The organism is Arthrobacter sp. AL12 (assembly GCF_029960645.1).
Taxonomy (GTDB): domain Bacteria; phylum Actinomycetota; class Actinomycetes; order Actinomycetales; family Micrococcaceae; genus Arthrobacter.
The window spans coordinates 57,672-104,601 of sequence record NZ_JASBQY010000015.1; the positions used below are offsets into that span (position 1 = coordinate 57,672).

Genomic DNA, 46,930 nt, shown 5'->3' on the forward strand with positions numbered 1-46,930 from the left:
GTGCTCCCGGAAAACCGCAAGATGCTCATGGTGTTCTCCGACGCCGGCTACGACGTCAAACGCCACTTCGACGACGGTGTGGTCAGCCTCGAATTCAACATCGACCCCACGGACAAGTCCCGCGCCGTGATGGAATCCCGGGAACACCGCGCCGAGGCCCGCAGCATCCAGGAACTGCTCGCCCCGTCCTCCGTCGCCGTCATCGGGGCCAGCCGCAAATGGGGCACCGTGGGCTACCAGCTGCTGGAGCACATCATCGAAGGCGGCTTCACCGGCCCCGTCTACGCGATCAACCCGGAGGCCTTCGAGCTCGCCGGCATGCTCTCCTTCGCCCGGCTCTCCGAGGTGCCCGGGCCGGTCAAACTCGCCATCATCGCCGTCCCGTACGCCGAGGTCCCCAAGGTCGTGGAAGAGTGCGGCGCCGCCGGGGTCAAGGGCATTGTCGTGGCCACCGCCGGGTACGCGGACGACGGCGAACGCGGCCTCGCCCGGCAGCGCGAACTCGTCCGGCAGGCCCGCGCCAACGGCATGCGCGTGATCGGCCCGGCCTCGCTCGGCATCATGAATACCAACCCCGACGTGTCCCTCAACGCCTCGATGGCGCCCTCGCTGGGCCTCCGCGGCGGCCTGGGCCTGTTCAGCCAGTCGGCAGCGATCGGCGTCTCGCTCTATGCGGCCTCCAGCCGGCGCCGCGTCGGGATCTCCACCTTCCTCTCGGCCGGCAACCGTGCCGACGTCTCCGGCAACGACATGATGCAGTACTGGGAGGACGACGCCGACACGACCGCCGTCGGGCTCTACCTCGAATCGATCGGCAACCCGCGCAAGTTCTCCCGCCTGGCCCGGCGCCTGGCCCGGACCAAACCGGTCATCGTGGCGAAATCCGACGCAATGGGGCTGCCCCCCGGACACGCCGTCCGCACCACGCAGGCCCCGCCGGAGGCCCTCGACGCGATGATGCGCCAGGCCGGCGTGATCCGGGTCGAGACCATCGAGCAGCTCATGGACGTCGCCCAGATCGTCTCCAGCCAGCCCCTGCCGAAGGGTCCGGCGATCGCCGTGTTCAGCAACTCCCGGGCCCTGGGCAAGGTCGTCGCCGACAGCGCGGCCGTGCAGGGGCTCGGTGTGGTGCGGATTGTCACCGACGTCGACCTGGACGCCGGGATGTCCGTGGCGCTGCCCGCTCTCCGGCACAGCCTGCAGGAAGTCCTCACCGCCGACACCGTCCACGCCGTGGTGGTCGCGCTGCTGCCGGCGCACGGGCTCACCGTGGAAAAGATCGCTGGCGTGCTCGCCGAATGTTCGGTCGCGGCCGGCAAACCCGTGGTGGCGGCGTTCAGCGGTCTGCTGGACCCGTCCATCTACGTCGAGGGGATGGTGGGCGCCGACGCCGGGGAGCCGGTTGTTCCCTGCTACTCCAACCCCGGCGCGGCCGTGGCCGCGCTCGGAGCCGTGGTCCGCTACGCCCAGTGGCTGGACCGGGACCAGGGCCTCTTTGTGGAACCCGAAGGCTGCGACCCGGAGGGCACCCACGACGAGCTGGAGCGCCTGCTGGATACTGTCGGCGGCGAACAGCTGGTCCGGCTGGACGCAGAAACGGCCGCGGGCCTGCTGGCGCGTTACGGTGTCCGGGTGGTCCCGTCGGTCGGCTTTGACACCGCCGATGAGGCCGTCGCCGCAGCGGACCGGCTGGGCTGGCCGGTGGCGCTGAAGACCACCGACCCCGCCCTGCGGCACCGGCTGGACCTCGGCGGCGTGCGCCTGGACATCCAGGATGCGGTGTCGCTGCGGCGGAATGTGCTGGAAATGCGTAAGTCGCTGGAGCGCTACGGCTCCCCGTCGTTGGAAGTGCAGACCATGGCCCCGGTCGGGCAGGCCTGCACCTTCCGCGCCATCGAGGACCCGCTGCTCGGCCCGGTGGTGTCCTTCGGCCTGGCCGGTGACGCCGTCAACCTGCTGGACGACTGGGCCCACCGGGTGCCGCCGCTGTCCGGCTCGGATCTGCACGACTTCATCCGGGCACCCCGCGCCTCGCGGAAGCTTTTCGGCTACCAGGGATTGCCGGCCGTGGACGCCCGGGCACTGGAGGACCTTGCCGCCCGGCTGACCAGGCTCAAGGACAACCATCCGGAGATCGCCCTCGTTGACTTCAACCCCGTGCTCGCCGGGCCGGAGGGGGCCTCAATCCTCGCGGCCGACGTCCGGATCGCGAACGCCGCCCAGCGCACCGACAGTGCCCGCCGGGCCATGCGCAGCTGACGCCCCGGGGGAGCGGCGGGAGAAGTTGCGGACCGGCTGCGGGGGCCGGGCTGAGGCCAAGCGCCGGGGACCGGCTGCGGCCCGGCTCCGGGGGCCGGCGGGGCGCGTCCCGGCGGCAATGGTTAGCATGTCCCCGGCCGATCTGTGAAAATGGAGACCATGAGCTTTCAGTCTCCGACACCCAAGCCCCAGGCGACCGTCTCCGGACGCCCGGGCGGCGCGAACCACCACGGCCTGCATGACCACAGCGCGCAGGGTCAAAGCCTGGAAGGCGCGCTCCAGCAGGCCGGCTTCTACCCCCTGCTGGTGGCCGACGTCGTCGCCGACGCCCTCGACGGGCGCGACTGCGTGGCCCACCTGGTGCACCTGGAGACACACTTCGACCGCGCAGAGGTCCGCCGCCACATCACCGTGCTGGTCCTGACCGAGGACATGCTGGTCATCACCCACGTGGACGACCAGCAGCTGGACGAGGCGGGGGAACAGACCGTCGCGCAGGTCTCCACGGAATCCGTGCCCGTGGCAGAGATCCGCTCCGTGGTGCTCAGCTACGTATACGCACAGCCCCAGGACTACAAGTCCTCGGACCCGGTCCGCGAACTGACCCTGTCCATCGCCTGGTCCGGCGGCCAGCGCCTCGACATGGGCCCGGCCAGCTGCGGCGACCCGCAGTGCGAGGCCGACCATGGCTACAGCGGCACCATCGCGCAGGAGGATATCGTGATCCGGATCAGCTCCGAAGCCGACGGCCTGCAGGCCGTCCAGGACGCCAAGCTGTTCGCCCGTGCCCTCCGTGCCGTCAACACCGGATCCACCGCGCCCGTGCCGCACACCGGCCCCGGGCTGCCGCCGCGCCCGCGGATGGGCGTTTTCGGAAGCCGCGCCAGCCGCGGTCACCAGCGCTGAGATGACCCCGGTCCGCATGCCCGAACCGCTGTCCACCGCCCGGACCCACCCGCAGAGCCTGCCCGCCGCCCCGGCCTTCGGCGAACGCTCCATCGCCGAGGTGCTCACGAGCGCCGCGGCGAGTGTGGGCGTTTCCGGCTTCGACAACCGCCTGAACCTGCCCGCGGCCAAACGCATCTGCGTCGTGCTGGCCGACGGGCTGGGCCGGAACCTGCTCAAGCAGAAGTCGGCGCACACGCCGTTCCTGCGCGCTGTGATGCAGTCCGGCCAGGGCCAGGTGCCGGTCTCCCTGGATTCGGCGTTCCCGTCCACCACGGCAGCGTCCCTGGCCAGCTTCGGCACCGGGCTCGCGGCCGGGCAACACGGCATGGTGGGCTACGACGTGCTGGACCCGGACCAGGACCGGGTGGTCAACATGCTGGGCGGCTGGGACGCCGGCGTTGATCCGGAGCGCTGGCAGCCATTCCCCACCGTCTTCCAGCGGGCCGCCGAGCACGTGGAAGTCACCACCGTCAGCCTCCCGCAATTCAGCGACTCGGCCATGACCCGGGCCGCGCTCCGGGGCGGCAGCTATGTCACGGCCACGACCTCGCATGCCCGGACCGCGGCTGCCGCCGAGACGATGGCGGGGTCCGGACGGTCGCTGATGTACTTCTACGTCAACGAACTGGACAAGGCCGGGCACCGCCACGGCTGCCAGTCTCCCCAGTGGGAACACCAGCTTGAGGAACTCGACGCGACGGTGAAACGGCTCAGCGCGACACTGCCGGCGGGCACCACGATCCTGCTCACGGCGGACCACGGCATGCTGGACGTGCCGGAATCCCAGCGGATCGACTACGCTGCCGATCCCGCCCTCGTGGCCGGAGTCCGCCATACCGCGGGCGAGCCGCGAATGGTCCACCTGTATCTGGAGGAGTCGGACGGCGATTCCGGCCGGGCCCGTGTGCTGGAGGCCTGGCGGGCGCGTTTCGGCGACCGGATCTGGGCTTTCACCCGGGAGGACGCCATCGCCGCGGGGCTTTTCGGTGCCGTCCGGGCCGAGGTTGGCCCGCGCATCGGCGACGTGATGATCGCGGCCAGGGATGCCCTGGCCTTCTACGACACCCGCCGGGTCCGGCCCACAGCTCTTGAGGTCGTGGGCCAGCACGGTTCGCTGACGAAAGCCGAACGCGAAGTCCCGCTGGTGTGTTTCCAGGCCGACGGAAAAAGGGCCCCCCGCGCCTGACTTCGCGTGAAGGGCCCCAAAAGCGCGTCGCCGCGCTTCCAATCCTGGTGGCTGCTAGTCCCCGCGGGCACCGAAGACGATGTCATCCCAGCTGGGAATGCTGGAACGCTTCGGCTTCGCGGGCTGGCGTTCGGGTTGCTCCGCGTCGCGTTCCTCCCGGGCAGCGGCGGGAGTCTCACGCTGCTGGCGCCGGGGGGTTCCGCCGCCGAGCAGTTCGTCCAGCCCCGGGCTGGAGGGTGAGCCCTGCCGGCCGGCGGGCCGCAGCTGCGAGGCCACGATGGTGATTTCGCGGGTGTCGGTGCTGACGCCGTCATGCAGTTTCAGGGCGTCAGCCGGTGCGTCCTGCTGGCGGGGGGCAAGGCTGAGCCGTGACATGATCGAAGGCCTGCCGTCGCGGCGGCGGTCCCAGGGGCCGGCGCCGGGCCGGGTCTCCGTGGCCGCTGCGTCCGGTTTCTCCGGCCCGCCCGTTGACTTCCCGGTCGAGGACCCCGCAGGTTCCGGCTCGGCGGGCTGCTCGGGCAGGATTTCGGAAGGCCTCGGGTGGGCGGCGGGAACACCGTTGGTCAGCAGCGTGGCGAGGGCGTCGTCAGCGTCCTCGTCCACACCGAGACGCTGCCCGCGGCGGGAGCGCAGCATGTCGAGCAGCCCGTCGGATTCCTGTTCCTGCTGCAGCTGGAGCTGCTGGACCACCTGGAGCTGGGCGGTCGCCGTGCGGGCGGCCGCGTCGGCGTCGGTTTCAAAATCAAAGGGCCGGTCCGAGACGGCGGTGAGCCGGCGCGCCGGGACAGGGCCATCGAGGGGCTCGAGCTCGCTGAGCTGCTGGGCCCAGCGGTTGGCGTTCTGCAGGGATTTGCGGGCCGGGCTGAAGGTCCACATGGCCGGCGGTTCCTCGCCGATACCGGCCGGGCCGCCGGGCTTCGCCTCGAAGCGGGCCACCACGTTCCAGCTCCCGTCCGGGCGCCGCCAGGAGTCCCACTCCACGGTGCCGGCATCAATGCCGTGCGCGCTGAGCCGGTGGTCCACCATCTCGCCGAGGGAGGCCGGCTGGTCACCGAACACGGAGCGGTACACGTCATGGCCGGGGGCGGGGGCGGCGACCTCCACCTTGCGGGCCTGCCGGGCGACATGCTCGCGCTCGGCGAGTACCGGGCCCTCGTAGCGCTGGACCTTCGCAAGCGGAATTCCGGAGAGCTCCGCCACCTCGGCCGCCGTCGAGCCGCTGCGTATCCGCGCCTGGATATCGCGCGGCGACATGGCAATGGGCGCGGCGACCCCACCGGAGGCGGCCTTGGCCGTCGTCCGGCTGGCTGCCACCCGAAGTGCTTCATCGATTGGCAGCTGGAACATCTCGCCGCCGGCGCCGCTCAACAGGAGATGCTCCCCGTCGTCGTGGACGCCTACAAGCCGTAGATCCTGCATACAAATCCTCCACCCTGGCATTAATAACAATCGAAACTCTGCCACCGATGCGCGCGAAATCCGGTGAGGACGGAGGGCGCGCCGTCAATTTTCCGCGAAGTTCCGCCACTTTTTGGCCCCTCGTCGGCCCGGACGCCCTCCGGGTCCCGGATGCGGCAGCCCGGGGGCCCTGCCCGGGACCGGAGGACTCTGGCTTTCACCGGGCGCTTAAGCAAAAATGACGCGACATCGGGCACAAAAACCGCGTGTCCGGCGTTTACATCGGAGAACCGCTCCGGGGGCCCAGGGCTACCGCCCTTGAGGATCCTCCGGGCCCGGCGAACCAACCGAACAACTGCGGAGTGTGAACAACAAATAATGGCGACAGACTACGATGCGCCGCGCAAGACCGAGGAGGACCTCAGCGAGGACTCCCTCGAGGCGTTGAAAGCGCGGCGCACGGAAAAGCCGTCCGCAGTGGTCGATGAAGACGAATCGGACCTTGCCGAAGGCTACGAACTCCCCGGCGCGGACTTGTCCGGGGAGGAACTGCTGGTCCGGGTCCTGCCCGCCCAGGCCGACGAATTCACCTGTGCCTCCTGCTTCCTCGTCCGGCACCGTTCGCAGATTGCCCGCGAAAGGGACGGCCTCAAGTACTGCAAGGACTGCGAGGGCTAGGAGTTCAGCGCGGCGATCAGTTTGTCGGGGTGCCGGGTGGACGTGAGCCAGTAGGGCGTGCGGTCCGAGGGGTCGGTGATTTCAATCCGGACCACCGGATCGATCCAGCCGCGGATGCACAGGAACGCGAGGCCGTTGAGGCGGGTTCCGCGTTCCGCCGTCGCCTCGGGGCCCCGGAACGCTGACGCGGCGCCGACGAAGCGGCGTTCGATCGTGGCGCGGCCAACGCGCAAGGTGGACCCGGTGACCGTGATGGCGGGGGTCGAGAGGACCAGCAGCACGGTGAGGATCACGAACAGGACGATGGCTGCGGTGAGCCCGGTGGTCATGCTGATGGGGGCGAACACCAGGATCCCGGCGCCCGAGAGTCCCGCGGCCATCAGCCAGATCCAGAAGTTTGGCCAGAGCTTCTCGCTGTACTTTACGGTGGCGTCGCTGGGGGTGCTGTTATGGGCAGGCACGGCTGCACTGGATTCGGGCATAAGCCCAGCTTTCCACTTTTCCCGGGCCATTTCACCTTGGCGGCAGAAGCGGGAGCAGGTCCGGGCCCGCCGGCGGCGGCTGGCCCTATTTTCGCGGCGGGCGTTAGAGTGAGGGACTGTGACTGAAGAAACGACTGCACTGGACGCCGCCGAAGCGGCAGAGCCGGAAGAACATCCAGAAGAACAGCCAGCGGCAGTGTCCGTGCCCGAGTATGGAAGCCCCACCCTGACGGTTCAGCTGAAGATGCTCGACGACGGCCTGGAGCCGCCGTCGTATGCCCACCCGGGCGACGCCGGAGCGGACCTCCGCGCCCGTGAGGACGTGGTGCTGGAACCGGGGGAGCGCCGGCTGGTGCCCACCGGTGTGGCCATTGCCCTCCCTGACGGCTTCGTGGCCCTGATCCACCCGCGGTCCGGGCTTGCGACCAAGCACGGACTGACCGTCGTGAACGCCCCGGGCACCGTCGACGCCGGCTACCGCGGAGAAATTGCGGTGACGCTGCTGAATACCGACCGCGAGCACGCGATTGAACTCAAGCGCGGCGATAGAATTGCACAAATGGTTATTCAGCGCGTGGAGTACGCCAGGTTCCTGCCGGTCCAGGACCTCAGCGGCTCGGTTCGCGGCGGCGGAGGCTTCGGATCCACCGGCGGCTTCGGCGCGCCGGTCTGACCGGAAGCCAGCCAGACCGCAGTATTGCAGTGACTTAAGAGCAGGACCCATTGGCAGAACGTACCAGCCGGCCGCTGTTTCTGCCTGAGTGCAGAACCAGGCAGCATCAGAGAGCACGCGCCGCGCGGTCGCGGGGCGACGCGGCGGCACGGAATCACAACTAAGGAGACAACCCCATGGTTTTTGGGCGTGGCAGGAAAGCCAAGCAGGAACAGCTGACAGACTCCGGGGAAACCCAGGAGGCCGTCATTGATGCTTCCGCCGACGACTCCGCCGGGACGTCCGCTGCCGTCCCGGGTGCCACGGGTCCTTTCGACGTGTCTGAGATCGAGGACCAGGACGGCTACGTCGACCTTGGGGCGCTCCTGATTGCTCCCGCCGAGGGCCTGCAGCTCCGGCTCGAGGTCGAGGAAGCCACCCAGCGGGTCGTCGCCGTCACGATGGATCTGGACGGCTCCAGCCTCCAGCTCCAGGCCTTCGCTGCGCCCCGCTCCGAGGGGCTGTGGGAGGAAATCCGGGAGCAGATCGGCCAGTCGGTGGGCAGCCAGGGCGGCCAGGTCGAGGAGGTCCAGGGTGGGTTCGGCACCGAGTTGCTCGCCAAGCTACCCGCCAGCGGCGCTGACGGAAGCCACGGCTACCGCGTGGCCCGCTTCGTCGGCGTCGACGGTCCGCGCTGGTTCCTCCGCGGCGTCTTCGGCGGAGAAGCCGCGGTGGACCGCGACGCCGCCGCCGGCCTCGAGGGGCTGTTCCGGCAGATCGTCGTGGTGCGCGGTGAAAACCCCATGCCGCCGCGCGACCTGCTGCAGCTCCGCCTGCCCAAGGAAAATGCCGTGCCCGCACCGCAGTCCGCGCCGGACCTCGGGCAGCCGGAACGTGGACCGGAGACTACCCAGATTGGCTGATGCCCCCCGCCAGGACCCGGCCTCCTCCATCTCCGTGAGGGGGTTGCCGGACCGTGGCCGCGTGCTGTGCCACGGCTACATCGAGTCGGTCACCTATGCGCCGGCCAGCCACGTAGCCGCCTTCACCGCTGTCGTCGTCGACCACGATGCGCCCAAAACGCGCGGAGCCAAAGCCGTCACCGCAGGAACCGTCACCGCAGGAACCGTCACCGCACCCGCCCAGCCCGCGGCCCGGCCCGCCGCCGAAACCCCGGCCACCCAGCCCGCCGCCGGGCCGCGGCGCCAGCGGCCCGCCGTCCCAAAGGACCGGCTCCGGGTTGTCTGGCTCGGGCGGCGCCGGATCCCCGGGATCGACGCCGGCACCGAACTCCGGCTGCAGGGCATGGTCACCGTGCGCGACGGCCTGCCGACCATGTTCAATCCCCGCTACGAAATAGTCTCCCGCCAGGAGGAACAGTGACCGTGCCCGAGAAGCCCGAGCCCGCCGCCCAGCCCGGGCCGGTCCAGGAGCCCTCCGCTGCCCCGCCCACCGTGGCGCAGCTCGCCGAGGGCTACGCGGCCAAGGCCGGCCTGCACCGTTCCGGCGACGGCAACATCGACGTGCTCAAGAGCGCCGGCGGGGCCCAGGGCATTGCCGAAAGCATCCTCCCTGGCCTGGTCTTCCTGGTCGCCTTCACGATCACGCGTGAGCTGCCGCTGGCGCTGATCGCGGCGCTGTCCGTGGCCGCGGTTTTCACCGTTGTCCGGCTGGTCCAGCGCAAACCGCTGACGCAGGCACTGGCGGGGATTGTCGGCGTCGGGATCTCCGCGTGGCTGGCCAACACCACCGGCAAAGCCGAGGACTTCTACGTCCCGGGGTTCTTCACCAACTCCGCCTACATCGTGGCGATGACCATCTCCATTGCCGTGCGCTGGCCCTTTGCCGGGCTGATCTTCGGGTTCATCCGGAACGAGGGCCTGGACTGGCGCAAGGACCCGGCCCGGGTCAAGGCGTACCAGATCGGCACCTGGGTGATCATCGCGGTGCTGGCCGCGCGGCTGCTGGTCCAGGTTCCGCTGTACTTCATGGGCGAGCCCGGCTTCGCGGCCCTCGCCACCACGCGGCTGCTGATGGGTGCGCCGCTGTACATTCTGGGCATCTGGGTCGCCTGGCTGCTGACCCGGCCCGCCCCAGCCCCGGAAACAACCACCCCGGCGGCCTAGCGCCCGGTTGCGCTATCACTTTTGGTGCTTCTGAGGAGCTCAGAAGCACCAAAAGTGATAGCGCAACCGGGCTAACCGTCGAAGCCGTCGTCCTCCGGCAGCGGGTTCTCGCCGCCGTGCCGGCCCGCGGTGGTGACGGGGTGCTGCCCGGCGGCGTCCTCGTCCTCATCCTGCGACTCCGGCGAGAGCAGGGCACGCAGCTCATCCTCGGCCGCGATCGTGGTCACGAAGAACAGCTCGTCGCCGCCGTCGATCACATCATCCCGGCTCGGCGTGATCGGTGCCTGGTCCCGCAGGATCGCCACCAGGGTCGAATCCTCGGGCCACTCGATGTCGCCCACCGTCAGGCCAACCACATGCGAATCGTGGGGGACCGTGAACTCCACCAGCGAGGACACGCCGGTCTGCAGGGTCAGCAGGCGGACGAGGTCGCCGATCTCCACCGCCTCCTCGACCAGGGCGGTCATCAGTTGCGGGGTGTTGACCGCGACGTCGACGCCCCAGGAGTCGTCGAACATCCAGTCGTTCTTGGGGTTGTTGACCCGGCCCACCGTGCGCCCGACCCCGAATTCGGTCTTCGCCAGCAGCGAGACCACGAGGTTGACCTTGTCGTCACCGGTCGCGGAGACCACGACGTCGGCGCCCTCCAGTTTCGCGTCCTGGAGCGTGCTCAGTTCGCAGGCATCACCGACCAGCCAGTGCGCGCCGCGCAGCCCGCTGCGCCCGATCACCTCCGGCTTCAGGTCGATCAGCAGGATCTCGTGTTTGTGGGCCAGCAGTTCGCGCGCGATCGAGGAACCGACGCTTCCCGCCCCGACAATGACGACTTTCACTTAGGACTCCTTGGCGGGGGACTTGGCAAGTATGTGGGCGACTTCGGTGCTGCGGTCCACACCCAGCATGGCGTGCACGGTGTCGCCGTCCTGGTACAGCGTGCCGGCTACGGGCAGCATGCCCTCGCCGAAGCGGGTCAGGTAGGCGACCCGGACCCCGGCGGCCTTCTCGATCGCGGTGACGGGCTGGCCGATCCAGTCCGCGTTCAAATCCACCTCGGCGAGCACGAGCCGGCCGGAGGGGTCCCGGAAGTCGCCGGCGAGGTGCTGTTCGGGCAGGATCCGGCGGAGCACCTGGTCCGCGCTCCAGCGCACGGCTGCGACCGTCGGGATGCCCAGGCGCTGGTAGATCTCGGCGCGGCCCGGGTCGTAGATCCTGGCGACCACGTGCGGGACATGGAAGGTTTCGCGGGCCACCCGGGTGGCCAGGATGTTGGAGTTGTCGCCGCTGGAGACGGCAGCGAAGGCATAGGCGTCCGCGACGCCGGCCTGCTTGAGGGTCTCCCGGTCAAAGCCGATGCCGGTGACCTTGCGGCCGGTGAAGCCCGTGCGGAGCCGCCGGAAGGCGCGGTCGTCCTGGTCGATGATGGCCACGGAATGGCCCGCGTCCTCGAGCGTGTGCGCAAGGGTTGCCCCCACGCGGCCACAACCCATAATCACGAAGTGCGCCAACCGTGCCTCCTGTTGTTCCTGTACTGCTGCTGGGTAAAACTCTACCGGCCACCGCGGCCCGGGCAGCCAGCCCCGCGGGCGCCGCTCGGACGGCGGGGACCGCCGCCGTCATGACATCGCGTGCGAATCGGACTAGCTTTGTGTGGTGCCGACAATTTTCAATGCCGTGAAGCGGGTGCTGGTAGGCAGGCCGTTCCGGAACGACAGCCTGGCTCACACCCTGCTTCCCAAACGGATCGCCCTGCCCGTTTTCGCCTCCGACGCGCTGTCCTCCGTGGCGTACGCGCCGGACGAAATCCTCCTGACGCTGGCCCTGGCCGGCGTCTCCGCCGTGGCATTCTCGCCCTGGGTGGGCCTCGCCGTCATGGTGGTGCTGCTGACCGTCGTCGCGTCCTACCGCCAGAACGTCCACGCCTACCCCTCCGGCGGCGGCGATTACGAAATCGCCAACGAGAACCTGGGCAAATATGCCGGGCTCACCGTCGCCTCCGCGCTGCTGGTCGACTACGTGCTGACCGTCGCGGTGTCGATGTCCTCCGCGGCCACCTACCTGACCACCGCGGTGCCCTCGCTGCACGGCGAGCAGGCGATCATCGCGACGATCGGCGTCGTGGTCCTCGCCCTTGTAAACCTGCGCGGCATCAAGGAAGCCGGCACGGTGTTCGCCCTGCCGACGTACATCTTCATGGCCTCCATCCTTGGCATGACCGCCATCGGCGTCTTCCAGGCCACGACCGGCCAGCTGGGCGAGGCGCCGTCGGCAGCGTTCACGATCGTGCCCGCGGAAGGCTTCGACGAGGGACTGGTCGGCCTCGCCGGCGCGTTCCTGCTGCTCCGGGCCTTCTCCTCCGGCGCCGCGGCGCTGACCGGCATTGAGGCCATCAGCAACGGCGTGCCGAACTTCCAGAAGCCGAAGAGCAAGAACGCGGCCACCACCCTGCTGCTGCTCGGCGTGATCGCCGCTTCCATGCTGGCCGGGATCATCTACCTCGCCAACGCCACCAAGGTGCACATTGTGCTGGACCCGGCCACCGAGTTCCTGCTGAACGGCGAGCTGCTGCCGGAGGGCTATATCCAGAGTCCGGCGATCAGCCAGATCGCCCAGACGATCTTCGGCGCAGGCTCCATCCCCTTCTTCATCGTGGTCGCCGCCACCGGCGTGATCCTGGTCTTCGCCTCCAACACGGCCTTCAACGGCTTCCCGGTGCTCGGCTCCATCCTGGCCCAGGACGGTTACCTGCCCCGCCAGCTGCGCACCCGCGGGGACCGGCTGGCCTTCAGCAACGGCGTCCTGGCGCTGGCCGCCGGCGCCCTGGTGCTGATCATCGCCTTCAACGCCGACGTCACCAAGCTCATCCAGCTCTACATCGTGGGCGTCTTCATCTCCTTTACGATTAGCCAGCTCGGTATGATCCGGCACTGGGGCCGGCAGCTCAAGCTCGCCAAGGACCCCGCGTTGAAGCGGCGGATGCTTAAGTCGCGCACCATCAACACCTTCGGCTTCGGCATGACCGCCACGGTCTTGGTGATCGTTCTGATCACCAAGTTCCAGCAGGGGGCGTGGATCGCGCTGCTGGCCATGTTCGTGCTGTTCCTGATCATGTGGAGCATCCGGGCGCACTACGACAACGTGGCCAAAGAACTCGCCGTGGATGAGGACTCCTCGCCGCGGGCCCTGCCCACCCGGGTGCACGCGGTGATCCTCGTCTCGCATGTCCGCAAGCCGGTCCTGCGGGCACTGGCCTACGCCCGCGCGTCGCGGCCCTCCCGGCTCGATGCCATCACCGTGGACATCAGCAACGAGGAGACCGAGCAGACGGTCGCGGACTGGGAGAAGCTGGAAATCCCGGTACCGTTGACGGTGCTGGCCAGTCCGTTCCGCGAAACGGTGACGCCCATCATGGAATACATCAAGAACATGCGGCGCGATTCGCCCCGCGACCTGATCGTCGTCTACATCCCGGAGTACGTCGTGGGTAAGTGGTGGGAGCAACTGGTGCACAACCAGACCGCACTGCGCATCAAGACCCGGCTGCACTTCGAGCCGGGCGTTATGGTGGCCAGCGTGCCCTGGCAGCTGAAATCATCCGAAGAAGCCAAGAGACTGCAGGACATCCAATGAGCTCCGACACCCAGACGCAACCCCACACCGAACTGATCGTCGACGTCGGGCCGGTCGCCCACGGCGGGCACTGCGTGGCCCGGCACGAGGGGCGTGTGGTTTTCGTCCGCCATGGCATCCCCGGCGAGAAGGTCCGGGTCCGGCTCACGGAGTCCGGCCCCGACGCCAAGTTCTGGCGCGGCGACGTCGTGGAGGTCCTGGAGCCTTCCCCCGACCGGGTGGGGCACTTCTGGGACCTGGCCGATTCCGTGCGCTCCTGGTCGCACCGCCACCCGCCCGTAGGAGGCGCCGAACTGGGCCACATCTCCCTGGCGCGCCAGCGCAGCCTCAAGGCCGAGGTGCTGGCCGAACAGCTGCGCCGCCTCGCCGGCGTGGACGTGCCGGTGACGGTGGAGGCCGTGGGGGAGCCCGGAACCGAAGCGGCGGCGGGTCTCGCCTGGCGCACCCGCGCCGGCTTCGCCGTGACTCCTGCCGGGAAGCTCGGCATGCACGCGCACCGTTCCAACCAGATCCTCCCGGTCCGGGAGATGCCCCTGGCCTCGGACGCCATCAACGCCCTCCGGCTCTGGGACATCGACCTGCAGGGCATTGAACGCATTGAAGTCGCCGCCCCGGCCAACGGTTCCCGCCCGCTCGTGCTCCTGGTCCCGGCCGCGGGAACGCGCGCCAAACGGCTCAGCGCGGTCCTCGCCCAGCTGCCCGAGGACGTCTCGGTGGCGAGCTTCGATCCGGTCAAGGGCGAAGTGCTGCGGCTGCGCGGACGCACCTACGTGCAGGAGACCGCATCCGGCCACGACTTCCGTGTCACCGGCGACGGTTTCTGGCAGATCCACCGGGACGGCCCGGACACCCTGGCCGGGGCCGTGACCGGATTCCTGCAGGACGGCGGCTTCCTGGAACGGGGCGCCGTGGTGGCGGACCTGTACGCCGGGGCGGGGCTGTTCACCGCGCCGCTCGCGGACGCCGTGGGTGTCACCGGGTCCGTGCTGTCCGTGGAAGGATCACCCGGCAGCAGCCGGGATGCCCGGAAAAACCTCCATGACGCGACCCAGGTGGAGATCGTCCAGGGCCGGGTGGATCGGGTCCTGCGCGAGAAAGCACGAACTTTCGACGCCATCCTGCTGGACCCGCCCCGGGCCGGTGCCGGCAAGGCCGTCGTGAACCAGCTGGTCGGGGCGGGTCCGCGGGCCGTGGCCTACGTGTCCTGCGATCCGGCGTCCTTTGCCCGCGATGTGGGCTACTTCCAGCAGTCCGGCTGGGAACTGGCCGGGCTGCGGGCTTTTGACCTGTATCCGCATACGCACCACATGGAGACTGTGGCGCTGCTGACTCCCCGGGCCTGAGGACACTAGGATGGGCGGAGTAGTCCGACGTCGCGCTCCGTAATCACGGCTGACCTCCTGCACCCTGTACCGGTCCTTGTGCGAACAAGGCCAGCACCAGTTAGGGCAACCTAACTAGCAAGGGGTCTGCGGCGCGACAAAGATGAAACTGTTGCGAGAGGAGTCCTGCGATGAGCATTGTGGACAGCTTCGGTTCAAAAGGCAAACTTAATGTAGCCGGTACCGAATACGAAATTTTCCGGTTGAACTCCGTCGAAGGTGCAGAAAACCTTCCGTTCAGCCTCAAGGTATTGCTTGAAAACCTGTTGAGGACCGAGGACGGCGCCAACATAACGGCCGATCACGTCCGAGCACTGGCCGGCTGGGACCCCAGCGCAGAGCCCGACACTGAAATCCAGTTCACGCCGGCGCGCGTGATCATGCAGGACTTCACTGGCGTGCCCTGCGTTGTGGACCTTGCCACCATGCGTGAAGCAGTCAAGGAGCTCGGCGGTGACCCCAAGCGGGTCAACCCGCTGGCGCCTGCCGAAATGGTGATTGACCACTCCGTGCAGATCGACGCCTTCGGCAACTCCGGCGCACTGGAGCGCAACATGGAGATCGAGTACCAGCGCAACGGCGAGCGGTACCAGTTCCTGCGGTGGGGCCAGACAGCGTTCGACGACTTCAAGGTCGTCCCGCCGGGAACCGGCATCGTGCACCAGGTCAACATCGAGTACCTGGCCCGCACCGTCATGACCCGCGAAATTGACGGCGTTGTCCGGGCCTACCCGGACACCTGCGTCGGCACCGACTCCCACACCACCATGGTCAACGGCCTGGGTGTGCTGGGCTGGGGCGTGGGTGGCATCGAAGCCGAGGCGGCCATGCTGGGCCAGCCCGTCTCCATGCTGATCCCGCGCGTCGTGGGCTTCAAGCTGACCGGGTCCATCCCGGCCGGCGCGACCGCCACCGACGTCGTGCTGACCATCACCGAGCAGCTGCGCAAGCACGGTGTGGTCGGGAAGTTCGTGGAGTTCTACGGCGAGGGCGTCGCGGCTGTGCCGCTGGCCAACCGCGCCACCATCGGCAACATGAGCCCGGAGTTCGGCTCCACGGCCGCCATGTTCCCGATCGACGACGTCACCCTCGACTACCTGCGCCTGACCGGCCGCTCGGACGAGAACGTTGCCCTCGTGGAGTCCTACGCTAAGGAACAGGGCCTCTGGCACGATCCTTCCAAGGAGATCAAGTTCTCCGAGTACCTCGAGCTGGACCTGTCGACGGTTGTCCCGTCGATTTCCGGCCCGAAGCGCCCGCAGGACCGCATCATCCTCACGGAATCCAAGGACCAGTTCCGCCAGGACCTGCGCAACTACGTGAAGGAAGAACTGGCCGGCGGCAGCGTGGACGAGGCAATCGACGAAAGCTTCCCCGCTTCCGACGCGCCGTCCTTCACGGGTTCCGCAAGCCACCTCACGGACGAGGCCCCGCACGCGCACGGCCCGGCTGCCGACGGCCGCCAGTCCAACCCGGTCAGCGTCAAGACCGCGGACGGCCGCGAGTTCGAGCTGGACCACGGCGCGGTGTCGATCGCCTCGATCACCTCCTGCACCAACACGTCCAACCCGTCCGTGATGCTGGCCGCCGCACTGCTGGCCCGCAACGCCGTCGACAAGGGCCTGAGCTCCAAGCCGTGGGTCAAGACCTCCGTGGCTCCCGGGTCCAAGGTCGTCACCGACTACTACAACAAGTCGGGCCTGACCCCGTACCTGGAGAAGCTCGGCTTCTACATCGTCGGTTACGGCTGCGCGACCTGCATCGGCAACTCCGGCCCGCTCGACGCCGAAATTTCCGAGGCCATCCAGGCCAACGACCTTTCCGTCGCCGCCGTGCTGTCCGGTAACCGCAACTTCGAAGGCCGGATCAACCCGGACGTGAAGATGAACTACCTGGCCTCCCCGCCGCTCGTCATCGCGTACGCCCTGGCCGGCACCATGGACTTCGATTTCGAGAACGACGCCCTGGGCCAGGACGAAGCCGGCAACGACGTCTTCCTGAAGGATATCTGGCCGAACCCGGTCGAGGTCCAGCAGGTTATCGACTCCTCGATCGACAAGGAAATGTTCGCCCGCGGCTACGAGGGCGTCTTCGAAGGCGACGACCGCTGGAAGGCACTCTCCACCCCGGCCGGCGACACCTTCGCCTGGGATCCGAAGTCCACCTACGTCCGGAAGCCCCCGTACTTCGACGGCATGAAGGCAACGCCGGAACCCGTCACGGACATCTCCGGTGCCCGGGTGCTGCTGAAGCTCGGCGATTCCGTCACCACGGACCACATCTCCCCGGCAGGTTCGTTCAAGTCCGACACCCCGGCCGGGCAGTACCTGCTGGCCAACGGTGTGGAGCGCAAGGACTTCAACTCCTACGGCTCGCGCCGTGGCAACCACGAGGTCATGATCCGCGGAACGTTCGCGAACATCCGGATCAAGAACCAGATCCTGGACGGCGTCGAGGGTGGCTTCACCCGCGACTTCACCCAGGCGGACGGTCCGCAGGCCTTCGTCTACGACGCCGCGCAGAACTACCAGGCCGCCGGCACCCCGCTGGTCGTCCTGGCCGGCAAGGAGTACGGCTCCGGCTCATCCCGTGACTGGGCAGCCAAGGGCACCGCGCTCCTGGGCGTCAAGGCGGTCGTGGCCGAAAGCTACGAGCGCATCCACCGCTCCAACCTGATTGGCATGGGCGTCCTTCCCCTGCAGTACCCGGCTGGCCAGAACGCTGCCAGCCTCGGGCTGACCGGCACGGAAACCTTCGCCGTTGAGGGCGTCACCGCCCTCAACGAGGGCACCACGCCGAAGACGCTCAAGGTCACCGCCACGGCTGAAGACGGCACCGTCACGTCCTTCGATGCGGTCCTGCGCATCGATACCCCGGGCGAGGCTGATTACTACCGCAACGGCGGCATCCTGCAGTACGTACTGCGCCAGATCTCCGCTAACTAGCGGAGGGATCCTCCCGCGCGGAGGAACAGGTGCCAGGCGCGAAAGCCCCGGCCGGTCCCAGACCGGCCGGGGCTTTCGTGTTCCGTCCGTGTTCCGTCTGTGTTCCGTCTGTGTTCAGGACGCGTTAGGGACGCGTCCCGGCACGAGGGCTACTCCGGAGGCGTTAGAGTTAAAAGGCATGTCTACCACCCGAAGGAGGGGCCGTTGGGAATCTTGGAGACCATCCGGAATCCGCAGGACCTGAGCAAGTTGTCCGGGGCGCAGCTGGATCAGCTGGCAGCCGAGGTCAGGGAGTTCCTGATCGGCAACGTCTCCCAGACGGGCGGGCACCTGGGCCCGAACCTCGGCGTCGTCGAACTCACCATCGCGGTCCACCGGATCTTCGATTCCCCCCGCGACAGCATCGTCTTCGACACCGGCCACCAGTCCTACGTGCACAAGCTCCTCACCGGACGCCAGGACTTCAGCACCCTGCGCCAGCAGGGCGGCATGTCCGGCTACCCGGACCGCGGCGAATCCGAGCACGACATCGTCGAAAGCTCGCACGCCTCCTCCTCGCTCTCCTGGGCGGACGGGATCTCCCGTGCCCGGCAGCTGACCGGCGACGGCGACCGCTACGTCATCGCCGTCGTCGGTGACGGCGCCCTGACCGGCGGCATGGCCTGGGAGGCGCTGAACAACATTGCCGCGGACAAGAAGCGCCGCGTCGTAATCGTCGTGAACGACAACGGCCGCTCTTACGCCCCGACCGTGGGCGGCTTCGCGGACTACCTCGCCTCGCTGCGCCCCACCATCGATTCCTTCCGCGCCGCCCCGGCCTACGAAGGCACCCTGGACTGGTGGCGGAAGAAGCTGCAGAACGGCGGACCAGCGGGCCAGTTCACCTACCGCAGCCTGCACGCCATGAAGAAGGGCGTCAAGGACTGGTGGGCCCCGCAGGGCATGTTCGAGGACCTCGGGATGAAGTACATCGGGCCCGTGGACGGCCACAACCTCCAGGCCATGGAGCACGCCCTGGCCACCGCCCGGAACTACGCCGGCCCCGTGATCGTGCATGCCATGACCGAGAAGGGCCACGGCTACGCGCCCGCCCGCGCCCATGAAGCGGACCAGTTCCACGCCGTCGGGATCATCGACCCGGAGACGGGAGAGCCGACCGAGGCCGGCGGCGCCAAGTCCTGGACCGCAGTGTTCGCCGACGAGATCGCCGACATCGCGGACGATCGCAAGGAAATCGTCGGCATCACCGGCGCCATGCTGATCCCCGTCGGGCTGCACAAGTTCGCCGCCCGGCACCCGGAGCGGGTGTTCGACGTCGGGATCGCCGAACAGCATGCCCTCACCTCCGCCGCCGGCATGGCCTTCGGCGGGCTGCACCCCGTCGTTGCGGTCTACGCGACGTTCCTGAACCGCGCCTTCGACCAGCTCCTGATGGACGTCGCCCTGCACAAGGCCGGCGTCACTATCGTCCTGGACCGTGCCGGTGTCACCGGGCCCGACGGCGCCAGCCACCACGGCATGTGGGACATGGCAATGGTCCAGATCGTTCCCGGCCTGCACCTCGCGGCGCCGCGCGATGCCAGCCGGCTGCGCGAGGAACTCCGCGAAGCCGTCGCCATCGAGGACGCCCCCAGCGTGATCCGCTACTCCAAAGGCACCGTGGGGGCCGAGGTGGAGGCCATCGAGCGGCTCGGCGACGGCGTGGACGTGCTGGCCCGCCGGCCGGCCGGCTCCAGCGACAACGACGTGCTGATCGTCAGCGTCGGCGCGATGTCCGAACTCGCCCTCGACGTCTCCAACCGGCTCGGCGCGCAGGGCATCAGCTCCACGGTCGTGGATCCGCGCTGGCTGCTGCCGGTCCGGAAATCGATCATCGCCCTCGCCTCCCACCACCGCCTCGTCATCTGCATCGAGGACGGGGTCCGTGCCGGCGGCGTCGGGTCCCGGATCCGCCAGGAAATGCGGGCTGCCGGGGTGGACACCGCGCTCAACGAGGTGGGCCTCCCGGTGGAGTTCCTCGCCCACGGAACCCGCAGCCAGGTGCTCGAACGCGTCGGTCTGACCGCCCAGCAGATCACCCACGACGTCGTGGCGCAGGTCCTGGGGACCAAGGTCCCCTTCGCGCGGCCCCTTCCGGGCCAGGAACACCCCAGTACCGGCAACCTGCCGATCCTGTGAGGATTCCCGACGGACTGGCGCCGGGCGACCTGGTGGTGTCCCGGAACCGGAAATGGAACGGCAAGGCCCACTGGGTGGTGCCCGGCACCTACCTCGGCGAGGATGAGCACGGCTGGTGGATTTTTCAGGGCACCAACGAGTTCTGCTCCCGCCCGGGCGCAGCGTTCTACGCCGAATCCGACGCCGTGCTGCTCGTCCCGCGCACCGGGGAGTACGTCGCCACGTTCTACGACCAGGCCCATCCCGCCGGCGTCCAGGTCTATGTTGACCTGGCGACCGGCCACGGCTGGAACACGATCCGGCCCGGAGTCACCGAGTTCCACCTGATCGACATGGACCTTGACGTGGTCCGCACCGCGGACCGCGGGGTGTACGTGGACGATGAGGACGAGTTTTCCGAACACCGGATCGAGATGGAGTACCCCGCAGACGTGGTGGACCGGATCAGCGCCGCGTCGGACCAGCTTTACCAGGCCGTCAAGGCACAACAGCCACCATTCGACGGCGCAGACCGCGAATGGTTCAGGAAAGGACGGGCATGAGCGGAATTATCCGGGTTTACAAGCGCAACGACGAGGGGGTCCTCGAATTCCGGGAGGGCTGGTTCGACGAGGACTACAGCCAGTTCGTGATGAACCACGGCGTCGTCGGGCACCAGAGCAAAACCGATGAGACCGACGTCGCCGACGCCGCGGCCGCGGAGGGCCTGATGGATGCCTTCGCGGTTCAGTGCGCCGAGGACGGCTTCGCCGAAATCCCCGAGCAGGAGCAGTTCTGGGTCGTGGCCCAGTACGCCCTGAAGACCAAGGACGGCACGGACCGTGACCGCTACCTCGAGGAAAAGGCCAAGGACGCCCTGATCAGCCACCTGGCCTGGCGCGGACTCGGCATTGTGGACCGCTCGGAGTTCTCCGATGCCAAGCTCAACATCTTCATCCTCACCCCGGACATCAACAAGGCGGTCAGCGCGATCAAGGTCTGCATCCGCGGCGAGGATCTGGACTTCACCAAACTGAGCATCGGCGCCGCAGCCTTCGGCGAGACCTCCTTCAAGCTCAAGCACTCTCCGAAGCCGGCCAACAGCTTCACCCTGTAGCGCCCGGTACCTCCAGGGCCTGTAGCAACCCTGTAGCACCACGGCAGATCCACCGGCACGATCCACATCAGTTTTGGGGGCATCGACTGGAAGGTATGCATCATGGCACAGAAATCCGTTGAACCCGGCCGTACACCGCTGCCGCGGGGGATCGCGGCTCCCGCCCGCCGGGCCCTCGCCCACGCCGGCGTAGAGACCCTTGAACAGGTGGTGGCCCTGGGCGGGCGGGCCCTCGCCGGGATGCACGGCATGTGTCCGCGGACGCTCGCCCAGCTTGAGGATGCCCTGGACGAGCGCGGGCTGGAACTGCCCGCAGGGTAGCGTCGGAACTGCCTGCCGGGCTGTGCCGGTCCTGCAGTGCTGTACCTGCAGCGCCGGTCCTGCAGTGCTGTACCTGCAGCGTCGGTCCCGCAGTGCTGTACCTGCCGGAGGCCGCTGCCGGGGCGTTATAGGCTGAACCCCATGACTGAATACCGCCGCGTAGGTAATTCCGGACTGACCGTCTCCGTCGTAGGGCTTGGCTGCAACAATCTGGGCCGGTCCAATACGGCGACCGAGTCGCAGCAGGGGACCGACGCCGTCGTGCATGCGGCCCTGGACGCCGGGATTACCTTCTTCGACGTCGCCGACAGCTACGGCCGGGAGCCGGGCCTCAGCGAGACGATGCTGGGCAAGGCCTTGAAGGGCCGCCGCGGCGACGCCGTCGTCGCCACGAAGTTCGGCCTGGACATGCGCGGGACCAACGGGAACGACTTTGGTGCCCGAGGCTCCCGCCGCTACATCATCACCGCAGTGGAAGCCTCGCTGCGCCGGCTCGGGACAGACTGGATCGACCTCTACCAGTTCCACGCCCCCGACCCGCTGACCCCGATCGAGGAGACCCTCGCCGCCCTCGACGAGCTCGTCACCAGCGGCAAAGTCCGCTATATCGGCCACTCCAACCGCGCCGGCTGGCAAATCGCCGAGGCCGAGTTCGTCGCCCGCGCCCGCGGGGGAGCGCGCTTCATCTCCAGCCAGAACCACTACAACCTGCTGGACCGCCGCGCCGAGCTCGAGGTCACGCCCGCCGCCGAGGCCTACGGCCTGGGCGTCCTGCCGTACTTCCCCCTGGCCAACGGCCTGCTGACCGGCAAGTACGCCAAGGACACCGCGCCGGAGGGCTCACGCCTTAGCCACACCCGCACCAACCTGGTGCACGACGCCGACTGGGACCAGCTGGCTGCGTTCAGCGCCTTTGCCGCCGAGCGCGGCCTGACGGAGATCCAGGTGGCGTTCTCCTGGCTCGCGGCCCAGCCCTCCGTCAGCAGCGTCATCGCCGGCGCCACCCGGCCCGAACAGGTCCGGCAGAACGCCGGCGCCGTGGCCTGGGTTCCCAGCGCCGCGGAACGTGCCGAACTGGGCGACATCTTCCCGCGGACGCCGAAGGTCGCGCTGTTCTAGATGGAGCGGTCCCCCATGGCTCCCATCCCGGGGGCCGACGCCGGGTCCCGTTCCGTGGTTCCCGCACCGGCGCACACCATCCTGATGGACGTTGACACCGGAATCGATGACGCCCTGGCCCTCGTCTACCTGCTGTCCCGGCCGGAGGTCCGCCTGCAGGCCATCACCTGCACGGCGGGGAACGTTGGTGCCCGCCAGGTCGCGCTCAACACCCTGGCCCTTCTGGAACTCTGCGGACGGCCGGGCATCGAGGTGGCCACCGGCGCCGAGGTGCCGCTGGAAATCCCGCTGGTCACCACCGAGGAGACCCACGGGCCGCAGGGAATCGGCCACGCCGAGCTGCCGGCGCCCGCCCAGCAGATCTCGCCGCGCCACGCCGTCGACGTCTGGGTGGAGGAAGTCCGGGCGCACCCGGGGGAGATCACCGGGCTGATCACCGGGCCGCTGACCAACTTCGCCCTGGCCCTGCGCCGCGAACCGGAGCTGCCGATGCTGCTCAAGGGCCTCGTGATCATGGGCGGGAGCTTCTACTACCAGGGCAACACGACGCCGACGGCGGAATGGAACGTCTCGGTGGATCCGCACGCGGCCCGGGAAGTTTTCGCCGCCTACCGCGGCCTGCCGGAGGACAAGCTGCCGGTGGTGTGCGCGCTGGAGACCACGGAACGGATCGAGATGCTCCCGGACCACCTCCGGCGCCTCGGCGAGGCCTCCGGGGCCGGACCCGAACTGGTCCTCCCGGAGCAGCCCGAAGGGCTCCGCAGCACCTCCGCCAGCCCGCTTGTGGCCTGCCTGTCGGATGCGATCCGGTTCTACATGGAGTTCCACCGGCTCTACGGCCAGGGCTACGTGGCGCACATGCATGACGCGTTCGCGGCCTGCGCCGCCGTCGCACGGACCCCGTTCACCACCCGTCTGGCCACCGTGGACGTCGAAACCTGCTCGCCGCTGCTGATCGGCACCACGGTGGCGGACTTCCGCGGGCTGTGGGCCCTGCTGCCCAACGCCCGGATCGTCGCCTCCAACAACCCGGAGCACTGCTTCGAGGAGCTGATTTCCTCCGTGGGCGCGCTGGCCCGGTGGAGCATGTCCTCCGGGCCGCCCGCCACTGGCTAGGATGGGAGCTGCGCCGAGGTGACATAGGCGGATGTTGCAGCCCCCACCGAAGGACCATCCCCATGTCACAGCAGTCCCTGATCCTCCCTGCCACCGGAACCGGAACCGGTCCCGGTGCCGACTGCGCCGCCGGCACAGCCAAAGGACGGCGCAACCGCCGCCTGCTGGAGCTCGCCGGCGCCGCCGCGATCGCGGGCACCTACGTCTTCCTTGTCCTCACCCAGCCTGCGGACATCGCCAACGGACCGGCCAGCTTCTCCGCGCTCGTGGCCCTCGGCGGGTTCCTGCTCGGCGCGGTCCTGCTGATCGCGGCGGCACTTCCGGTCCTGCCCACGTCCACGCTGGTGCTGATGCCGGTGGCGCTCGTCCTGAACGTGGTCCTGGGCCAGCTCATGGGCAGCACCGGGCTGCCGTTCTACTTCGACGCCATCGGCACCGTCCTGATCGCCGTCCTCGCCGGGCCGGCGGCGGGAGCCGCCACGGGTGCCCTCAGCAGCATCGTCTGGTCCTTCTTCAACCCGACCGTGCTTCCTTTCGCGGCCGGGGCGGCGCTGATCGGCTTCCTCGCCGGGCTGGCCGCCCGCGGCGGGCTGTTCCGCCGCTTCTACCTGGCACCGGTGGCCGGCTTCGTCACCGGCATCCTCGCCGGCGCCGTCTCCGCCCCGATCGCAGCCTTCGTCTTTGGCGGCACCGCGGGCCTCGGCACCGGAGCGGTCGTCAGCGCCTTCCGCGCCATGGGCGACACCCTGCTCGCGGCCATCACCAAGCAGGCGCTGATTTCGGACCCCATGGACAAGGCCATCGTCTTCGCGATCGCCGCGCTGCTGGTCTACGCCCTGCCGCGCCGCACCACGTTCCAGTTCCCCTTCGTGCGGCGCCACCGGGTGCTCGCCGGCAAGGTGCCGGCAACGCCCGAAGCCTGAGGCCAACACGCCATGAGAATGCCCTACACCCTCCATCCGCTGACGTCGCTGACGGCAGCCGGCTGCACGGCCGTGCTCACGACGGCGGCGGGCGCCTGGCCGCTGTCGCTCGCGGTGGCCCTCGCGGCCGTCCTGTTGGCCGTGCGCGCCGGCGCCGGGCAGCAAGTGCTGGTGGCGGCTTCGGCGGTGCTGCTTCCCCTGGGCTTGTCCCTGCTGATGCTGCACGGGCTGTTCTTCCCGGAGGGCCGCACCGTCCTGGCGGCCTGGGGGCCTGCCCGGGTCACGGCGGAAGGCCTGGCCTTCGCCTGGGAGTCAGCCACCCGCACGGGCGCCTGCGTGCTGGTGCTGCTGCTCTTCGCCTTCACCGTCAGCACCCCCGATCTCGTCGCGGCGCTGGCCGGGCGGGGACTGCCGCCGCAGTTCGGCTTCGTCCTGGCCTCCGCCCTCACCCTGCTGCCGGCCATGGCCGGCCGGCTGGAGCGCATCAGGGCAGCACAGGAGGCACGCGGCCTGGTGCTCCGCGGCGGCGTGCTGTCCAGGCTCGCAGCAGTCCGGCTGCAGATGGTCCCGCTGGTGCTGGGCCTGATCGAGGATTCCGGCAGCCGTGCCGAGGCCCTCGATGCCCGCGGCTTTGGCGCCCCGGGCCCCAGGACCAGCTACCGCCAGGTCGCCGACCCGCCCGCCCAGCGCCGGCTCCGCACGACGCTGCTGCTGATCACCGCCGCAGCCGTGGCACTCCGGCTCGTGGCCTCCTGGCCGGCCGCGGGGCCCGCATGACAGCCACGGACCCCACCACCGCCGCCGCCGCCACCGCGTCAACCGCCGTGCTGGCCGCCCGGATCGGCAGCTTCAGCTTCCACGGCGAGAGAACCCCCGCGCTGCGTGACATCGATCTCAGCGTCCGCCCGGGCGTCCTGACAGCAGTCCTCGGCGGTTCCGGGAGCGGCAAGACCACCCTGGGCAAGCTGCTGGCCGGCTGGCACCGGCCCGGTCAGTCCGGAACATTCACCGGTTCGCTCACGCTGGCCGGGCAGCCGCTGGAGTTCCGGGGCCTCGAGGACGATCCCCGGATCAATCCGTCCGCCTGGTCCACCCGGGTGGGCTACGTCCCCCAGGATGCGGCCGCCATGCTCTCCACGGTCCGCTCCACCGTGGCCGAGGAACTCGCCTTCGGCCTGGAAAACCGCGGCACGCCCCGGCGGGACATGCTCCGCGCCGTGGCGCGCGCCGCAGAGCAGACCGGCCTCACAGCGCTCCTGGACCGGGATCCCGCCACCCTGTCCGGCGGGGAACTGCGCCGGCTGGCCATGGCCTGCGCTGTCGTCCAGGACCCCTGGGTACTGGTCCTGGACGAACCGCTCGCCTCCCTGGACGCGGCGGGCATCATCCAGGTCCGGGACCTCATCAACCGTCTCACCGGCGCCGGGACCGGCGTCGTGCTGCTGAGCCAGTCCGCAGACGGGCTCGCCCGCTCCGCCGGGCACTGGATCATCCTCGACGGCGGCACCGCCACCGCGAGCGGCATCCCCCGGGAACTCATCCGGTCCGCGGAACTGGCCCGGACCGGGACCCTGCTGCCCGCGGTCACCCACGCCGTGCCCGCCGTCCGGGGCCGCGCCCCGGAACCGGAAGCCGCTCCGGTGCTGGAACTGTTCGGCCTTGGTTTCGGCTACCCCGGGACCGGCGACGCCGACGGGGAGCCGCTGCTGCGGGACCTGGAACTCACGGTGCGGCCGGGGGAGATCGTGGCGATCACCGGCCCGAACGGGGCCGGCAAATCCACGCTGCTGCGCCACCTGAACGGACTGCTGCGTCCGCACACCGGGGAGGTGCGCATCCAGGGCCGCAGCATCGCCGGGATCCCGACCGGCCGCATTGCAGCCTCGGTCGGGCTGCTCTTCCAGCACCCCCGCGACCAGCTGTTCGAACGCACGGTGCTGCGGGAGGCCAGCTTCGGCCTCCGGCGGCTGCACGGCAGGGACGCCGCCGCCAGGGCGGACGAGGCGCTCGAGGCCGTCGGGCTGGCCGGGGCCGCCCGGACGCACCCGGCCGAGTTGCCGGCCTCCCAGCAGCGGCTGCTAGCGCTGGCCACGGTCCTGGCCCGCGGCCCGGCCGTCCTCGCCCTGGACGAGCCCACGGTCGGCCTGGACCGGCATGGCCTGGACCGGCTGGACCGGGCCGTGGCCGCCGCGGCGGCGCGGGGCGCCGCCGTCGTGCTGGTCACCCACGATGCCGCCTACGCCCGGGCCACGGCGCACCGCGTCCTGGCGCTCGACGGCGGAAGCCTGCGGGAAGGCTGACGCGCAGTCTGACGAAAAGCCTGACCCGCAGCTTGAATTCCAGGGGGCCTGCGACCCTACCCGGCCAACGCCGGGTAACCGAGCATGGGGCTATGAGCACACCAGCAGACACGGCCGCCATTGCCGATGTTCCGGCCGTCCTGAGGATTTCGTCCGGGATCTGGCTGGTTCTCGGGTCACTCGGAACCCTCTGGACCCTGACGGGACTGCTGATGGTGCTGGCCTTCAGCGGGATGGTCGCGCCGCAGACATACCTCCCGGAAAGCATCGGTTCGGACGCAAAGACGGCTCCGGCGCTGGTGCTCTATCTGACTCTTGCGTCGGCGGCTGGTGCGTATTTCACCTGCGCCAGGGCCGTCCGGCGTGGAAAGCCGTTTGTCCGCCCCGTCATCACGGTCATCCCCTTGGTCGGGCTCATCGTCGTTGTTCTGGCCACGGTCGCCGCCTTTTCGAATGTGTCCGCTCGCAGCCCGACGGCCGCAGCCGGGCTGTTGGCGGCGATCTTCCTGACGGTATTCTCGCAGGGGCTGCCTCTGGCCGGGGGACTGGTCGCAGCGGCCCTCGTCTGGCTGCCGTCCGCCCGCAGGTACTTCCGGCGCGTCGCCGAGGTTCTTCCGGCCTGACACGGCAGACCGGCGGACCCTGACTGGGCACCGGCGGACCCCGACGCGGCGGCGCCGCCGTCCGCACTGCGTGGCAGTGCGGACGGCGGCGCCGGTTGGAGATGCAGGCGCGCGGGCAGGTCCGACCCGCGACGGGCCTCGGGTCAGGTGCGGCTCAGGCGGCCGGCTCGGACGCCACGCCGGGCGCCAGGAGCTTCCGGCCGGTGACGCGCTCGGAGGCTCCCACCCGGTCCAGGTACGGGGTGATGCCGCCCAGGAACATCGGCCAGCCCGCACCGAGGATCATGCAGAGGTCGATGTCCTCCGGGCCCGCGACCACGCCTTCGTCCAGCATCAGGCCGATTTCCTCGGCCAGGGCATCCTGGGTGCGGCGCAGCACCTCCTCGCCGGTGGAGGGGGTGTCGCCGAAGGTCATCAGCGCCAGCGTCTCGGCGGGAATGAACGGCTTCCCGTCCGGCCCCTTTTCCGGGGTGCCGTTCTCCGCGGCCCAGATGGACTTCACTCCGTTGTCGATGAGTTTCTGCAGGTTCCGCGAGACCGGGAAACGGTCCCCGAACGCGGCGTGCAGCGACTCCTGGACGTGCTGGGCGACGGGCAGACCCACCATGGCGCCGAGGACGAACGGTGTCATCGGCAGTCCCATCGGGCGCAGCGCGTTGTCCGCCACCTCGGCCGGGGTGCCCTCGTCGAACGCGGCGGTGACTTCGCCCATGAGGCGCAGCAGGAGGCGGTTGACCACAAACGCGGGGGCGTCCTTGACGAGCACGGCGGACTTCTTCAGCCCCTTGGCGAGCTCGAACGCGGTGGCCAGCACGGCGTCGTCGGTCCTGGGGGCGCGGACGATTTCCAGCAGCGGCATCACGGCCACGGGGTTGAAGAAGTGGAAGCCCACCAGGCGCTCCGGATGCTCCAGGTCCTCGGCCATGGCGGTGACGGACAGCGAGGAGGTGTTGGTGGCGAGGATGCACTCGGCGGAAACGATCGCCTCGACTTCCTTGAAGACCTGCTTCTTGACGTTGAGCTCCTCGAACACCGCCTCGATGACGAAGTCGGCGTCGGCGAAGGCTTCCTTGGAGACCGATCCGGTGACGAGCGCCCGGGTCCGGTTGGCGGCGTCGGGGCTGATCCGGCCTTTCTGCAGCAGTTTATCCACCTCGGCGTGGACATAGCCCACACCCTTGTCCACCCGGGCCTGGTCGATGTCCGTCATCACCACGGGCACCTTGAGCTGGCGGGCGAAGAGCAGGGCGAGCTGGCTGGCCATCAGGCCGGCGCCCACGACGCCGATCTTGGTCACCGGACGGGCCAGCTTCCGGTCCGGGGCGCCGGCGGGGCGCTTGGACCGGCGCTGCACGAGGTCCAGGAAGGCGTAGACGGTGGAGCGGAACTCGTCGGTCTGCATCAGGTCCGCGAGCGTCTCGCATTCCAGCTCCGCGGACTGGGCCTGCGTCAGCGTCCGGTTGGCCTCCATTACCTCGAGGACCTTGGCCGGTGCCGGGGAGGCGTTGGAGGTCTTGGCTTCCACGAACGACCGGCCCGCGGCGATGGCGCCGGCCCAGCGGGCCGCGACCTCCGGGGTGGAGGGGTCGACGGCGTTGGCGCGGGCCGGGCTCACGGCGCCCGCGATGACCTGCGCGGCCCAGGCGACGGACTGTTCGACGAAGTCGGCAGGCTCGAACATGGCATCCGCCACGCCCAGTTTGAACGCCTGCGGTCCGGTCAGCGTCCGGTTGTTGCTCAGCGGGTTCTCGATCATCACCTTGACGGCGTTTTCGGGCCCGATCAGCCGCGGCAGGATGTACACCCCGCCCCAGCCGGGGATGAGCCCGATGAACGCTTCGGGCAGGGCCAGGGCACCGGCGCCGGTGGACACGGTGCGGTAAGTGGACTGCAGGGCAATCTCCAGCCCGCCGCCGAGGGCGAGGCCGTTGATGAAGGCGAAGCTGGGCACACCCAGGTTCGCCAGCGTGGCGTAGACGTCGTGGCCGAGCTGGGCCATCCAGAGACCGTGTTCGCGGCCGCTGATCGACTTGACCGTGGACAGGTCCGCGCCGGCGACCAGGAAGTAGGGCTTGCCGGTGACGCCGACGCCCACGATCTCCCCGCGGGCCGCACGCTCCCTGAGGCCTTCCAGGACGGTGCCGAGCTCGATCAGGGTGTTGGGGCCCAGAGTGGTGGGCTTGGAGTGGTCCAGGCCGTTGTCCAGCGTGACCAGGGCGAAGGTTCCGGGGCTGCTGCCGTCCACCGCCGGCAGCTTGATGTCCTGGACGTAGGAGCGGGTGAGAGTTTCGTTCGGGAAGAGGTCGGCAAGTTTGCGGAAATCGGCGGCGCTCATGCTGCGGCTCCAGTCTCGGTGGTGGGGGCGGTCGTCTGGGCGGGGGCGGTCATCTCGTCGAGGGCGAGGCCGTAGGCGGCGTGGTGCGGGTTTTCCCAGATCACGGTGGCGCCCATGCCCAGGCCGATGCACATCGTGGTCATGCCGAAGCGGACCGTGGGGTCCTCCTCGAACTGGCGGGCCAGCTGGTTCATCAGCCGCACGCCGGAGGACGCGAGGGGGTGCCCGACGGCGATCGCCCCGCCGTAGCGGTTGACCCGGGGGTCGTCGTCGGCGATGCCGAAGTGGTCCAGGAAGCTGAGCACCTGGACGGCGAAGGCCTCGTTGATTTCGAACAGGCCAATGTCCCCGATGCCCAGCCCGGCGTTCTTGAGGGCCTTTTCCGTGGCCGGGACCGGGCCGATGCCCATGACCTCGGGTTCGACGCCGGCGAAGGCGTAGCTGACCAGGCGCATCTTGACCGGCAGGCCCAGTTCCTCGGCGGCGTCGGCGGAGGCCAGCAGGGCGGCGGTGGCGCCGTCGTTGAGTCCGGCGGCGTTGCCTGCGGTGACCCGGCCGTGGGCGCGGAACGGGGTCTTGAGCGCGGCGAGGTCGCGCACCGAGGTGCCCGGCCGCGGCGGCTCGTCCACCGTGTTCACGGTCCAGCCAAGGCCCGGTTTCATCGTGGCGACGGGCACCAGGTCCGGCTGGATCTGGTCTTTGGCGTAGGCGGCCGCGAGCTTGTCCTGGGAGGCGACGGCGTAGGCGTCGGTGCGGTCCTTGGTGATGGCGGGAAAGCGGTCGTGCAGGTTCTCGGCGGTGTTGCCCATGTTCAGGGCCGCCGGGTCCACGATGCGTTCGGACATAAAGCGCGGGTTGGGGTCCGCGCCGGCGCCCATCGGGTGGTTTCCCATGTGTTCGACGCCGCCGGCGATCACGACGTCGTAGGCGCCGAAGCCGATGCCGCTGGCCGTGGTGGTCACGGCCGTCATGGCCCCGGCACACATCCGGTCGATCGCGAAGCCCGGCACGGTCCGCGGCAGTCCGGCCAGCAGGGCGGCGGTACGGCCGATGGTCAGGCCCTGGTCGCCGGTCTGTGTGGTGGCCGCGATGGCCACTTCGTCGATCCGTTCGGCCGGCAGGGACGGGTTGCGGCGCATCAGTTCGCGGATGCACTTGACCACCAGGTCGTCGGCGCGCGTTCCGGCGTAGATGCCCTTCTCGCCGGCGCGGCCGAACGGGGTGCGGACGCCGTCGACAAAAACGACCTCGCGGACGGCGCGGGGACCCGCGGCGCGGCGATTCGCGCTGCTCTGTAGTCCGCTGCTGGAATTTCCGCTGCTGGGGGGCTGGCTCACGTGGTACTCCTCATCGAGACATGGGTGCCGGATTTGCGTCGGGCGAATGGCAAAGGCAGATCGCGTCCGGGCGGCATCAAGCAACATGTTACTGGTCAGTAACATCCCTGGCAAGGAGGCGCCGGACACCCCGTCCGTTTCCCCTGGGACCGGAGAATTTGGCAACCGTCTTTTCAAATACCCCCGACAGGGCCATCATATGGTCCTACGCGGTGCGGAACCGGCCGCGGCCCCGGATTGCGGAGAGGAGAAGAAATCCTGCGGTCCATGCCCCGCTGCGTCCCTGATCGAGACCCCGTCCGTGCCTTTGGCCGACATCGGGTCCCCTGGGTACCTGCGCGGTTACACCAGCACTGCCGGCGGGTAGGTTTCAGAACAGCGAAGACAGCTGCTGGAAGCCACAAAACTGCAACGGTGAAAGGCCAAGAACATGTTCCAGCCTCGCATGCGTACGTCAATGGGTTCGGCTATTCTGCTGTTTTTTACGATGTCCGCAGTGACCTCGTGTACACCGACAAACTCGGCCCCGGCCCCGGTCACGGGGGCTGCCACTACGGCGTCGCCACCACCAGCGGAAACCCCGTCCCCCACGCCGACGCCGACCCGAACGCCGGAGGGCACGCCGGTGGCCGCCGACCTCTGCGGGCCGGGCACCGTCCTCAGCTTCGACCGCGGCGCCTTCCAAGCGTCGCCCAAAGTTGACAACAAGTGGTTCCCGCTGGCGCCTGGTATGCAATACACCACCACGGGTACGGTCGTGAATGCAGAAGGCACCACTGAGCGCATGGTCACCCACACGGTGACCGGTCTGACGAAGGTGATAGACGGTGTGAAGACGCAGGTGATGTGGGACCGGGACTATTCCGACGGAGTACTGGTGGAATCCGAACTGGCCTTCTTTGCCCAGACGGACAATGGAGACGTCTGGCTGTTCGGCGAGTACCCGGAAGAATACGAGAACGGTGAATTCATCGGCGCGCCCAACACATTCCTTAGCGGCCTTTCCGGATCCCAAGCGGGAATAGCGATGCAGGGCGATCCCCGGGTCGGCGCACCGAGCTATGTGCAGGCATCCGCGCCCGCAGTCAATTTCCTGGATTGCGGCGCCGTCGTCCAGGCGAACCAACGGGTGTGTGTTCCCACCGGGTGTTATGAAGACGTGTTGATCGTCGATGAACACAATCCGCTGGAACCCGAGGTGGGCCACCAGCAGAAGTTCTATTCCGCGGGCACAGGTCTGGTGAAGGTGACAGCGGTTGGTGGCACTAATCAGGAGACCCTGGAACTCGTCAAGGCCGAGCAGCTCACAGACGCCCAGTTGCAGCAGGTCAATAAGGACGCGCTGTTCTTGGACCAGCACGCCTACCAGGCAAACCCGGCCGGCTATGCCACGACAGCCCCTGCCGAGGTTGCAACCGCGACCGCAGGCGGCCAGGGAGCGGCTTCTGGTTCAGCCTCGCCGGGCACGGCCTCGACTGCAGCTGGCGGGGCCGGGTGAGGACCGGGCACGAGTGAGCCCTGATGCAGCGCTACCGGGCAGGCTCGGCCGCGGCCGCAGGTGCAGCGGCTTTGAGGGCCTTGGCCGGCAGCGGCTGCGGGTTCTGGAAGGCCTCGGTGATAAGGGGAGCGACGAGCTCGGTCTGCCACTGGCGGGCCCCCAGGTTCGCGAGTTCCTCGGCGATGCCTTCCTCGCTCGACTCGACCGGCGGACGCCAGGAGACCCGGCGCAGGTAATCCGGCGTCAGCAGGTTCTCCACCGGCATGTTCAGCTCCTCGGCCTTGGCCTGCAGCAGCGGCCGGGCGGTGGCGAGCCTGGCGGCGGCCTCCGGGTCCCGGTCAGCCCAGACCCGCGGGGGCGGGGGAGCGTTGGTGGGCAGGTGCAGGGGCGGGAGTTCCTCGAGGGTGCGGGCGGTGCTGATGCAGCGCAGCCAGCGCGGCGCCTCGCGCTGGGCCGCGCGGCCGTGGAAGCCTTTGGTGCCCAGCAGCTGGGGCACGGTGGCGGGCATGGCCTTGGCAGCGGCCACGAGGGCGGAATCGGGGATGAGCCGGCCGGGAGCGACGTCGCGCTTCTGCGCCAGCGAGTCGCGCTCGAGCCACAGTTCGCGGACCGCGGCCAGCTGGCGCCGGTCGCGGATCTGGTGCAGACCGGATGTTTTGCGCCACGGGTCGATGCGCGGCGGTGCCTGCCCGGCCTCAAGGATGGCGGCGAATTCCTGTTCGGCGAAGTCCAGCTTGCCGTCCGCGACCAGGAGTTCAATGAGTTCCTCGCGCAGTTCGGTGAGGACCTCGACGTCGAGGGCCGCGTAGCGTAGCCAGGGTTCCGGCAGCGGGCGGGTGGACCAGTCGGCCGCGGAGTGTTCCTTCGCGAGGCCAAAGCCAAGGAGCTGTTCGATCACGGCGGCGAGTCCCACGCGGGGAAGCCCGGCGAGGCGGGCGGCGAGCTCGGTGTCAAAGAGTCTGTCCGGCCACATGCCGAGTTCGGCCAGGCAGGGCAGGTCCTGGCTGGCCGCATGCAGGATCCATTCGACGCCGCGCAGGGCGTCGTTGACGATGGCCAGGTCCCCGAAGGGTTCGGGATCGATCAGCCAGGTGCCGGAGCCCTCCCGGCGGATCTGGACCAGGAAGGCGCGCTGGCCGTACCGGAAACCCGAGGCCCGCTCGGCGTCCACCCCGGCGGGGCCGTGGCCTGCGGCGAGGGCCGCGGCGCAGCGTTCCAGGCCGGACTGCGTTTCGATGACGAGCGGCACGCCGTCGCGGGGCGCATCGAGGTCGATGATCTCGGGGACCAGGCTGTCGAAGCCGTCCACCGCGATGTGGGCTGTGGTGTCAGCCGCCTCGGTCTTGTTGTGCGCTTTGTTGGCGGCCGCGCCCGCGGTGGTGATTTCCGGAATATGAGGGGTCATGATGACTTCAGTTTAGCGACAACACAGTGCCTGGGGCCGCGCATCCGCCAAAACGCAGCGGTTTTCCCCCGTTTGTGCGGGCAGCGGCTCAGGCAGGTCCGCGGCGCCAGCGCGGCAGCGGCGTGACGCCGTCGGGCAGCGGGGGAAGTCCCGCGAAGGTGCAGACCATGTCCGACCAGGCCTCAAGATGGGAGGTGATGTCGGGGGTGGCCGGAGTCCAGGATGCGCGGAGCTCGATGTCGATGGAATTGGGCCGGTCCGCGAGGGTCCCGAAGCTTTCCGAGAGCACCCTCGTCGCCGTGCCGCCGGCTGAGCGGTACGGTGCGGCATGGTTCTCGAGGGCTTCGACGAGCCAGGCCCACGCGACGGAGCCGAGCATTTCGTCGTTGCCCATTTCCGGCTCCAGCTGGGCGCGGATGTAGGTGACGACCCGGAACTCGCCCTCCCAGACCGCGGAGCCGTCAGGATCGTGCAGCAGGATGAAGCGGCCGGTGGCCAGCTCGATGTCGTCGCTTGTGGACGCACGTGCCAGGGCCGCGGCCGCGGGGCCGTGCACGGCCCCGGAGGGTGTCCCTTCGCCGGGGGCGACAACTTCCGCCCCGAGTGCGACAGCGAACGGTGCCAGCCGCGCGGGCGCAGGGATTTCCTCCAGGCGCAGCTCACTGCGGGTTCGTGCCTGCCGAAGGGTACCCAGGGCAAAGAGAAAATCCGCCGGAACCTGGTCGAGTGCGTTCACAATGGAAGATTATGCAAGGGGCGCCCCTAAGCCCGGCAGGCTCGCCGCCGCTGCCCCGCCCGGCTTTCGCCGGGCCGGGCAGCCGCTGTCCTGCCGCCAGGGTCAGCCGGCAGCGAGTTCGCGCTTGATGGCAGCGATGAAGGAATCAACGTCGTCCTCGGTGGTGTCGAAGGAACACATCCAGCGGACCTCGCGGGCCGCTTCGTTCCAGTCGTAAAAACGGAAGGACTCGCGCAGCCGGTCCGCGACACCGGCCGGCAGGATCGCGAACACCCCGTTGGATTCGGTCTTCTGGCTCAGCTCGACGCCGGGGATGGACTCGACCCCGGCACGCAGCCGGGCTGCCATCGCGTTGGCGTGCGAGGCGGAGCGCAGCCACAGGTCGCCCTCGAGTAGGGCGATGAACTGGGCGGACATGAACCGCATCTTGGAGGCCAGCTGCATGTTCATCTTGCGCAGGTAGATCAGCCCCTGGGCTGCCGCCGGGTTCAGTGCCACCACGACCTCGCCGAAGAGCAGGCCGTTCTTGGTGCCGCCGAAGGAGAGGATGTCCACGCCGGCGTCGCGGGTGAAGGCCCGCAGCGGCACGTTCAGGTGCGCGGCGGCGTTGGCCAGCCGGGCGCCGTCCATGTGCAGCTTCATGCCCTTGGAATGGACATGCTCCGCGATGGCCCGGACCTCCTCGGGGGTGTAGCAGGTGCCGAGCTCGGTGGTCTGCGTGATGGACACCGCCAGCGGCTGGGCGCGGTGCTCGTCGCCCCAGCCCCAGGCTTCCCTGTCGATCAGCTCGGGGGTGAGCTTGCCGTCAGTCGTGGGGACCTGCAGCAGTTTGATGCCGCCGATCCGCTCCGGGGCGCCGTTCTCGTCCATGTTGATGTGGGCGGTCGACGCGCAGACGACGGCGCCCCAGCGCGGCAGCAGGGACTGCAGCGACAGCACGTTGGCGCCGGTGCCGTTGAAGACCGGGAAGCATTCGATGCCTTCGCCGAAGTGCTCCTCCATCAGCTGCTGCAGCCGGGCGGTGTAGTCGTCCTCGCCGTAGGAGACCTGGTGGCCCTCGTTGGCGGCGGCCAGGGCGGCCAGCACCTCGGGGTGGACGCCGGAGTAGTTGTCCGAGGCAAAGCCGCGGACCGAGGGATCGTGGAGCCGCACTGCGGTGCTGGCAGGGGCAGTTTCAACTGTGCTTGTCATCGGTTTGCTCACGCTTTCAGTCTAAGGAGGTCCGGGGCGAAGTTCAGCCGGGCTCAGTGCCTGGGTTCCGGGCCCAGCAGCAGCCGCCGGCCGTTCAGGTCCGTTGCGGGGGAGGTGAAGAGCCCGACGGCGGCAGCGGCCAGGTCCTCCACGTCGGTGAATCCGGGGAAGCTGCGGTCCGGGGACTTCGCCCGCATGGCCGCGTCCGCGAGGGCTTTCACGACGAAGACCACCGCGGCGCTGCGCTGTTCCGTAGGGTCTTCCTTGCGGCCCGCCTGGCCGCGGTGGAAGCCGTCGGCGACGGCCAGGGTCCAGGCTTCGGCGGCGGCCTTGGCGGCCGCGTAGCTGGCGCCGCCCGCCGTCGGCCTGGCCGCTGCGGTGGAGGACACCATGGCGAAGCGCCCGGCGTCCGAGGCGGCGAGGGCATCGTAGAAGACCCGTGTGACGTTCCGCAGCGTGGTGATGGCGCCGCGTTCCAGGAACTCCCAGTCCTCGTCGCTCTGGTCCGTGATGCCCTTGGCGCCGCGCCAGCCGCCGACCAGGTGGATAACGCCGTCCACGGACCCGCCCGTTTCGGCCAGCCGGGCCTGCACCGTGGTGTGCAGCGACCGGACCGCTGCGAGGTCCGCGAGGTCGCATACCAGCGGCGTGACGCCGCTGCCGGCTTCCGCGGCGGCTGCCTTAATCCGGGGGCCGTCCGAGCCCACGGTGAAGACGGTGTGCCCGGCGCGGCGCAGCGCGCGGGCGGCGGCGATCCCCGAAGGGCCGCTGCCGCCCGTGACCACGACGTTCCGGGGGCGTTCGGTGCTCATCCGGCGTTCAGGGCGGTGTGTGCCGTGCCGGCTGCTGTGCCGGCAGTGTTTGCCGTGCCGGCGGAACCCGTGTCGGAGGTGCCGGTGATGCCGGCCGTGGACTCGATGACGGGGCGCATCTTCTTCTCGAGGGCCTCGTAGAACATTGAGAGCGGGAACTCGTCGTCGAGGACCTGGTCGGTGAGGCCGCGCGGCGGGCCGGTCAGCGGCAGCGCGTCCGGACCCTTGGCCCAGACGGAGGCCGGGTTGGCCGTGACGGTGCCGGAGATCAGCTCGTAGGCAGCCAGCCAGTGCGCCATCTTGGGGCGGTCGATCGAGCGCCAGTAGAGCTCCTCGATCTTGGCGCCGAGTTCAACCACGACGTCGGCCGCCGCGTCCCAGTCGATGCTGAGTTTGCTGTCGGTCCAGTGCAGGACGTGGTGCTGGTGCATCCACGCGAACAGCAGCTGGCCGCCGAGGCCGTCGTAGTTGCGGACCCGGGTGCCGGTGATGGCGAAGCGGAAGATCCGGTCGAAGATGACGGCGTACTGCACCAGCTTGGCGTGCCGGCGCGCCTCGGGATCGGCGTCCTCGTCCTTTTCGATCTTCACGGATTCGCGGAAGGCGGTCAGGTCGCAGCGAAGTTCCTCGAGGGAGTAGAGGAAGAAGGGCATGCGCTGCTTGATCATAAACGGGTCAAAGGGCAGGTCGCCGCGCATGTGGGTGCGGTCGTGGATGAGGTCCCACATGACGAAGGTTTCCTGGGTCAGTTCCTGGTCCTCGAGCAGGCCGGCGGCGTCCGCCGGCAGCTGCAGCGAGGTGATGTCCGCGGCGGCCCGGAGCACGCGGCGGAAGCGCGCCGCCTCGCGGTCGGCGAAGATGGCGCCCCAGGTGAAGGTCGGGGTCTGGCGGACGGCGACGGTTTCCGGGAAGAGTACCGCGGAGTTGGTGTTGTAGCCGGGGGTGAAGTCCAGGAAGCGGATCGGGACGAAGAGCTTGTTGGAGTATTCGCCCTCCTCCAGGCCGGCGATGAACTCGGGCCAGATGACTTCGATCAGCACAGCCTCGACCAGGCGGTTGCTGCTGCCGTTCTGCGTGTACATCGGGAAGACCACGAGGTGCCGCAGGCCGTTGACCCGGTGCTGCTGCGGCTGGAAGGCTTGCAGTGAGTCCAGGAAGTCGGGCACGCCGAAGCCGCCGTCGGCCCAGCGGCCGAAGTCCGTCACGAGGAGGGCGAGGTAGTCGCCGTCGTGCGGAAAGGCCGGAGCCAGGGCTTCGATTGCCGCCGTGATCGTGCGGACATGCCCCGCGGCCGCCTCGTGGTTCGCGGTCTCCGGAACGGATCCGTCCTGAATCTGAAGTGCCTGCAGGGCGGTGGCGGCAGCCTTGAGCTGCAGCCATTCCGGGGAGCTGGCGGAGATCGGGGCAGTGGTGGTGATAGCGGTGGTGGTCATCGTCAGCGGGCGCCTTTCTGTGTACTGGGAGCGTCGCTCGTCAGTTGATAAAACGAGCGTAGCAAGCAAACAGGAGCCCTAATGCAAAATAGGCCTGAGCGTAAGAAAGTCTGTGGCAAGTGGGCCGTGCAGCCCGGATCAGCTCCAGTGGAAGAGGGGCTGGCCCGAATGCGGCCGAGGGGCTGGCCACAATGCCGAGGACCCCCGCCGGCGCGGCTGTGGCGGCTCCAGGCGGGGCCCCGGAAAGACCCGGCCAGGGCGCCGGGCTACTGCTTGGCGTCGTCCGTTGAGACCAGCTTCAGGGAGACGGAATTGATGCAGAAGCGCTGGTCGGTCGGGGTTCCGTAGCCCTCGCCCTCAAAGACATGGCCCAGGTGCGAATCGCAGTTGGCGCAACGGACCTCGACGCGTTCCATCCCCAGGGTGCGGTCGTGGATGTACCTGACCGTGCCGTCCGCGAGCGGAGCCCAGAAGGAGGGCCACCCGCAGTGCGAGTCGAACTTCTCCTGGCTGGTGAAGAGTTCCGAGCCGCAGGCGCGGCACTGGTAGACGCCGGCGGTGTGGGTATCCCAGTACTCGCCGGTATAGGGCCGCTCGGTGCCCGCCTGGCGGAGCACACGGTACTCCTCGGGCGTCAGCTCCTGGCGCCACTGCTCGTCGGTCTTTTCGGTCGGGGATGTACCTGCCGGCGCGGTGCTGCCTTCTGTGGTGCTGTCGGTGTCGGACCCGGCGGGGGCGGCGACGGGCGTGACTTTTGGCCTGTTACTAAAGATGCTCATAGCCTCAATAACGCTTAGGAGTCCCCGATAAATCCCGATCCGGCGTAGAGATGCAGGACCGGCAGGCCCAGCTTGTCCTGGGCCTTGGTGGCCCAGTCGGTATGGAAGGTATCCGCGACAGCGTGCGGGCGGGTAATCACCACAGCCTGCCCGGCGCCGAGTTCCTTGACCCTGGCAACCATGCTGTCGACGGCCTTGCCCTCAACGATTTCGCCGGTCACGCCGCTGCCGAGTCCGGCCAGGGCCGCGAGGGAGACGGCCAGGGTTTCGGCGGCTTCGGCGCGTTCCCCGGCCGGATCGGAGTGTGCCGTCAGTTCATGGAAGGCCTTGGAGATTTCCAGCAGGGAGAGGTTCTCCAGGAAATCCACCAGGAGGTGCCGCTCCGTGCTGGCGGGGACCAGGACCACCAGCGGTGCATCACCCCCAGCGAGCAGGGTTTCGATGTTGACGCGGTCGTCCGCGCCCAGGGGCTCTTCTGTCAGGATGACGATTGGATCACTCATGCCCCCAGCCTAGCCGTGCCCCGCTGGGCCCGCACGGATTGGCGCCCGTGTGCCCGCCGCCGGGAGTCCCTGACGTCCCGGATGCCACTCCGCGCGGTGAGTTCGGTAAGAATGGTGCCATGGCTTCCTCCTCACGCCTCCTGCCGGACCCGCAGCTGATCTCCACCGTCCGTGGAAAAGCTGCCCGCGCCGTCGCGGACTCCGCCAGCGAAGTTGCGGTCCCGGGCAGCGCCAAGTGGGCCCTGGGCGGCATCATCGGCGGGAGTGCCGCGGCCGGGCTGCTCGCCGCCGGGTCCTCCGCACTGGCCCTCTATTTCGCCCGCCGCGTGATCACCCCCGCCCGGGTCCGCGAGGAGGACCAGGAGGTTCTGGCGGTGATCCGCGGAGGGCACCGGCTGCAGGTCATCCTCGCCGCGACGCCCGAGGCGACGGTCGAGGGCGTCTACGGTTTGATCTTCGACGCCGGCCGGGGACACGCCCGGATCGGCCGGATCGTGTCCTATTCGCCGGCGGAACGCACGGTGCAGCGCGAAGTCGAGGCCGTCTACAGCGGCGACCTCAGCGCGACGCGCCGCGGCTACTGGAGCGGGGCGGCCTACCCGGACCCTGCCAGCATCGGCCTGGCCTCCGAAGACGTGGAAATCGAGGTCGAGGGCGGGACCGCCCCGGCGTGGCTGGTCCGGGCGCCGCAGGAATCCGGCATCTGGGCGATTATGGTCCACGGCCGCGGCGCGAGCCGGCAGGAGTGCCTGCGCGCTGTCCGGACGGCCCGGGAACTGGGCATGTCCAGCCTGCTGATCACCTACCGCAATGACGGCCTGGCGCCCTCGGCGCAGGACGGACGCTACGGGCTGGGCTCCACCGAGTGGCGCGACGTCGAGGCGGCCATCGGCTTTGCCCTGGCACAGGGGGCCCGTGAAGTGGTGCTCTTTGGCTGGTCCATGGGCGGCGCCATCTGCCTCCAGACCGCCGATTTATCGCGGTATCACCACCTGATCCGGGCCATGGTGCTCGACGCCCCGGTCATCAACTGGGTGAACGTGCTGGCACACCACGCCGAGCTCAACCGCATCCCGTCGGCGGTGGGCAGGTATGGGCAGCTGATGATGAGCCACAAGCTGGGCCGGCGGCTGACCGGCCTCGCCGCTCCGGTGGACCTGAAAGCGATGGACTGGGTGTCCCGGGCCGTGGAACTGCGCACGCCCACGCTGATCATCCACAGCGTCGATGACGAATACGTGCCCTACGGCCCGTCCGCTGCCCTGGCCGAGAAGAACCCGGAGATGGTCACCTTCGAGATGTTCGACCGCGCCCGGCACACCAAGGAATGGAACGTGGATCCGGAGCGCTGGGAACGGCTGGTTGCAGCCTGGCTGGGGCAGCGGATTGCGCCCCGCCCGAATCCGGGCCAGCAGGATCCCCCGGCCCCTGCTGCCGGTTAAGTCCTGCCGGTGCCGATCCGCGCCGTGTGCGCCCCGGTGAGCCGGATCAGTTCGGCGGGGCTCAGCTCGATGTCCAGTCCGCGCCGCCCGCCCGACACCAGGATGGTGTCCTGGCCGAGGGCGCTGTCATCGACAACCGTGGGGGAGGGCTGCCGCTGTCCCAGCGGCGAGATGCCCCCGAGCACATAGCCCGTGCGGCGCTCGGCGGCCGCCGGGTCGGCCATGGTTGCCTTCTTCCCGCCCAGCACGGCCGCCATCGCCTTGAGGTCCAGGTTCCCGCTCACGGGCACGACGCCGACGGCCAGCCGGCCGTCGACGTCGACCATCAGTGTCTTGAACACCCGGGCCGGATCGACGCCGAGCACCTTCGCGGCCTCCAGCCCGTAGCTGGCCGCCGCCGGGTCATGGCTGTAGGGGTGGGCGACGAAGGGAACCCCGGCGGCCGCCAGTGTTGCGGTGGCCGGGGTTCCCTGTGAAGCCTGTTTGCGTGCCATTCGGTCCGGGTGCCTGCGGGGCCGGGTGGCTTAGGGCTGCTGCGGGAGGGCAGCAACCTTGCGCTTGATCCGGCCCAGCATCGCTGTCATCCCGCGCATCCGCAGCGGCGTGATGGCCCGGGTGAGGCCGAGCAGCTCCGGCATGTCGTCAGGAACCGCCAGGATCTCCGCGGGGCGCAGCCCGTCGAGGCCCTCGTGAAGGACGCTGGCGAAGCCGCGGGTGGTGGGGGCTTCGGGTGGTGCCTTGAAGTAGAGCCGGACTCTGTCGGCCGCGCCGCCGTCGGACGCTTCCGTTTCGATGGTCAGGAACAGCGGCGACTGGCACTCGACCACCTGCTCCATCAGTTCCGGGTGGTCCTTGAGCCGGTCCGGGAGCTCCGGGAGTTCACGGGAGAACTCGAGCAGCAGCTGGAGCCGTTCGGGTTCGGTGACGGCCTGGAAGTCATCAACAATTTCCGCCAGTGCGGGGGGGAGGGCAACAGTATTCATCTCTTCCAGCTTACGCACGCGCGGCGATTGTGTCCCGGCCGCGGCAGCAGCGTGCATTGGCGGCGGCTACTTGGCGGCCGGAACCGTGCCGCGGTCGCTGCCCTTGACGATCGGGACGCGGACGGCGTTGCCCCACTCGGTCCAGGAGCCGTCGTAGTTGCGGACCGTCTCGAAGCCCAGCAGGTACTTGAGGGCGAACCAGGTGTGGCTGGAACGCTCGCCGATGCGGCAGTACGCTACGACGTCGTCGCCTTCCTGCAGCCCGGCCTCGCCCAGGTACAGCGCCTCCAGTTCGGGGCGGGTCCGGTAGGTGCCGTCCTCGGCGGCCGCCCGGGCCCACGGGATGGAGGCCGCGGTGGGGATGTGTCCGCCGCGCAGGGCGCCTTCCTCGGGGTAGGCGGGCATGTGCGTGCGCTGGCCGGTGTATTCCTCGGTGGACCGGACATCGATCAGCGGCTTGCCGAAGTGGGCCAGCACGTCGTCCTTGAAGGCGCGGATCGGGGCGTCGTTGCGCTCGACGACGGGGTACTCGCCGGGGGTGACCGCGGGCTTATCCGTGGTGAGGGCGCGGCCCTCGGCGATCCACTTGTCCCGGCCGCCGTCGAGCAGCCGGACGTCCTCGTGGCCGAAGAGCTCGAAGACCCAGAGGGCATAGGCCGCCCACCAGTTGGATTTGTCGCCGTAGATGACGACGGTGCTGTCGCGGGAGATTCCCTTGGCCGCGGCGAGGGCGGCGAACGCTGCGCCGGCGACGTAGTCGCGGGTGACCTCGTCGTTCAGGTCCGTGTGCCAGTCGATCTTGACCGCGCCGGGGATGTGGCCCATCTCGTAGAGCAGCACATCCTCGTCGGACTCCACCACGACGAGCTTTCCGTCAGCGAGGGCACCGGAATCGATGGCGGCGGCCAGCCACTCGGTGGACACGAGCCGCTGGGGGTGGGCGTAGGCGGCGAACTTCTCGTTCTGCTCAACGGGGTAGGGCATTGTGGTGGCCTTTCACTGAAACGGTCAGGAGGCCGGGCCATGGAAGGATCGAGCGCGGCGCCGGGCCTTCTCCAACACTAGCCACGCCCCGCCGGTAATTCCCCCCAGGGTTCACACTCGGAAATATGGTCTTCGTCACGTGCTGCCCGCCCGTCCCGCGGGCGCCGACGGGCTGGTGCGCGCATTGCCGGTATTCTTTCTGGGGACAAGAGACCAGCAGAACGGACCACCTTGGTACAGATCGAACAGCTCGCCGCCCGCACCCCGGCAGTTTCAGTAGATGAACTCCTCAACGGGTTTTATCCGTCGCCGCGCTTCGGTGAGGTTTCGTTTTCCAGCTACCGGCCGGATCCGGAGCAGCCCAGCCAGGCCGCCGCGGTCAGGGCGCTGTCGGGATTTGCGGCCAACGTTGGTGCGCGCGACGGCGACGGGCTCTTCAAGCGCCTCTTCGGCAAGAAGGACATGTCCCGCGCCGGGATCTACCTCGACGGCGGATTCGGCGTCGGCAAGACCCACCTGCTCGCCTCGCTGTGGCACGCCGCCCCGGGACCGAAGGCCTTTGGCACCTTCGTCGAGTACACCAACCTGGTCGGGGCGCTGTCCTTCCGCAAGACAGTGGAGGCCCTGAGCCACTACAAACTGGTCTGCATCGACGAATTCGAACTCGATGATCCGGGCGACACGGTACTGATGTCCCGCCTGATGCGCGAGCTGGCCGACGCCGGTGTCAAGCTCGCGGCCACCTCCAACACCCTGCCGGGGTCCCTCGGCGACGGCCGGTTCGCCGCCGTCGACTTCGCCCGGGAGATCCAGGTGCTGGCGGACCAGTTCGACGTCGTCCGGATCGATGGCGAGGACTTCCGCCACCGCGGCCTGCCCGCCGCGCCGCTGCCGCTGCCGAACGACCAGCTGACGCACCACATGCAGCAGGAGTTCCTCGGCAAGACGGTGGCCCGTGACGAGTTCAGCACGCTGATCAACCACCTGGCCGGCGTCCACCCGAGCCGGTACCGGCAGATGCTCGACGGGATCGAGGGCGTGGTCTGGAAGAACGTCCACACCATCACTGAGCAGGCCGTTGCGTTGCGCTTTGTGGTGCTCGCGGACCGGCTTTACGACAAGGACGTGCCGATCCTGGCCAGCGGTGTGCCGTTCGACCAGCTCTTCACCGAGGAAATGATGACCGGCGGGTACATGAAGAAGTACTTCCGCGCCGTCTCGCGGCTCACCGCGCTGGCCCGTGAAGGCCAGAACCACGAGCCCTCCTGACTCTTCAAGCAACGCGGGGTCACCTCTGGCCCATCCTGACGTAAGGGATGGGCCAGAGGTGACCCCGCGTTGATCGTTAAGCGCCCTTCGACGCCGTTGGACGCCACGAAGCACCGCTCGGCACCGCTAGGTGCCGTTAAACGCCGGAGGTGCCGGCGCCACCTCTCGGCGGGACCGGCACCTCGCTGACGTACCTGGGTCAGAGGCCTGGCTGGCGGGGTTCCCCGGCAACGGGGGGCTCTCCGGCGACGGGATTCTGATCGGCGGCCGGCGGCGTATTCGGCCGGTTGTTCGCCTTGTCCACGAAGTCGGAAGCGCCTCGCTGCACGGCATCGATTTTCTCGGCGTGCTTTCCGCCGGTCTTGGAGTCGACGAAATCGCCGGCTTTTACGATGCCGTCCTTGATGGCTTGTTCGTTGCCACCAATTACTTTCTGAGCCTTGCCCTTTAGATCGTCAAGCAAACCCACGGGCACCTCCCTTCGGTCGCGGAGCCAGATCGCTCCTAGCGGTTTCTACCCTAGCGGGCGGCGAAGGGGGTGCCAAGGGTGTCCGCCCAGAGGGTAAAAGCTGCCGGACCGGATGCACAGGGTATATCGGCCCCACCGGGCCGGATGCACAGGGTGTATCGGCCCCACCGGGCCGGGGATCCGGGCCTTGGGCACCCCAGCTGCGCCCAGGGGCGGCAGGGCACAAAAAATAGCAGCTCCGGAGAGCTGCTCTCGTGGTGGGCGATACTGGGATCGAACCAGTGACCTCTTCCGTGTCAGGGAAGCGCGCTACCGCTGCGCCAATCGCCCGCAACCGGAAGGATCCGGAGTGGAGTTGTAATGAAGAGAGCGGACGACGAGATTCGAACTCGCGACATCCACCTTGGCAAGGTGGTGCTCTACCAGCTGAGCTACGTCCGCATTTTAGTCCATGCCGGCTGGGCCGGTGGTACTGCATCAAGCAAGTTGCCTTGCTTTAGTGGGCGATACTGGGATCGAACCAGTGACCTCTTCCGTGTCAGGGAAGCGCGCTACCGCTGCGCCAATCGCCCCTTGCATCCGGTCGAAACCGGAAACCAGGGTTTTCACCGAGGTGGGTACGGGATTCGAACCCGTGTTAACGGCTTTGCAGGCCGCTGCCTCGCCTCTCGGCCAACCCACCGTGTAGATAGGATTCCGGGGAACCTTACCGTGACAGTGTCCTGCGAGCGGACGACGAGATTCGAACTCGCGACATCCACCTTGGCAAGGTGGTGCTCTACCAGCTGAGCTACGTCCGCAATATTGTCTGCAATTCTCTGCCGCAATCGGCATTTCCTCGCGTTCCAACGAGTAAGAACTCTATAGGAGGTTCAGGGAACTTACAAATCGGAACGACGGCGGCGGTCCCGGGGAGCGCTGCATCGTTGAGTTCTAGAGGTTCTTGCAAATTACAGCTCTGTAATTCGCCCTTGTTTTCCGTCCGGTTCCCACGCGGCTCCGGTTGCTTGCCGGAGGTCGCAGACTCTCCGGTGGAGGACTCATTCGGGGACTTCGGCGGGACACACTGCTCCGATTTCTGAATTCCGCCGGGGTGGGCTAGCATTCAATGGCATTGGGGCGATTGGCGCAGTGGTAGCGCGCTTCGTTCACACCGAAGAGGTCACTGGTTCGAACCCAGTATCGCCCACCCAAGAAATGGTCCGTTCCGCTCACCGAGCGGGGCGGACCATTGTTGTTGGTGCAGTGGAGACGCTGTTTGCCTCACTGTCAGAGCCCCGTGAAAGAGTCTTGCCATGACCGCCCCACTTCTTGCCCACGCCACGGACCATGGCCGGATGTATGCCCGTTCCACCACGGAGCAGTTCTCCGTGCCGTCCATCACCACGGTGATCGGCCAGCAGCCCCACGGCCTGGACGGATGGTTTGGGTACATGGGCGCCAACAGCCTTGCCCAGGATCCGACCCTGCCCGGCATTCTCGGCAGCCCGGCCAAGGTGCGCCAGGCAGTGAGCCGTGCGGCCAAGGCGGCGGAGACCTACCGCGACGACGCGGCGAAGCGCGGTGACCGGGTGCACAACTATTGCGAGCAGGTGGCCTTGCGTGCCCTGGGCCGCCCGCACCAGATGAAGGAAACCCGCGAAGCCCTCGCCGCCAACGGTGAGGAAGGGTTTGCGGCCCGCTTCGACGAGTGGTGGGAGCTCTTCCAGGTGGAGCCGATCGCCCCGGAGATTACCGTCTGGAACAAGACCGTCGGTTACGCCGGCACCTTGGACCTTGTGGCCAAGATCAATGGCCGGACCTGCCTCATCGACTACAAGACCAAGGGCACCAGCCGCGACGGCACCGTCAAACCGCTGGACGACAAAGTAGTCATGCAACTCGTGGCCGGCATGAAGGCCGAGGAAAGCCTCGTGGACCCGGTAGCAGGGGAGTGGGAAGCCTGGCAGCACGGTGAATCCCCGATCCTGCTGGCCGTGGCGATCGGCGAAACCGAAGTCCGGCCGCTGCGCGCCAACCCGGAAGTCCTGAAGCACCACTGGTGGAAGTTCTGCGCCCTGCGGCGCGTCTGGGAAATGTCCGCCGACACCACAGCCGCCGGAACGGCGCTGCTTCCACTGGCACCGCCGCCTATCACCCGGTAGTCCCAGTTCGGCCGACCCTGCCCGCCGCGCGCTCCCGGCATGGCGGCGTCGGCGAGTATTCGCGCCGGCTGCCATTGTTCGTTCCGGTGACGGCGTCAGCTAATAACTGCGCTGGGGTGCAGGCTCCCCGCTGCCCGCTGCCCGCTGCCCGCTGCCCGCTGCCCGCCGACCGCCTGCGGCCTTTATCGGGCGCAGGGTCATGCTGCGGTGTTGAGGTCTGCGGGGCGGAAGTAGTAGTTGCGTCGGGGTTT

42 protein-coding genes and 6 tRNA genes (1 of these 48 running past the window's edge) are annotated in these 46,930 nt (G+C 68.7%); 26 read left to right on the forward strand and 22 right to left on the reverse strand.

Annotated elements, in window-relative coordinates; all coding sequences use genetic code 11:
• The 3 genes from QK291_RS14945 to QK291_RS14955 all read left to right on the forward strand — a co-directional run.
• Nucleotides 1-2,259 carry the 3' portion of a GNAT family N-acetyltransferase gene (locus tag QK291_RS14945; RefSeq protein ID WP_282383310.1) on the forward strand. 426 nt of this gene lie to the left of the window's left edge, so 2,259 of the gene's 2,685 nt are visible here — the last part of the coding sequence; its start codon lies beyond the left edge, outside the window; its stop codon occupies nucleotides 2,257-2,259.
• A gap of 159 nt (nucleotides 2,260-2,418) precedes the next feature.
• Nucleotides 2,419-3,165 carry a DUF5998 family protein gene (locus QK291_RS14950; RefSeq protein ID WP_282383312.1) on the forward strand — a complete coding sequence of 249 codons (747 nt, stop codon included), beginning with the start codon at nucleotides 2,419-2,421 and terminating at the stop codon, nucleotides 3,163-3,165.
• Nucleotides 3,166-3,181: 16 nt separating this feature from the next.
• Nucleotides 3,182-4,393 carry a nucleotide pyrophosphatase/phosphodiesterase family protein gene (locus tag QK291_RS14955; RefSeq protein ID WP_282383315.1) on the forward strand — a complete coding sequence of 404 codons (1,212 nt, stop codon included), beginning with the start codon at nucleotides 3,182-3,184 and terminating at the stop codon, nucleotides 4,391-4,393.
• Between the two features lie 54 nt (nucleotides 4,394-4,447).
• On the opposite strand, the gene sepH is transcribed toward QK291_RS14955, so the two are convergent.
• On the reverse strand, nucleotides 4,448-5,812 hold the full coding sequence (sepH, locus tag QK291_RS14960) for a septation protein SepH (protein WP_282383316.1): 1,365 nt from the start codon (nucleotides 5,810-5,812) through the stop codon (nucleotides 4,448-4,450).
• A 357-nt stretch (nucleotides 5,813-6,169) separates the two neighbouring features.
• On the opposite strand from sepH, the gene QK291_RS14965 reads away from it, so the two are divergent.
• Nucleotides 6,170-6,469 (forward strand): DUF4193 domain-containing protein, encoded by a 300-nt coding sequence (locus QK291_RS14965; RefSeq protein WP_282383318.1) that lies wholly within the window; start codon nucleotides 6,170-6,172, stop codon nucleotides 6,467-6,469.
• Here QK291_RS14965 and QK291_RS14970 read toward each other — a convergent pair.
• Nucleotides 6,466-6,951, reverse strand: coding sequence for a DUF3093 domain-containing protein (locus QK291_RS14970; protein WP_282383320.1), 486 nt, complete (start codon nucleotides 6,949-6,951; stop codon nucleotides 6,466-6,468). The two genes, QK291_RS14965 and QK291_RS14970, sit on opposite strands and share 4 nt — an antisense overlap.
• 196 nt (nucleotides 6,952-7,147) lie before the next feature.
• On the opposite strand from QK291_RS14970, the gene dut reads away from it, so the two are divergent.
• The 4 genes from dut (at nucleotide 7,148) to QK291_RS14990 (ending at nucleotide 9,729) form a co-directional block, all read left to right on the forward strand.
• Nucleotides 7,148-7,624, forward strand: a complete 477-nt coding sequence (gene dut, locus QK291_RS14975; protein WP_282383377.1) for a dUTP diphosphatase — start codon at nucleotides 7,148-7,150, stop codon at nucleotides 7,622-7,624.
• Nucleotides 7,625-7,800: 176 nt separating this feature from the next.
• Entirely contained in the window at nucleotides 7,801-8,526 is a 726-nt protein-coding gene (locus QK291_RS14980; RefSeq protein WP_282383322.1) for a DUF3710 domain-containing protein, read from the forward strand.
• Nucleotides 8,519-8,986 carry a hypothetical protein gene (locus QK291_RS14985; RefSeq protein WP_282383323.1) on the forward strand — a complete coding sequence of 156 codons (468 nt, stop codon included), beginning with the start codon at nucleotides 8,519-8,521 and terminating at the stop codon, nucleotides 8,984-8,986. The genes QK291_RS14980 and QK291_RS14985 overlap by 8 nt, the downstream gene beginning before the upstream one ends.
• Nucleotides 8,983-9,729 carry a DUF3159 domain-containing protein gene (locus QK291_RS14990; protein ID WP_282383325.1) on the forward strand — a complete coding sequence of 249 codons (747 nt, stop codon included), beginning with the start codon at nucleotides 8,983-8,985 and terminating at the stop codon, nucleotides 9,727-9,729. Before QK291_RS14985 ends, QK291_RS14990 begins: the two co-directional genes overlap by 4 nt.
• Nucleotides 9,730-9,800: 71 nt before the next feature.
• Here the strand turns inward: QK291_RS14990 and QK291_RS14995 are convergent, their stop codons facing one another.
• Together QK291_RS14995 and QK291_RS15000 are read right to left on the reverse strand one after the other, a co-directional pair.
• Nucleotides 9,801-10,562: a TrkA family potassium uptake protein gene (locus tag QK291_RS14995; protein WP_282383328.1), complete on the reverse strand. Its 762-nt coding sequence runs from the start codon at nucleotides 10,560-10,562 to the stop codon at nucleotides 9,801-9,803.
• Complete coding sequence (locus QK291_RS15000) at nucleotides 10,563-11,234, reverse strand: TrkA family potassium uptake protein (RefSeq protein ID WP_282383329.1); 672 nt, start codon at nucleotides 11,232-11,234, stop codon at nucleotides 10,563-10,565.
• Between the two features lie 145 nt (nucleotides 11,235-11,379).
• On the opposite strand from QK291_RS15000, the gene QK291_RS15005 reads away from it, so the two are divergent.
• From QK291_RS15005 to QK291_RS15065, 13 genes are all read left to right on the forward strand, one after another.
• Nucleotides 11,380-13,356 (forward strand): APC family permease, encoded by a 1,977-nt coding sequence (locus tag QK291_RS15005; protein ID WP_282383330.1) that lies wholly within the window; start codon nucleotides 11,380-11,382, stop codon nucleotides 13,354-13,356.
• Nucleotides 13,353-14,699 (forward strand): TRAM domain-containing protein, encoded by a 1,347-nt coding sequence (locus QK291_RS15010; protein ID WP_282383332.1) that lies wholly within the window; start codon nucleotides 13,353-13,355, stop codon nucleotides 14,697-14,699. The genes QK291_RS15005 and QK291_RS15010 overlap by 4 nt, the downstream gene beginning before the upstream one ends.
• 170 nt (nucleotides 14,700-14,869) lie before the next feature.
• Complete coding sequence (locus QK291_RS15015) at nucleotides 14,870-17,683, forward strand: aconitate hydratase (RefSeq protein WP_282383334.1); 2,814 nt, start codon at nucleotides 14,870-14,872, stop codon at nucleotides 17,681-17,683.
• Between the two features lie 204 nt (nucleotides 17,684-17,887).
• Nucleotides 17,888-19,861: a 1-deoxy-D-xylulose-5-phosphate synthase gene (dxs, locus tag QK291_RS15020; RefSeq protein ID WP_282383335.1), complete on the forward strand. Its 1,974-nt coding sequence runs from the start codon at nucleotides 17,888-17,890 to the stop codon at nucleotides 19,859-19,861.
• Nucleotides 19,858-20,403: a DUF402 domain-containing protein gene (locus QK291_RS15025; RefSeq protein WP_282383337.1), complete on the forward strand. Its 546-nt coding sequence runs from the start codon at nucleotides 19,858-19,860 to the stop codon at nucleotides 20,401-20,403. Before dxs ends, QK291_RS15025 begins: the two co-directional genes overlap by 4 nt.
• The gene (locus tag QK291_RS15030) at nucleotides 20,400-20,957 is read left to right on the forward strand and encodes a hypothetical protein (RefSeq protein ID WP_282383339.1); all 558 of its coding nucleotides are present in this window, start codon (nucleotides 20,400-20,402) and stop codon (nucleotides 20,955-20,957) included. The genes QK291_RS15025 and QK291_RS15030 overlap by 4 nt, the downstream gene beginning before the upstream one ends.
• 102 nt (nucleotides 20,958-21,059) lie before the next feature.
• Nucleotides 21,060-21,278, forward strand: a complete 219-nt coding sequence (locus tag QK291_RS15035; protein WP_282383341.1) for a hypothetical protein — start codon at nucleotides 21,060-21,062, stop codon at nucleotides 21,276-21,278.
• A 141-nt stretch (nucleotides 21,279-21,419) separates the two neighbouring features.
• Nucleotides 21,420-22,397, forward strand: a complete 978-nt coding sequence (locus QK291_RS15040; RefSeq protein WP_282383343.1) for an aldo/keto reductase — start codon at nucleotides 21,420-21,422, stop codon at nucleotides 22,395-22,397.
• A gap of 84 nt (nucleotides 22,398-22,481) precedes the next feature.
• Nucleotides 22,482-23,513 (forward strand): nucleoside hydrolase, encoded by a 1,032-nt coding sequence (locus QK291_RS15045; protein ID WP_282383379.1) that lies wholly within the window; start codon nucleotides 22,482-22,484, stop codon nucleotides 23,511-23,513.
• Nucleotides 23,514-23,575: 62 nt separating this feature from the next.
• A complete protein-coding gene (locus tag QK291_RS15050) occupies nucleotides 23,576-24,436 on the forward strand; it encodes an ECF transporter S component (RefSeq protein ID WP_282383345.1) in 861 nt (286 codons plus the stop codon).
• A 12-nt stretch (nucleotides 24,437-24,448) separates the two neighbouring features.
• Nucleotides 24,449-25,213, forward strand: a complete 765-nt coding sequence (locus tag QK291_RS15055) for an energy-coupling factor transporter transmembrane component T (protein WP_348994584.1) — start codon at nucleotides 24,449-24,451, stop codon at nucleotides 25,211-25,213.
• Nucleotides 25,210-26,736 (forward strand): ATP-binding cassette domain-containing protein, encoded by a 1,527-nt coding sequence (locus QK291_RS15060; protein ID WP_282383346.1) that lies wholly within the window; start codon nucleotides 25,210-25,212, stop codon nucleotides 26,734-26,736. Before QK291_RS15055 ends, QK291_RS15060 begins: the two co-directional genes overlap by 4 nt.
• Before the next feature lie 92 nt (nucleotides 26,737-26,828).
• On the forward strand, nucleotides 26,829-27,359 hold the full coding sequence (locus tag QK291_RS15065) for a hypothetical protein (protein WP_282383348.1): 531 nt from the start codon (nucleotides 26,829-26,831) through the stop codon (nucleotides 27,357-27,359).
• A gap of 154 nt (nucleotides 27,360-27,513) precedes the next feature.
• On the opposite strand, the gene QK291_RS15070 is transcribed toward QK291_RS15065, so the two are convergent.
• Nucleotides 27,514-29,694, reverse strand: coding sequence for a 3-hydroxyacyl-CoA dehydrogenase NAD-binding domain-containing protein (locus tag QK291_RS15070; protein ID WP_282383350.1), 2,181 nt, complete (start codon nucleotides 29,692-29,694; stop codon nucleotides 27,514-27,516).
• Complete coding sequence (locus QK291_RS15075; RefSeq protein WP_282383352.1) at nucleotides 29,691-31,031, reverse strand: acetyl-CoA C-acyltransferase; 1,341 nt, start codon at nucleotides 31,029-31,031, stop codon at nucleotides 29,691-29,693. The genes QK291_RS15070 and QK291_RS15075 overlap by 4 nt, the downstream gene beginning before the upstream one ends.
• A gap of 625 nt (nucleotides 31,032-31,656) precedes the next feature.
• Here QK291_RS15075 and QK291_RS15080 point away from each other — a divergent pair.
• A complete protein-coding gene (locus QK291_RS15080) occupies nucleotides 31,657-32,529 on the forward strand; it encodes a hypothetical protein (protein ID WP_282383354.1) in 873 nt (290 codons plus the stop codon).
• Nucleotides 32,530-32,560: 31 nt separating this feature from the next.
• Here QK291_RS15080 and QK291_RS15085 read toward each other — a convergent pair whose 3' ends face one another.
• The 7 genes from QK291_RS15085 to QK291_RS15115 form a co-directional block, all read right to left on the reverse strand.
• Nucleotides 32,561-33,934, reverse strand: coding sequence for an HRDC domain-containing protein (locus tag QK291_RS15085; RefSeq protein ID WP_282383356.1), 1,374 nt, complete (start codon nucleotides 33,932-33,934; stop codon nucleotides 32,561-32,563).
• Nucleotides 33,935-34,022: 88 nt separating this feature from the next.
• Nucleotides 34,023-34,673, reverse strand: coding sequence for a DUF3000 domain-containing protein (locus QK291_RS15090; RefSeq protein ID WP_282383385.1), 651 nt, complete (start codon nucleotides 34,671-34,673; stop codon nucleotides 34,023-34,025).
• Nucleotides 34,674-34,772: 99 nt separating this feature from the next.
• The gene (locus tag QK291_RS15095; RefSeq protein ID WP_282383388.1) at nucleotides 34,773-35,861 is read right to left on the reverse strand and encodes a low specificity L-threonine aldolase; all 1,089 of its coding nucleotides are present in this window, start codon (nucleotides 35,859-35,861) and stop codon (nucleotides 34,773-34,775) included.
• Between the two features lie 53 nt (nucleotides 35,862-35,914).
• Nucleotides 35,915-36,673, reverse strand: a complete 759-nt coding sequence (locus QK291_RS15100; protein ID WP_282383358.1) for an SDR family NAD(P)-dependent oxidoreductase — start codon at nucleotides 36,671-36,673, stop codon at nucleotides 35,915-35,917.
• On the reverse strand, nucleotides 36,670-38,106 hold the full coding sequence (locus QK291_RS15105) for a DUF6421 family protein (protein ID WP_282383360.1): 1,437 nt from the start codon (nucleotides 38,104-38,106) through the stop codon (nucleotides 36,670-36,672). Before QK291_RS15105 ends, QK291_RS15100 begins: the two co-directional genes overlap by 4 nt.
• A 266-nt stretch (nucleotides 38,107-38,372) precedes the next feature.
• Nucleotides 38,373-38,885, reverse strand: coding sequence for a peptide-methionine (R)-S-oxide reductase MsrB (gene msrB, locus QK291_RS15110; RefSeq protein WP_282383362.1), 513 nt, complete (start codon nucleotides 38,883-38,885; stop codon nucleotides 38,373-38,375).
• Nucleotides 38,886-38,899: 14 nt separating this feature from the next.
• Nucleotides 38,900-39,388 (reverse strand): hypothetical protein, encoded by a 489-nt coding sequence (locus tag QK291_RS15115; protein ID WP_282383363.1) that lies wholly within the window; start codon nucleotides 39,386-39,388, stop codon nucleotides 38,900-38,902.
• 119 nt (nucleotides 39,389-39,507) lie between these two features.
• Here QK291_RS15115 and QK291_RS15120 point away from each other — a divergent pair, with 119 nt between their 5' ends.
• Complete coding sequence (locus QK291_RS15120) at nucleotides 39,508-40,830, forward strand: alpha/beta fold hydrolase (RefSeq protein ID WP_282383364.1); 1,323 nt, start codon at nucleotides 39,508-39,510, stop codon at nucleotides 40,828-40,830.
• Here the strand turns inward: QK291_RS15120 and ybaK are convergent.
• The 3 genes from ybaK to QK291_RS15135 form a co-directional block, all read right to left on the reverse strand.
• Complete coding sequence (gene ybaK / locus QK291_RS15125) at nucleotides 40,827-41,324, reverse strand: Cys-tRNA(Pro) deacylase (RefSeq protein WP_282383366.1); 498 nt, start codon at nucleotides 41,322-41,324, stop codon at nucleotides 40,827-40,829. The genes QK291_RS15120 and ybaK overlap by 4 nt on opposite strands.
• Nucleotides 41,325-41,354: 30 nt before the next feature.
• Nucleotides 41,355-41,813 (reverse strand): SufE family protein, encoded by a 459-nt coding sequence (locus QK291_RS15130; RefSeq protein WP_282383369.1) that lies wholly within the window; start codon nucleotides 41,811-41,813, stop codon nucleotides 41,355-41,357.
• Nucleotides 41,814-41,879: 66 nt separating this feature from the next.
• Nucleotides 41,880-42,797 (reverse strand): sulfurtransferase, encoded by a 918-nt coding sequence (locus QK291_RS15135; protein WP_282383370.1) that lies wholly within the window; start codon nucleotides 42,795-42,797, stop codon nucleotides 41,880-41,882.
• A 231-nt stretch (nucleotides 42,798-43,028) separates the two neighbouring features.
• Between QK291_RS15135 and zapE the strand changes: the two genes are divergently transcribed.
• Nucleotides 43,029-44,066 carry a cell division protein ZapE gene (gene zapE, locus QK291_RS15140; RefSeq protein ID WP_282383372.1) on the forward strand — a complete coding sequence of 346 codons (1,038 nt, stop codon included), beginning with the start codon at nucleotides 43,029-43,031 and terminating at the stop codon, nucleotides 44,064-44,066.
• Nucleotides 44,067-44,265: 199 nt separating this feature from the next.
• Here zapE and QK291_RS15145 read toward each other — a convergent pair whose 3' ends face one another.
• From QK291_RS15145 to QK291_RS15170, 6 genes are all read right to left on the reverse strand, one after another.
• Nucleotides 44,266-44,535, reverse strand: coding sequence for an antitoxin (locus tag QK291_RS15145; protein ID WP_282383374.1), 270 nt, complete (start codon nucleotides 44,533-44,535; stop codon nucleotides 44,266-44,268).
• 255 nt (nucleotides 44,536-44,790) lie between these two features.
• Nucleotides 44,791-44,865: transfer RNA gene (locus QK291_RS15150), tRNA-Val, on the reverse strand.
• Between the two features lie 38 nt (nucleotides 44,866-44,903).
• Nucleotides 44,904-44,976, reverse strand: a tRNA-Gly gene (locus tag QK291_RS15155).
• A gap of 59 nt (nucleotides 44,977-45,035) precedes the next feature.
• Nucleotides 45,036-45,107: transfer RNA gene (locus QK291_RS15160), tRNA-Val, on the reverse strand.
• A 39-nt stretch (nucleotides 45,108-45,146) separates the two neighbouring features.
• A tRNA-Cys gene (locus QK291_RS15165) sits at nucleotides 45,147-45,217 on the reverse strand.
• A 45-nt stretch (nucleotides 45,218-45,262) separates the two neighbouring features.
• Nucleotides 45,263-45,335 (reverse strand) — tRNA-Gly (locus tag QK291_RS15170).
• Nucleotides 45,336-45,652: 317 nt separating this feature from the next.
• Between QK291_RS15170 and QK291_RS15175 the strand changes: the two genes are divergently transcribed.
• Nucleotides 45,653-45,724, forward strand: a tRNA-Val gene (locus QK291_RS15175).
• A gap of 106 nt (nucleotides 45,725-45,830) precedes the next feature.
• Nucleotides 45,831-46,679: a cytochrome gene (locus tag QK291_RS15180; protein ID WP_282383375.1), complete on the forward strand. Its 849-nt coding sequence runs from the start codon at nucleotides 45,831-45,833 to the stop codon at nucleotides 46,677-46,679.
• The last annotated feature ends 251 nt before the right edge of the window (nucleotides 46,680-46,930 follow it).

Coding starts and splice junctions, on each gene's coding strand:
- QK291_RS15030 (WP_282383339.1), top strand. CDS start 20,400: ATGAGCGGAATTATCCGGGTTTACAAGCGCAACGACGAGGGGGTCCTC.
- QK291_RS15100 (WP_282383358.1), bottom strand. CDS start 36,673: ATGAGCACCGAACGCCCCCGGAACGTCGTGGTCACGGGCGGCAGCGGC.
- ybaK (WP_282383366.1), bottom strand. CDS start 41,324: ATGGCACGCAAACAGGCTTCACAGGGAACCCCGGCCACCGCAACACTG.
- QK291_RS15045 (WP_282383379.1), top strand. CDS start 22,482: ATGGACGTTGACACCGGAATCGATGACGCCCTGGCCCTCGTCTACCTG.
- QK291_RS15060 (WP_282383346.1), top strand. CDS start 25,210: ATGACAGCCACGGACCCCACCACCGCCGCCGCCGCCACCGCGTCAACC.
- QK291_RS15115 (WP_282383363.1), bottom strand. CDS start 39,388: ATGAGTGATCCAATCGTCATCCTGACAGAAGAGCCCCTGGGCGCGGAC.
- QK291_RS15065 (WP_282383348.1), top strand. CDS start 26,829: ATGAGCACACCAGCAGACACGGCCGCCATTGCCGATGTTCCGGCCGTC.
- QK291_RS15135 (WP_282383370.1), bottom strand. CDS start 42,797: ATGCCCTACCCCGTTGAGCAGAACGAGAAGTTCGCCGCCTACGCCCAC.
- QK291_RS14955 (WP_282383315.1), top strand. CDS start 3,182: ATGCCCGAACCGCTGTCCACCGCCCGGACCCACCCGCAGAGCCTGCCC.
- QK291_RS14965 (WP_282383318.1), top strand. CDS start 6,170: ATGGCGACAGACTACGATGCGCCGCGCAAGACCGAGGAGGACCTCAGC.
- sepH (WP_282383316.1), bottom strand. CDS start 5,812: ATGCAGGATCTACGGCTTGTAGGCGTCCACGACGACGGGGAGCATCTC.
- QK291_RS15035 (WP_282383341.1), top strand. CDS start 21,060: ATGGCACAGAAATCCGTTGAACCCGGCCGTACACCGCTGCCGCGGGGG.
- QK291_RS15105 (WP_282383360.1), bottom strand. CDS start 38,106: ATGACCACCACCGCTATCACCACCACTGCCCCGATCTCCGCCAGCTCC.
- QK291_RS15040 (WP_282383343.1), top strand. CDS start 21,420: ATGACTGAATACCGCCGCGTAGGTAATTCCGGACTGACCGTCTCCGTC.
- msrB (WP_282383362.1), bottom strand. CDS start 38,885: ATGAGCATCTTTAGTAACAGGCCAAAAGTCACGCCCGTCGCCGCCCCC.
- QK291_RS15130 (WP_282383369.1), bottom strand. CDS start 41,813: ATGAATACTGTTGCCCTCCCCCCCGCACTGGCGGAAATTGTTGATGAC.
- QK291_RS15070 (WP_282383350.1), bottom strand. CDS start 29,694: ATGAGCGCCGCCGATTTCCGCAAACTTGCCGACCTCTTCCCGAACGAA.
- QK291_RS15120 (WP_282383364.1), top strand. CDS start 39,508: ATGGCTTCCTCCTCACGCCTCCTGCCGGACCCGCAGCTGATCTCCACC.
- QK291_RS15055 (WP_348994584.1), top strand. CDS start 24,449: ATGAGAATGCCCTACACCCTCCATCCGCTGACGTCGCTGACGGCAGCC.
- QK291_RS15050 (WP_282383345.1), top strand. CDS start 23,576: ATGTCACAGCAGTCCCTGATCCTCCCTGCCACCGGAACCGGAACCGGT.
- QK291_RS15085 (WP_282383356.1), bottom strand. CDS start 33,934: ATGACCCCTCATATTCCGGAAATCACCACCGCGGGCGCGGCCGCCAAC.
- QK291_RS14980 (WP_282383322.1), top strand. CDS start 7,801: ATGGTTTTTGGGCGTGGCAGGAAAGCCAAGCAGGAACAGCTGACAGAC.
- QK291_RS15180 (WP_282383375.1), top strand. CDS start 45,831: ATGACCGCCCCACTTCTTGCCCACGCCACGGACCATGGCCGGATGTAT.
- QK291_RS15010 (WP_282383332.1), top strand. CDS start 13,353: ATGAGCTCCGACACCCAGACGCAACCCCACACCGAACTGATCGTCGAC.
- QK291_RS14970 (WP_282383320.1), bottom strand. CDS start 6,951: ATGCCCGAATCCAGTGCAGCCGTGCCTGCCCATAACAGCACCCCCAGC.
- QK291_RS15095 (WP_282383388.1), bottom strand. CDS start 35,861: ATGACAAGCACAGTTGAAACTGCCCCTGCCAGCACCGCAGTGCGGCTC.
- QK291_RS14950 (WP_282383312.1), top strand. CDS start 2,419: ATGAGCTTTCAGTCTCCGACACCCAAGCCCCAGGCGACCGTCTCCGGA.
- QK291_RS15015 (WP_282383334.1), top strand. CDS start 14,870: ATGAGCATTGTGGACAGCTTCGGTTCAAAAGGCAAACTTAATGTAGCC.